This window comes from Streptomyces sp. NPDC048172 (assembly GCF_043202595.1).
GTDB lineage: Bacteria > Actinomycetota > Actinomycetes > Streptomycetales > Streptomycetaceae > Streptomyces.
The window spans coordinates 1-56,063 of sequence record NZ_JBIDAT010000001.1 but is presented as its reverse complement, the minus strand read 5'-3'; the positions used below and the strand labels follow the sequence as shown (position 1 = coordinate 56,063).

At 71.8% G+C, this 56,063-nt stretch carries 48 protein-coding genes, 1 rRNA gene and 1 pseudogene; 17 read left to right on the top strand and 33 right to left on the bottom strand.

Annotated features, from left to right (window positions below):
• Nucleotides 1-52: 52 nt before the first annotated feature.
• Nucleotides 53-1,192, top strand: a complete 1,140-nt coding sequence (locus ACGF3A_RS00250) for a hypothetical protein (protein WP_393724209.1) — start codon at nucleotides 53-55, stop codon at nucleotides 1,190-1,192.
• Between the two features lie 117 nt (nucleotides 1,193-1,309).
• A complete protein-coding gene (locus ACGF3A_RS00245; RefSeq protein ID WP_393724207.1) occupies nucleotides 1,310-1,918 on the top strand; it encodes a rhomboid family intramembrane serine protease in 609 nt (202 codons plus the stop codon).
• Nucleotides 1,919-1,949: 31 nt separating this feature from the next.
• Here ACGF3A_RS00245 and mqnP read toward each other — a convergent pair whose 3' ends face one another.
• Together mqnP and ACGF3A_RS00235 are read right to left on the bottom strand one after the other, a co-directional pair.
• Nucleotides 1,950-2,870 (bottom strand): menaquinone biosynthesis prenyltransferase MqnP, encoded by a 921-nt coding sequence (gene mqnP / locus ACGF3A_RS00240; protein ID WP_393724205.1) that lies wholly within the window; start codon nucleotides 2,868-2,870, stop codon nucleotides 1,950-1,952.
• Nucleotides 2,867-4,318 (bottom strand): menaquinone biosynthesis decarboxylase, encoded by a 1,452-nt coding sequence (locus ACGF3A_RS00235; protein ID WP_393724203.1) that lies wholly within the window; start codon nucleotides 4,316-4,318, stop codon nucleotides 2,867-2,869. Before ACGF3A_RS00235 ends, mqnP begins: the two co-directional genes overlap by 4 nt.
• 122 nt (nucleotides 4,319-4,440) lie before the next feature.
• On the opposite strand from ACGF3A_RS00235, the gene ACGF3A_RS00230 reads away from it, so the two are divergent.
• Nucleotides 4,441-4,866 (top strand): PLD nuclease N-terminal domain-containing protein, encoded by a 426-nt coding sequence (locus tag ACGF3A_RS00230; protein ID WP_393724201.1) that lies wholly within the window; start codon nucleotides 4,441-4,443, stop codon nucleotides 4,864-4,866.
• Here ACGF3A_RS00230 and ACGF3A_RS00225 read toward each other — a convergent pair.
• On the bottom strand, nucleotides 4,858-5,715 hold the full coding sequence (locus tag ACGF3A_RS00225) for an NAD(P)H-binding protein (protein WP_393724199.1): 858 nt from the start codon (nucleotides 5,713-5,715) through the stop codon (nucleotides 4,858-4,860). The two genes, ACGF3A_RS00230 and ACGF3A_RS00225, sit on opposite strands and share 9 nt — an antisense overlap.
• Nucleotides 5,716-5,817: 102 nt before the next feature.
• Here ACGF3A_RS00225 and ACGF3A_RS00220 point away from each other — a divergent pair, with 102 nt between their 5' ends.
• Both ACGF3A_RS00220 and ACGF3A_RS00215 read left to right on the top strand, forming a co-directional pair.
• Nucleotides 5,818-6,774 (top strand): AraC family transcriptional regulator, encoded by a 957-nt coding sequence (locus ACGF3A_RS00220; RefSeq protein WP_393724197.1) that lies wholly within the window; start codon nucleotides 5,818-5,820, stop codon nucleotides 6,772-6,774.
• A 90-nt stretch (nucleotides 6,775-6,864) separates the two neighbouring features.
• Nucleotides 6,865-7,209, top strand: coding sequence for a hypothetical protein (locus ACGF3A_RS00215; RefSeq protein ID WP_393724195.1), 345 nt, complete (start codon nucleotides 6,865-6,867; stop codon nucleotides 7,207-7,209).
• A gap of 21 nt (nucleotides 7,210-7,230) precedes the next feature.
• Here ACGF3A_RS00215 and ACGF3A_RS00210 read toward each other — a convergent pair whose 3' ends face one another.
• The 3 genes from ACGF3A_RS00210 to ACGF3A_RS00200 form a co-directional block, all read right to left on the bottom strand.
• Nucleotides 7,231-8,814 (bottom strand): ABC transporter substrate-binding protein, encoded by a 1,584-nt coding sequence (locus ACGF3A_RS00210; RefSeq protein ID WP_393724193.1) that lies wholly within the window; start codon nucleotides 8,812-8,814, stop codon nucleotides 7,231-7,233.
• 7 nt (nucleotides 8,815-8,821) lie between these two features.
• Nucleotides 8,822-11,014, bottom strand: coding sequence for an ATP-binding protein (locus tag ACGF3A_RS00205; protein ID WP_393724191.1), 2,193 nt, complete (start codon nucleotides 11,012-11,014; stop codon nucleotides 8,822-8,824).
• Nucleotides 11,015-11,106: 92 nt separating this feature from the next.
• Nucleotides 11,107-12,021, bottom strand: coding sequence for a hypothetical protein (locus tag ACGF3A_RS00200; RefSeq protein ID WP_393724189.1), 915 nt, complete (start codon nucleotides 12,019-12,021; stop codon nucleotides 11,107-11,109).
• Between the two features lie 90 nt (nucleotides 12,022-12,111).
• Here ACGF3A_RS00200 and ACGF3A_RS00195 point away from each other — a divergent pair, with 90 nt between their 5' ends.
• Complete coding sequence (locus tag ACGF3A_RS00195) at nucleotides 12,112-13,176, top strand: helix-turn-helix transcriptional regulator (RefSeq protein WP_393724187.1); 1,065 nt, start codon at nucleotides 12,112-12,114, stop codon at nucleotides 13,174-13,176.
• Nucleotides 13,177-13,307: 131 nt separating this feature from the next.
• Here ACGF3A_RS00195 and ACGF3A_RS00190 read toward each other — a convergent pair.
• The 8 genes and pseudogenes from ACGF3A_RS00190 to hemL all read right to left on the bottom strand — a co-directional run.
• Nucleotides 13,308-14,177, bottom strand: a pseudogene (locus ACGF3A_RS00190) (MFS transporter); the annotation flags it as partial.
• Nucleotides 14,178-14,364: 187 nt separating this feature from the next.
• The gene (locus tag ACGF3A_RS00185; protein ID WP_393724185.1) at nucleotides 14,365-14,871 is read right to left on the bottom strand and encodes an SRPBCC domain-containing protein; all 507 of its coding nucleotides are present in this window, start codon (nucleotides 14,869-14,871) and stop codon (nucleotides 14,365-14,367) included.
• A gap of 37 nt (nucleotides 14,872-14,908) precedes the next feature.
• The gene (gene ccsB, locus ACGF3A_RS00180) at nucleotides 14,909-16,036 is read right to left on the bottom strand and encodes a c-type cytochrome biogenesis protein CcsB (RefSeq protein WP_393724183.1); all 1,128 of its coding nucleotides are present in this window, start codon (nucleotides 16,034-16,036) and stop codon (nucleotides 14,909-14,911) included.
• Entirely contained in the window at nucleotides 16,033-17,730 is a 1,698-nt protein-coding gene (locus tag ACGF3A_RS00175; protein WP_393724181.1) for a cytochrome c biogenesis protein ResB, read from the bottom strand. Before ACGF3A_RS00175 ends, ccsB begins: the two co-directional genes overlap by 4 nt.
• Before the next feature lie 3 nt (nucleotides 17,731-17,733).
• Complete coding sequence (locus ACGF3A_RS00170) at nucleotides 17,734-18,504, bottom strand: cytochrome c biogenesis CcdA family protein (protein ID WP_393724180.1); 771 nt, start codon at nucleotides 18,502-18,504, stop codon at nucleotides 17,734-17,736.
• A 7-nt stretch (nucleotides 18,505-18,511) separates the two neighbouring features.
• Nucleotides 18,512-19,114 (bottom strand): TlpA family protein disulfide reductase, encoded by a 603-nt coding sequence (locus ACGF3A_RS00165; RefSeq protein ID WP_393724178.1) that lies wholly within the window; start codon nucleotides 19,112-19,114, stop codon nucleotides 18,512-18,514.
• Between the two features lie 202 nt (nucleotides 19,115-19,316).
• Nucleotides 19,317-20,021, bottom strand: a complete 705-nt coding sequence (locus ACGF3A_RS00160; RefSeq protein WP_393724176.1) for a histidine phosphatase family protein — start codon at nucleotides 20,019-20,021, stop codon at nucleotides 19,317-19,319.
• A 44-nt stretch (nucleotides 20,022-20,065) separates the two neighbouring features.
• The gene (hemL, locus tag ACGF3A_RS00155; RefSeq protein ID WP_393724174.1) at nucleotides 20,066-21,403 is read right to left on the bottom strand and encodes a glutamate-1-semialdehyde 2,1-aminomutase; all 1,338 of its coding nucleotides are present in this window, start codon (nucleotides 21,401-21,403) and stop codon (nucleotides 20,066-20,068) included.
• Between the two features lie 172 nt (nucleotides 21,404-21,575).
• Here hemL and ACGF3A_RS00150 point away from each other — a divergent pair, with 172 nt between their 5' ends.
• Nucleotides 21,576-22,220 (top strand): hypothetical protein, encoded by a 645-nt coding sequence (locus ACGF3A_RS00150; RefSeq protein WP_393724172.1) that lies wholly within the window; start codon nucleotides 21,576-21,578, stop codon nucleotides 22,218-22,220.
• A gap of 13 nt (nucleotides 22,221-22,233) precedes the next feature.
• Here the strand turns inward: ACGF3A_RS00150 and ACGF3A_RS00145 are convergent, their stop codons facing one another.
• Nucleotides 22,234-22,689: an Lrp/AsnC family transcriptional regulator gene (locus ACGF3A_RS00145; RefSeq protein ID WP_393724170.1), complete on the bottom strand. Its 456-nt coding sequence runs from the start codon at nucleotides 22,687-22,689 to the stop codon at nucleotides 22,234-22,236.
• 81 nt (nucleotides 22,690-22,770) lie between these two features.
• Between ACGF3A_RS00145 and ACGF3A_RS00140 the strand changes: the two genes are divergently transcribed.
• On the top strand, nucleotides 22,771-23,802 hold the full coding sequence (locus ACGF3A_RS00140) for an EamA family transporter (RefSeq protein ID WP_393724168.1): 1,032 nt from the start codon (nucleotides 22,771-22,773) through the stop codon (nucleotides 23,800-23,802).
• Nucleotides 23,803-23,860: 58 nt separating this feature from the next.
• Nucleotides 23,861-24,802, top strand: a complete 942-nt coding sequence (locus ACGF3A_RS00135; protein WP_393724167.1) for a DUF389 domain-containing protein — start codon at nucleotides 23,861-23,863, stop codon at nucleotides 24,800-24,802.
• Nucleotides 24,803-24,924: 122 nt separating this feature from the next.
• Here the strand turns inward: ACGF3A_RS00135 and ACGF3A_RS00130 are convergent, their stop codons facing one another.
• Entirely contained in the window at nucleotides 24,925-26,691 is a 1,767-nt protein-coding gene (locus ACGF3A_RS00130) for a BCCT family transporter (protein WP_393724165.1), read from the bottom strand.
• A gap of 329 nt (nucleotides 26,692-27,020) precedes the next feature.
• Entirely contained in the window at nucleotides 27,021-27,617 is a 597-nt protein-coding gene (locus ACGF3A_RS00125) for a TetR family transcriptional regulator (protein WP_393724163.1), read from the bottom strand.
• Nucleotides 27,618-27,738: 121 nt separating this feature from the next.
• Here ACGF3A_RS00125 and ACGF3A_RS00120 point away from each other — a divergent pair, with 121 nt between their 5' ends.
• From ACGF3A_RS00120 to ACGF3A_RS00105, 4 genes are all read left to right on the top strand, one after another.
• Nucleotides 27,739-29,256 carry an FAD-dependent oxidoreductase gene (locus tag ACGF3A_RS00120; protein ID WP_393724161.1) on the top strand — a complete coding sequence of 506 codons (1,518 nt, stop codon included), beginning with the start codon at nucleotides 27,739-27,741 and terminating at the stop codon, nucleotides 29,254-29,256.
• Between the two features lie 520 nt (nucleotides 29,257-29,776).
• A complete protein-coding gene (locus ACGF3A_RS00115) occupies nucleotides 29,777-30,706 on the top strand; it encodes a hypothetical protein (protein WP_393724159.1) in 930 nt (309 codons plus the stop codon).
• Between the two features lie 165 nt (nucleotides 30,707-30,871).
• Nucleotides 30,872-31,573, top strand: coding sequence for a DUF3558 domain-containing protein (locus tag ACGF3A_RS00110; RefSeq protein WP_393724157.1), 702 nt, complete (start codon nucleotides 30,872-30,874; stop codon nucleotides 31,571-31,573).
• A gap of 99 nt (nucleotides 31,574-31,672) precedes the next feature.
• Complete coding sequence (locus ACGF3A_RS00105; RefSeq protein WP_393724155.1) at nucleotides 31,673-33,061, top strand: DUF2637 domain-containing protein; 1,389 nt, start codon at nucleotides 31,673-31,675, stop codon at nucleotides 33,059-33,061.
• Nucleotides 33,062-33,067: 6 nt separating this feature from the next.
• Here the strand turns inward: ACGF3A_RS00105 and ACGF3A_RS00100 are convergent, their stop codons facing one another.
• Nucleotides 33,068-34,942, bottom strand: coding sequence for a hypothetical protein (locus ACGF3A_RS00100; protein WP_393724153.1), 1,875 nt, complete (start codon nucleotides 34,940-34,942; stop codon nucleotides 33,068-33,070).
• A gap of 238 nt (nucleotides 34,943-35,180) precedes the next feature.
• Nucleotides 35,181-36,980, bottom strand: coding sequence for a lysine--tRNA ligase (lysS, locus tag ACGF3A_RS00095; RefSeq protein WP_393724152.1), 1,800 nt, complete (start codon nucleotides 36,978-36,980; stop codon nucleotides 35,181-35,183).
• Between the two features lie 74 nt (nucleotides 36,981-37,054).
• Between lysS and argS the strand changes: the two genes are divergently transcribed.
• Nucleotides 37,055-38,824: an arginine--tRNA ligase gene (argS, locus tag ACGF3A_RS00090; RefSeq protein ID WP_393724150.1), complete on the top strand. Its 1,770-nt coding sequence runs from the start codon at nucleotides 37,055-37,057 to the stop codon at nucleotides 38,822-38,824.
• A 163-nt stretch (nucleotides 38,825-38,987) separates the two neighbouring features.
• On the opposite strand, the gene hemB is transcribed toward argS, so the two are convergent.
• The 6 genes from hemB to ACGF3A_RS00060 all read right to left on the bottom strand — a co-directional run bounded on the left by hemB (nucleotide 38,988) and on the right by ACGF3A_RS00060 (nucleotide 45,411).
• On the bottom strand, nucleotides 38,988-40,013 hold the full coding sequence (gene hemB, locus ACGF3A_RS00085; protein WP_393724148.1) for a porphobilinogen synthase: 1,026 nt from the start codon (nucleotides 40,011-40,013) through the stop codon (nucleotides 38,988-38,990).
• A complete protein-coding gene (locus tag ACGF3A_RS00080; protein ID WP_393727053.1) occupies nucleotides 40,010-41,632 on the bottom strand; it encodes a uroporphyrinogen-III synthase in 1,623 nt (540 codons plus the stop codon). The genes hemB and ACGF3A_RS00080 overlap by 4 nt, the downstream gene beginning before the upstream one ends.
• 83 nt (nucleotides 41,633-41,715) lie before the next feature.
• Entirely contained in the window at nucleotides 41,716-42,720 is a 1,005-nt protein-coding gene (gene hemC / locus ACGF3A_RS00075) for a hydroxymethylbilane synthase (RefSeq protein ID WP_393724146.1), read from the bottom strand.
• Nucleotides 42,717-44,087 (bottom strand): glutamyl-tRNA reductase, encoded by a 1,371-nt coding sequence (locus ACGF3A_RS00070; RefSeq protein WP_393724145.1) that lies wholly within the window; start codon nucleotides 44,085-44,087, stop codon nucleotides 42,717-42,719. Before ACGF3A_RS00070 ends, hemC begins: the two co-directional genes overlap by 4 nt.
• The gene (locus tag ACGF3A_RS00065) at nucleotides 44,084-44,890 is read right to left on the bottom strand and encodes a redox-sensing transcriptional repressor Rex (protein ID WP_393724143.1); all 807 of its coding nucleotides are present in this window, start codon (nucleotides 44,888-44,890) and stop codon (nucleotides 44,084-44,086) included. The genes ACGF3A_RS00070 and ACGF3A_RS00065 overlap by 4 nt, the downstream gene beginning before the upstream one ends.
• 284 nt (nucleotides 44,891-45,174) lie before the next feature.
• Nucleotides 45,175-45,411 carry a glutaredoxin family protein gene (locus ACGF3A_RS00060; RefSeq protein WP_393724141.1) on the bottom strand — a complete coding sequence of 79 codons (237 nt, stop codon included), beginning with the start codon at nucleotides 45,409-45,411 and terminating at the stop codon, nucleotides 45,175-45,177.
• Nucleotides 45,412-45,535: 124 nt separating this feature from the next.
• Between ACGF3A_RS00060 and ACGF3A_RS00055 the strand changes: the two genes are divergently transcribed.
• The 3 genes from ACGF3A_RS00055 to ACGF3A_RS00045 all read left to right on the top strand — a co-directional run bounded on the left by ACGF3A_RS00055 (nucleotide 45,536) and on the right by ACGF3A_RS00045 (nucleotide 49,258).
• Complete coding sequence (locus ACGF3A_RS00055; RefSeq protein ID WP_393724139.1) at nucleotides 45,536-46,498, top strand: HAD family hydrolase; 963 nt, start codon at nucleotides 45,536-45,538, stop codon at nucleotides 46,496-46,498.
• A 369-nt stretch (nucleotides 46,499-46,867) separates the two neighbouring features.
• On the top strand, nucleotides 46,868-47,710 hold the full coding sequence (locus ACGF3A_RS00050) for an ECF subfamily RNA polymerase sigma factor, BldN family (protein WP_393724137.1): 843 nt from the start codon (nucleotides 46,868-46,870) through the stop codon (nucleotides 47,708-47,710).
• A gap of 282 nt (nucleotides 47,711-47,992) precedes the next feature.
• Nucleotides 47,993-49,258 carry a DUF5667 domain-containing protein gene (locus ACGF3A_RS00045; RefSeq protein WP_393724135.1) on the top strand — a complete coding sequence of 422 codons (1,266 nt, stop codon included), beginning with the start codon at nucleotides 47,993-47,995 and terminating at the stop codon, nucleotides 49,256-49,258.
• A gap of 34 nt (nucleotides 49,259-49,292) precedes the next feature.
• Here ACGF3A_RS00045 and ACGF3A_RS00040 read toward each other — a convergent pair whose 3' ends face one another.
• From ACGF3A_RS00040 to rrf, 8 genes are all read right to left on the bottom strand, one after another.
• A complete protein-coding gene (locus ACGF3A_RS00040) occupies nucleotides 49,293-50,381 on the bottom strand; it encodes a lysophospholipid acyltransferase family protein (RefSeq protein ID WP_393724133.1) in 1,089 nt (362 codons plus the stop codon).
• Nucleotides 50,374-51,447 carry an NAD-dependent epimerase/dehydratase family protein gene (locus ACGF3A_RS00035; RefSeq protein WP_393724131.1) on the bottom strand — a complete coding sequence of 358 codons (1,074 nt, stop codon included), beginning with the start codon at nucleotides 51,445-51,447 and terminating at the stop codon, nucleotides 50,374-50,376. Before ACGF3A_RS00035 ends, ACGF3A_RS00040 begins: the two co-directional genes overlap by 8 nt.
• A 145-nt stretch (nucleotides 51,448-51,592) precedes the next feature.
• Nucleotides 51,593-51,691, bottom strand: coding sequence for a 30S ribosomal protein bS22 (locus ACGF3A_RS00030; RefSeq protein WP_003948845.1), 99 nt, complete (start codon nucleotides 51,689-51,691; stop codon nucleotides 51,593-51,595).
• Nucleotides 51,692-51,877: 186 nt separating this feature from the next.
• Nucleotides 51,878-52,087, bottom strand: coding sequence for a helix-turn-helix domain-containing protein (locus ACGF3A_RS00025; RefSeq protein ID WP_344528488.1), 210 nt, complete (start codon nucleotides 52,085-52,087; stop codon nucleotides 51,878-51,880).
• A 128-nt stretch (nucleotides 52,088-52,215) separates the two neighbouring features.
• Nucleotides 52,216-53,028, bottom strand: a complete 813-nt coding sequence (locus ACGF3A_RS00020) for a phosphatase (RefSeq protein ID WP_393727051.1) — start codon at nucleotides 53,026-53,028, stop codon at nucleotides 52,216-52,218.
• Nucleotides 53,029-53,361: 333 nt separating this feature from the next.
• Nucleotides 53,362-54,543 carry an acetoin utilization protein AcuC gene (locus tag ACGF3A_RS00015; RefSeq protein ID WP_393724128.1) on the bottom strand — a complete coding sequence of 394 codons (1,182 nt, stop codon included), beginning with the start codon at nucleotides 54,541-54,543 and terminating at the stop codon, nucleotides 53,362-53,364.
• A complete protein-coding gene (locus ACGF3A_RS00010; RefSeq protein ID WP_393724126.1) occupies nucleotides 54,512-55,714 on the bottom strand; it encodes an MFS transporter in 1,203 nt (400 codons plus the stop codon). The genes ACGF3A_RS00015 and ACGF3A_RS00010 overlap by 32 nt, the downstream gene beginning before the upstream one ends.
• 104 nt (nucleotides 55,715-55,818) lie before the next feature.
• Nucleotides 55,819-55,935, bottom strand: a 5S ribosomal RNA gene (gene rrf / locus ACGF3A_RS00005).
• Nucleotides 55,936-56,063: the final 128 nt, after the last annotated feature.

The following is a 56,063-nucleotide window of genomic DNA, read 5'->3' as shown; positions in this document are numbered from 1 at the left end:
GCGGCCCACGTACCCTCAAGGGATGCGCGTTACCCGCCGACCCTTGCGTTTCGTGGCGACGGCCACCGGACTCACCGCCCTCCTCGCGACCGCGACCGTGGGCTGCTCGGTCACGGAGAAGCTGACGACCGGGCTGAAGGTGAAGCACGCCTTCGAGAAGCTCGGCGACCAGCCGTCGGCCTCGGTCATGGTCTCCGTGGACGGCACCGCGAAGGACGCGGAGACCTTCCTCCGCGCCTCGGGCGCCGAGGACGAGACGGCGACGCGGCGCGCGGCGAAGCTGCTCACCCGCGGCGAGCTGACCTTCGCGGTCGGCTCGGACAAGGAGGAGACGCCGCTGCGCGAGCTGAGCAGGTCCGAGCGGCTGCGGCTGGCCGCCGCGGTCAATTTCGGCGGGAAGGACGTGCTGGCCGCCAAGTCCGTGGAGGAGAAGCTCTACCTCCGGGTGAACCTGCCGTCGCTGGTCGCCCAGCTCGGCGCCTCGAAGGACGAGCGGGCCCGCGCCCGGCGCGTGGTGGACGTGGCGGACGACCTGCCCAGGACGCTGGGCTCGGCCAAGGCCGCGCTCAAGGGCAAATGGGTGGAGGCCGACCCGGAGTCGTTCAACGACTTCGCGCGGGCCGCGCAGGAGATCTCCGAGGGCGGCCCCACCCCCGATCGCGCCCGCGCCCGCACGCACGACGACGCGGGGACCCGTGAGGCCCGCGAGACCGAGGAGACCAGCGAGCGCGTCAGCCGCGCGACGGCGGCGGGCCGCGCGCTGAACGGGCAGTCGGAGCGCGAGTTCCTCGACGGCCTGGAGAAGACGCTCGGCCGGCACGCCTCCTTCAAGAAGGCGGGCGAGCGGGACGGGGCCGACCACTTCACCGTCTCGATGCCCGCGCGCAAGGCGGCCTCCGGCCTGTCGGACGCGCTGGAGGCGCTCGGCGCCCGGCTCGACCCGGCGGGCGTGCCGGACAAGACGGTCAAGGCCGACCTGGAGATCCGCCGCGGCCAGCTCACCGGGCTCACCGCCGACCTGGGCCAGTTCCTCGGCGGCAAGGAGGCGAAGGACGTGAAGCTGCCCCTGCGGATGGACTTCGGCGGCGGCGACGCGGTCTCGGTCGAGGCGCCCGACGGGGCGCGGGAGCTGAAGCCGCAGGACCTGCTGGCCGCGATGATGTACGGCGCGCTGGGCACGCGGGACTACTGACCCGGCGGGACCACTGACCCAGCCACTGTCCTATTGGTCACATGAACGGGGAACTGCGCGTACCGCACGTGTCGTTGTACGTACGGACGGGCACCGCTCTCAGCGAGGGGAGGCGACATGGCGAACGAGTCGGGCGCGCGGACCGCCAGGACCATGGCCGCGGGCAAGCTGATAGTGGGGTGGGTCGCCCTGCTGTGGGTGCTGGAAGCGGTCGACCAGCTCTCGGGGAACGCGCTGGACACGTTCGGCATCGAGCCCCGGCGCGGGAGCGAGCTGATCGACGTGATCCCGGCGTCCTTCATGCACTTCGGCTTCGAGCACCTGATCGCGAACACGCTGCCGCTGCTGATCCTCGGCTTCCTCGCCGCCCTGCGCGGCACGGCGAGATTCCTCGCCGTCGCCTCGATCATCATCGTCACCAGCGGCCTCGGCGTCTGGCTGATCGCCCCGGAGCACAGCAACACGGCGGGCGCCTCGGGCCTGATCTTCGGTCTCTTCGGCTATCTCCTGGTCCGCGGCTTCGTCGACCGCCGCATCACGGACGTGGCCCTGGGCGCCGTGGTCGCCGTCTTCTACGGGTCGATCCTCTGGGGCGTCCTCCCCAGCGACAGCGGCATCTCCTGGCAGGGCCACCTCTTCGGCCTGATAGGCGGCGTCCTCGCGGCCTTCGTCACCGCGGAGAACCGCCCCGCGCTCGGCTCCGCGCAGAAACCGGCCTGGCACTGAGGGACCCGGGGCCCGGAGCCCTCGCGGTCCCTCAGACCCCCAGCCCCCGTACCGCCAGGTCCAGCAGGGCGCAGAGAAAGAACGCGATGCCGATGAAGCTGTTGACCTGGAAGAACGCCCGGTTGAGGCGGCTCAGGTCGTGCGGCTTGACGATGGTGTGCTCGTAGACGAACGCGACGGCGACGATCAGGAGGCCGAACCAGTAGAGGGCCCCGGCGTGCGTGGTCACCCCGAAGAGGACCAGCAGGGCGACCGTCACCAGGTGGGCGGCGCGGGTGGCCCGGATCGCGTTGGCCGTGCCGAAGCGCGCGGGCGTCGACTTCACGCCGTTCGCGCGGTCGGCGGCCACGTCCTGGCAGGCGTAGATCAGGTCGAAGCCGCCGATCCAGACGCCGACGGCCAGGCCCAGCACGACCGCGTCCCAGGACCAGGAGCCGGTGACCGCGATCCACGCGCCGATCGGCCCGATCGCCTGGGCCAGGCCCAGGATGGCGTGCGGGTAATTCGTGAACCGCTTGCCGTACGGGTAGACGACCATCGGGATCACCGCGAGGGGCGCGAGCGCCAGGCAGAGCGGGTTGAGCAGCGCCGCGGCCCCGAGGAAGACGATCAGTGCGACCCCGGCGCCGGTCCACGCGGTCCGTACGGAGACGGCGCCGGTGACCAGCTCGCGTGAGGCCGTGCGCGGGTTGCGGGCGTCGATCTCGCGGTCGATGATCCGGTTGGCGGCCATGGCGAAGGTCCGCATGCCGACCATCGCGACGGTCACCAGGAAGAGCTGCCACCAGTGCACGCTGCGGGAGTCGCGGTACATCGCGGTGAGCGTCGCCGTGTACGCGAAGGGCAGCGCGAAGACGGAGTGCTCGATGACGACGAGCCGCAGGAACGCCCGTACCCGACCGACCTCGGAGGCCCCGGGGTCGGGCCCGATGACCCCTTCCGCCGCGCTCACAGCCCGTACTCCGTCCACCGCCGGGTGACCTTGTCGGCGACATCCGGATCGGACTCGATCATGTGCGGCCAGCCGCCGTCCCGGGTGTAGCCCTCCTCGGGGAGCTTGCGGGTGGCGTCGATGCCCGCCTTGCCGCCCCAGAACTGCTGGTACGAGGCGTGGTCCAGATGATCGACCGGGCCCTCGACCACCGTCAGGTCGCGGGCGTAGTCGACGTTGCCCAGCGCCCGCCAGGAGACCTCGTGCAGGTCGTGCACGTCGCAGTCCTTGTCCACGACGACGATCAGCTTCGTCAGCGACATCATGTGCGCGCCCCAGATCGCGTGCATCACCTTCTGCGCGTGCTTGGGGTAGCGCTTGTCGATGGCGACGATCGCGCAGTTGTGGAAGCCGCCCGACTCGGGCAGGTGGTAGTCCACGATGTCCGGGACGATGATCTTGAGCAGCGGGAGGAAGAAGCGCTCGGTGGCCCGGCCCAGCGGGCCGTCCTCCGTCGGCGGGCGCCCGACGACGATCGACTGGATCAGCGGCCTCTTCCGCGTCGTCACGCAGTCGATGCGCAGCGCCGGGAAGTCCTCCTGCGGCGTGTAGAAGCCGGTGTGGTCGCCGAACGGGCCCTCCGGCAGCATCTCGCCCGGCTCCAGCCAGCCCTCCAGGACGACCTCGGCGTCGGCCGGCACCTGGAGCGGCACCGTCTTGCAGTCGACCATCTCGACGCGCTTGCCCTGCACGAACCCGGCGAAGAGGTACTCGTCGATGTCGCCCGGCAGGGGCGCCGTCGAGGCGTACGTCACGGCGGGCGGGCAGCCGAAGGCGATGGCGACGGGCAGCTTCTCGCCGCGCCGCGCGGCCACCTGGTAGTGGTTGCGGCTGTCCTTGTGGATCTGCCAGTGCATCCCGATGGTGCGCCGGTCGTGCCGCTGGAGCCGGTAGAGGCCGAGGTTGCGGACGCCGGACTCGGGGTCCTTCGTGTGGGTGAGGCCGAGGTTGAAGAAGGAGCCGCCGTCCTCGGGCCAGGTGAAGAGCGCGGGGATGCGCTCCAGGTCGACCTCGTCGCCCTCGTACACGACCTCCTGGACCGGCGCCTCCTTCACCTTCTTCGGCGGCACGTGGGCCATCGAGCCGAGCTTGCCGAACGCCTCGCGGAAGCCCACGAAGCCCTGCGGCAGCTCGGGCTTGAGCAGGCCGCCGATCTTCTCGCTGATCTCCCCGTACGAGGAGAGGCCGAGGGCCTTGAGGAGGCGGCGGTCGGTCCCGAAGACGTTCATGGCCAGGGGCATGTCCGAGCCCTTGACGTTCTCGAAGAGCAGCGCGGGACCGCCGGCCTTGTTCACCCGGTCGACGATCTCCCCGACTTCGAGGTACGGGTCGACTTCGGCCTTGATCCGCTTGAGGTCGCGGTCGCGCTCCAGGGCCCGCAGGAACGAACGGAGATCGTCGAATGCCATACGCCCCAGTATCGGCCATGGCCTCACCGGCCCGGCATCCGGGCGCCGGGGCCCCGGCCCGGGAGTGCCGTCCGGCCCATTACGCTGGGGCTTGTCGTCGTCCTCCACCCGGGAGCGTCCACATGCTCAGGTATCTGCCGTTCCTTCTGATCCTGGCGGTGTGGATCTACGCGTTCATCGACTGCCTGAACACGCCGGAGAAGGAGGTCAGAAAGCTCCCGAAGGTCGTGTGGGTGATCATCATCCTCCTCTTCGGGCAGGTCCTCCTCGGCCCGGTCGCCTGGTTCTTCGTGGGCCGCCCGCGCCGCAACGCGCCCTACGGGGCGACCCGTCCCCAGGAGCGGACGTGGGTGGCGCCGGACGACAACCCGGAGTTCCTCAAGTCCCTCAAGGACGACAAGCGGCCCCCGGAGCCGGGCCCGGAGCCCCAGGCCACGCCCGAACCCGAGCCGGACCCGGAGCCCAAGCCGGACTCCGCCCCCGAGGACGAGCTGCGCCAGCGCAACGACAACGGTGGCCCCGAGGACCCGCCCTCCCCCTCACGCTGAGGGCAACGCCTCCTTCGCGTACTCCCCGGCGTACTCGGCGAAGTCCCTCGGCTCACGGCCCAGCGCGCGCCGGACGCCGTCCGAGAGCGCGTCGGAGCGGCCCTCGCGGATGTGGCCGAAGACCACGGAGAAGAGGTCCACCACGTCCTCGGGCCACCCCTGGGCGGCGAGTTCCGCGCGGTACTCCTGATCGCTGAGCGGCGTGAAGCGCACCTCGCGGCCCGTCGCGCGCGAGAGCTCCCCGACGGCCTCGCGCCAGGTGAGGGCGCGCGGACCGGACAGCTCGTACGTCTCCCCCGCGTGCCCGTCCCCGGTGAGCGCGGCGACCGCGACCTCGGCGATGTCCCGTACGTCGATGAAGGACTCGCGCCCCTCGCCCACGGGCAGCCGCAGCTCGCCCGCCGCCATCCCGTCGGAGACGGGCGGGAACTCGGCGAAGTTCTGCGAGAACCAGGTGGGCCGCAGCACCGTCCACTCAGCGCCGGCCTCCCGCACGGCCCGCTCGGGCCCCAGCAGGTCGCCCGGCGAGCCGAGCGCGTCCAGCTCCGCGTAGGCGCGGGAGGCGAGCAGCACCAGCCGCTCGACGCCGCGTGCGACGGCGAGCCGGGAGAAGGCGCCCAGCTCCTCCGCCGCGTCCCAGGTCTGCGAGTCGACGAGGAAGACGGCGCGTACGCCCTCCAGCGCGGGCTCCCAGGTGGAGCGGTCGGTCCAGTCGAAGCGGACGTCCCCGGCGGAGCGCGCGGCCGCCCGCGGGGTGAAGCCGCGCTCCGCCAGCAGGGAGGCGACGCGGCGGCCGGTCTTGCCCGTGCCGCCGAGAACGAGGATCGGTGCGGTGGTCGAGATCGTCATACGCCCAGTGAACGCCGGAACCATGGGACGGACGATGGCTGCCGCTCTCATTCCGATGTTCGCCCGTCTCGCCCACCGACCGCCACGGCCTACGCTTCCGCCATGGATGACGCCCTGTCGAGCCTGCTGCACGACGTACGCCCCCGGGGCGCGCTCTTCGACCAGACGGTCATGCGCTCCCCGTGGTCGCTGCGGTTCGAGGAGGGGGCGCCGCTGACCCTGCTGACGCTGCTCAGCGGCGAGGAGGCGTGGGTGACGCCGGACGGCGGCGACGGCGCTCCGGTCGCGCTGCGCCCGTTCGACGTGGTGCTGGTCGTCGGCCCCGCGCCGTACACGGTCGCGGACAGCCCCGGTACGGCGCCGATGGCGGTCGTCCACGAGGGCGACCGGTGCACGACGCCCGACGGCCGCCTCATCCTCGACGAGGAGCTGCCGTGGTGCACGCCGGGGCGCGGGCCCGTCGGCGGCAGCTCCGCGGTCGCGCTCAAGGGGACGTACCAGGTGCACGGCAGTGTCTCGCAGCGCGTGCTGACGGCGCTCCCGCCCCTCGTCCACCTCCCGGCGCCCCCGGAGGGCTGCCCTCCGCTCGACATGATCGCGGCGGAGCTGGACCGGCCGACCCCGGGCCGCCAGGTCGTCCTGGACCGCCTGCTGGACCTGCTGCTCGTCACCAGCCTGCGCGAGTGGTTCGACACCCCGGGGGCGCACGCCCCCGCCTGGTACCGCGCGCACAGCGACCCGGTCGTCGGGACCGCGCTCCGGCTCGTCCACGACGACCCGGCCCGCGCCTGGACGGTCGCCTCCCTCGCCGCCGAGACCGGCACGTCCCGCGCCCGCTTCGCCCAGCGCTTCACCGAACTCGTGGGCCAGCCGCCCATGGCGTACCTCACCGAGTGGCGCATCTGCCAGGCCGCCGACCTCCTCGCGACGACCGGCGACACGGTCGACGCGGTCGCGCGCCGCGTCGGCTACTCGACCTCGTACGCCCTCAGCGTCGCCTTCAAACGGACCCTCGGCATCCGCCCCACCGAGCACCGCGCCCTGGCCCGCCGGGGCTGACCGGCGGGGCGCGGGGCGGAACCGGGTGCGCGGTCGCCCCCGTCCTTGCCGGAAGTACCGGAAGTACCGGGAGAATCGGGGGACTTCACCATGGTGCACCGGACCGGGCCGCACGGCCCGCCGCGCAGTCTGAGCCCCGGCCAGGGGCTGGCCCTGGGCCTGAGCATCGTCGTCGCGGCCTTCGGTCTGTGGTTCTGGCTGGACCCGGACCCTTCCGCGAGCAAGTGCCGGATGGCCGGCCCGGTCGTCCTCTCGTGCGACGAGGAGCCGAAGCGGACCGGCCCGGACCCGGACGACGACGAGCCCCTGGGCGGGATCGGCGAAGACGTCGAGATCGGCGAAGGGACCACCGACGGCGGCCTCACCACGGGCGGGGCCACGGGCGGGACCGCAGGCGGGCTCACCGGTGGAGCCACCGGCGGCTCCCTCCCCTGATCCCTCACAGCCCCTTCGGGCTCACAGCCCCTTCGGGCACACCCCCGAGAAGGAGCTGCCGTAGGTGCGGTACGGGGGGTCCTTGCGGGTCGGGCCGCCCTTCGGGGCCGGGTACTCCAGGATGTGGACGCCCTTGCAGACCGGCCAGAGACCGGCGCTGGCGCGGGGGTTGAAGCCGTAGGTGCCGCCCGCGCCCTCGACGCAGGGGTTGCAGCCCTCGGCGTCGCCGCGGCGGTCGGGGTTGAGGTTCAGCAGCTTGTTGTGGACGTCCTTGCGGACGCGCTCGGGGGACTTGGGCTCGCCGCTCGCCTGGGGCGTGTCCTCGTAGGCGAGGCCCGACGCCTCGCTGACGGCGGTGAGGGCGTCGTAGTACATGACCGCGTAGCCGTCGTCGAGCGGCTTGCCGCCGAGGTCCTGGCCCTCGGTGACCGCCTCGTACGCCTTGGCGAACGCCGCGTAGCCGCTGGGGCGTTCGCCCGGGCCGCGGGTCCACGCCCGGTCGACGGAGGCCGCCTGGACGAGGCGGATCCCGGCGGCGCGCATGCGCGCGGTGATGTCCTTGCCGGTCAGCTCCGGCGGCAGCCCGATGCCGACCTTCACCAGGCGCAGGGGCTTGCGGTAGCCGCAGTCGGGGGCGGAGGCGAGGCGTTCGACCAGGGCCGGGAGGTCCTCGTCGCGCCCGGCGTAGAAGACGGTGTCGGCCTTGGCCGCGCACAGGTTGAGGACGGGGATCCGGAAGAGGTTCGGGGTGCCCGCCTCGTCGCCGCGGGTGCCGACGAAGGAGGCGGAGTTGCGCCGCAGGTCGAACTCCTTGCCGAAGGCGTCCAGGACGTGCCGCTCCAGGTCCCGCGAGTACGTGTCCTCGGCGCGCTCGTCGAGCACCAGGAACCCGGTCTTCGCGTCCTTGCGGCGGTCGAGGTAGCGCCCGAGGGCCTCCGTGAAGTGGGCGTTGGAGGGCGAGGTCTTGAAGAAGAAGCGGCCCGCGTTCATGTCGGAGGAGGTGATGACGGGCCCGACGGAGGGGATCTCGCGCTTCTCCAGGGCCTTGATGGCCTGCTTGGACTCGGTGGTGCTGCTCGGCATCCCGACGGTGGCGATCAGCGTCTCGCCGTCCGGCAGCCCGTCGAGGGTGTCGACGACGGGCCGCCACTGCTTCATGTCCTTGCCGATGTCGGCGAGGAGCAGCCGCAGCTTGGGCCCCGGCCGGTCGTTGGCGGCGCGCTGCGCGGCCAGGGCGCCCGCGAGGCCGTGCTCGATCAGCCCCGGTGACATGGCGCTCGTCGCGTCCGAGGTGAACGGCATGGTGAGCGCGACGCTGCGGTACGTCTCCCCGGACGCCTCAGCGTTCTCCTCCGCCACCTCCTCGACCAGGCCGCGCAGCCCCTTGTCGTAGGAGAAGTCGCCGTCCGCGACGGCCATGCACTGGCCCTCGACGCGCTGGACGCCCTTCGGGCAGTCGTCCTCGCCGCCCCAGTCGGGGACCGTGACGAGGACGGTCACCCCGGCGGCGACGGCGAGGACGAGCAGCACGGCGAGCGCCTTCTCGCCGGGACCCCAGGGGCGGCGGAACGGCCTGCGCGCGAGATCGATCACGGAGCTCAGCACGGTCCGGTCAGTCCAATCCTTCGACGGGGTAGGGACGTCGGCTGTCGCGCGCCGCGGCGGCCCACGAACCGGCCGCCGCGTCCAGCACGGTGAAGCCGGTGGAGTGGCGGGGCGCCAGGAAGGCCAGCTCCTTGTGGAGGGCGACGCACAGCTCGTTCAGCGGCTCGCGGACGGGGTCGTCCAGGTACCACAGGGCGTGCAGCAGCCGGTTGACGGAGCGCCGCACGCCGTCCGCGCCCGCGTGCCGGTGGTCGAGTGAGCCGCGCGCCGTCTCCACGCGCTCGTCGCGCCACTCCCCGTAGGGCGGCGCCGGAGGGTGCGGGGCCGTCGCCAGGTGCCGCAGGAGGGCGAGCCAGGCGCGCGCGTCGTCCCCCTCGGTGAAGGCGCCCGCGAGCCGTTCGACGACGCCCCAGGCGTCGCCCCCGGCGAGCCGGTGGCGCAGCGCGTCGGGGTCGCTCTCCCCGCCGCGCGCCTCGTGGTGGTCGCGCAGCAGGAGGTGCAGGTCCTCCCAGCGCCGTCCGGGCTCGGCCTGGGGCGAGCCCCGGCGCACCTCGTGGACGAGGAGCGCGTGCAGGAAGGGGTGCGCCACGAACGAGGGTGCCGCGAACGAAGGTGCGGCGAATGAAGGCGCCGCGAACGAGGGTGCCGCGCCGTGCGGATCGTCCGGTTCCGGCGTCCACCGCTCGCGCTCCAGATGGCGGGCCGCCTCGGCGACCCGGGCGCGCTCCGCGTCGACGCCGCTCTCCCCCGCGGGCCCGGTGTCGGCGGCGAGCAGCGCGCCGGTGGCGAGCGCCTCGGCGGCGTCCCGGTCGCGCGCGAGGGAGAGCACCATCAGGTGGTGGCGCAGCGGCAGTTCGGGCAGGAGCCGCTGGACGAGCAGGTCCCCGGCGGGCGTGCCGTCCTCGGTCTCCAGGTCGAGGAGTTCGCCGGGCAGCACGTCACGCGTCGCGGAGGCGTTCACCACGGCCTCGCAGAGCAGCGCGCTGCCCTGCGGGTGCCCTCCGGTGAGCCGGTAGAGGACGGTCTGCAGGCGGGCGTGCACGGGCTTGGGGGTGCGCTGCAGCATCGCCCGTACGTCGGCGGTCGACAGCGGCGGCAGCGCGACCCGCAGCGCCCCGGCCGACGGCCGCTCCACATGGTCGTGCGCGCGCCGGTCCCAGCCGCTGCCGTGCGCCAGCTCGCCCAGCTCCGTACGGGCCGCGTCCGGGTACGCCTCGTCCGCGCCGCCCAGGTGGGTGGCGAGGACGACGAGGGGGTCCCGCGCCCCGTCCGTACGGTGTTCGAGGACACGGTCGAGGAAGGCGCGGCCCGCGGCCGTATGGGCGTCGTCGAGGAGCGCGAGGGGGCGGGGCTTGCGGTTGACCCGCATCCACCAGCCCGACCAGGCGTCCGTGAGGTCGTCGAGCAGCGCGGCGACCAGGGTCTGTTCGACGGGCGACTGGAGGTCGCCGCCCTGGTGGAAGTCGAGGCAGAGCCGGACCAGGGGGTCGCCCTGGGGCTGTCCGGGGACGCGGGCCGCGTACCAGTCGTGGACCGTGCCGCGCTCCTTGCCGCCGATGTGCCGCCCGGCGTACTCGCGGACGACCTCCTCGGCGATGGGCTCGACGTCCGCCTCGGCCGCGGCGCCCGCCATCCGGGCGCTGATGCGGTCGGCCCACTCCTCGCCGTCCTCCCCCGCGCCGCCGTCCGCGAGCGGCAGCAGGCGGCCGAACCGGGCGGCGGCCAGGGCGCGCTGCTCCCCGTGCCCGCGCCGCCAGCTGGAGACGGCGAACAGGCCGGGCAGCAGCCGCGGGAAACGCGTGCGGCGGTGGCCCGGCACGGGCGCGGCGAGCGCCACGGCGAGCCGCTCCAGCACCTCCACGACGCCGGAGGTGTTGGAGAGCGAGACGTACGGGTCGGCCGCGGGGTCGAGTTCGGGCCAGGGGGAGGCGAGGGTGGCGAGGTCGACGCGGGCGAGCGGCACGGAGCCCTCGTACGCGGCGCGCGCGGCGTCCAGCACGGCGGTCTTGCCCGCGCCGTGCCCGCCGGTGAGGAGCACCACCGGGTGGTCCTCGGGGTGCTCGTGCCGGACCAGACGGGGCTTCGGCCCGGTGTCGAGCCCGGTCAGCCGGGGCAGCAGCCCGCGCAGCAGCGGGTCCCGTCCGTACAGCCCCGGTCCGTCCTCCGCGCCCCCCGTGCCGGTCGCACCCGTTAAGCCCACCCGTTCTCCCCCTCGTCGCCTTTCCTCGCGCCGCGTGCCTCGCGCCGCGTGCGGCGTGCCGCGTGTCGCGTGTCGCGCGTGCCGTACGGGAGTTAGAGGCCCATCCCTCTGGCCACCGCCTGCGCGACCACGTCCTCCAGCAGGGTCTTCACCGCCCCGCCCGAAGCGGACGACACCAGCTCGCGCACCCTCCCCAGCACGCCGGGCTGCCGTACGGGCAGGGGCGTGCCGTTCGGATCGCCGGGACCCGGCCCGCCCTGGTGGCTCAGCTCGCCGCTGAGCCGGAGCAGTTCGGCGAGCGAGTCGCCGTCCAGCTCCAGGTCGGGCGCGAGGCGCTGCACCAGCAGGCCGAGTTCGGCCGGGCCCATCTGGACGGAGTAGGTGACCTGGACGACCGTCTGGGCGGGCGCGTGCTCGCGCTCGCGCCACTCGCGGACGTACTCGTCGAGCCGGGACCCGCTCCACACGAAGTCCCGCCCGTCGTCGGTGAGCGTGATCCCGGCGCCCTCGCCGCTCCGCTCGACCAGGCCGACCCCGGCGAGATACCCGACGGCCTCCTCGACCTCGTCCAGGGTCAGCGCGGTGCCGAGGAAGAAAACCTGCGGCGAGTCGTAGAACCCGTTCAGCGGGTACGGGGGCTGGCCCCGGTGCACCCGGAGCCACTCCAGGACGGCGTCCTGCGCGTACCGGGCGCGCTCGGTCTCGTCCTCGCGCCGCCTGCGCAGCCTGCGCGCCTGCTCGATGCCGGGCGGTTGGAGCCGTACGAGCGGATCGCCGGGTCCGCCGGGTCCGCCGGGTCCACGCAGCCCGCCCTCACCGGCGCCCAGGCCCTCGTACGTGCTGAGGAAACCCAGCTCGGAGAGGTGGTCGACCAGGGAGCGCAGCGTGGCGGGGTCCATCTGCTGCCAGGCACGGAACTCCGCGCAGTCCACGGGCGACGCGGGCACGCCCTCGGACCGGTCCGCCACCCACAGCAGAAACCGTGGGGCGTACCGGTCGAAGTCCATGGGCCAGAAGATTACCGAAGCAACTACCTTTACCCAAGGGGATGTTCGACATCCAGCCCCTGGTCCGCACGGGACTGGCATGATCGCCCCGTGCGCGCGGCCCGCCTCCTCTCCCTCGTCCTCCTGCTGCAGAACCGGGGCAGGATGACGGCCGGTGAACTCGCCGGGGAGCTCGGCGTCTCGGTCAGGACCGTCCACCGGGACGTCGACGCGCTGAGCGGCGCGGGCATCCCGGTCTACGGGGACGCCGGGCACGGCGGCGGCTACCGGCTGCTCGACGGCTACCGCACCCGGCTCACCGGACTCCACGCCGACGAGGCCGCTTCGCTGTCCCTGGCCGGACTGCCGGGCGCGGCGGCCGACCTGGGGCTGGGCGAGGTGCTCGCGGCGGCGCAGCTCAAGCTGACGGCCGCGCTGCCGGTCCCGCTGAAGGAGAGCGCGGGGCTGATCCGCGAGCGGTTCCACCTCGACGCCCCCGGCTGGTACCGGGAGCAGGACACCCCGCCCGCCATCACCGCGCTCGCCGGAGCCGTGTGGAACCAGCGGCGGATCCGGGTGCGCTACCGCCGCTGGGCCGAGCCCCAGGAGGTCGAGCGCGCGCTCGACCCCTACGGCCTGGTCCTCAAGGCCGGTGTCTGGTACCTCGTCGCGGCGGCGGAGGGCGGGGAGGGCCGGGAGAGCACGGTGCGGACCTACCGGGTGTCCTCGGTCCTCCGGCTGGACGTCGGGGAGGACGGCTTCGAGCGCCCCGCCGGCTTCGATCTGGCCGCCCACTGGCGGGAGTACCTCACCGGCTACGACGCGCGCAGGCTGCGGTTCGAGGCGACCGTCCGGATCGCTCCGGCGCTGCTGTCCGCGCTGCCGGAGCATCTGGACGCCGCGCTGGTCCGCGCCGTCGGGTCCTCGGCGGGGCCGCCGGACGCCGACGGCTGGGTCACGGCGACCGTGCCGCTGGAGTCGGTGGACCTGGCCGTGCCCGCGCTGCTGTCGCTGGGCGCCGACGTCGAGGTGCTCGCGCCCGTGGAGCTGCGCCGCGCGGTCGCGGACGCGGCGGCAGCCGTCCTCGCCCGGTACCGGCCCGGGGACGCGCGCAGCAGCGCCCCCGCGGCCGGCGCCGCCGCGAGTGCGAGGACGGCGAGGAGGCCGAAGCCGTAGCGGGTGTCGGTACGGTCGGTGACCGCCGCCACCAGGAGCATCACCCCGACCGTCGCCGCGAGCCCGCCACCGTTCGCCAGCCCGAAGGCCCGGCCCACCGAGGACGCGTCGGCCGAGGCCATCAGCAGGTTGCGGGAGGCGATCCGGGCCTGCCCGAAGACGAACGCGCTCAGCGGCACCCCGAGAAGGAACCCGGCGATCCCGAACTGGCTCTGCAGCACCAGCCCAACCCCGCACAGCAGAAAGCCCCCGACGGCGATGCGCAGGTCGGGACAGCGTCCGCAGACGATCCGGTAGGCGCCGGTGGCCGCCAGGAAACCGAGGCACCCGAGGGCGTCCACGGCACCGAACGTCGCCGCGCCCAGGTGGAGTTCGCCGATGACGGCGGTGGGCAGCAGCGCGTTGAAGACCGTGACGACCACGCTCCCCTGGGCGTACAGCAGGACGAGGGCGCCCATCCGTCGCGGCCCGTGCGGCACCGCCGATACGGGCGCCTCCTCCCTCCCGGCCAGAGGGGCGGGCGCGGCGGACGGACGGCGTCCGGTCGCGGCGACGCAGAGCGCCGAGACCACGAAGGTCCCGGCGTTGAACACCAGCAGCGGGACCGCCCCGAACGCCTGGACGGACAGCCCGCCGAGCACCGCCGACAGCAGCATCCCCGCCTGGGTCCCCGTCTCGTAACGGGCGTTGAACCGCCGCAGCCGGTCCGCCGGGACCCGCTCCTTGATCAGCGCGGCGCTCGCCGGTACGAACAGGGCGCTGACGACGGCCAGCGCCAGATTGACGCCGTAGATCGCGGGCCCCGGGGCACCGCCGCAGACCAGCCACAGCGGCAGTCCGAGGGCCAGCGCCGCGCTGGTGACATCGCAGCCGATCCACAGGGCACGCCGGTCGACACGGTCGGCGAGCCGCCCGAAGAGGGGCGACAGCAACGCCTGCGGACCGGCGACGGCGACGAAGAGCAGGCCGACGGCCATCATCGTCCGCTGCTCCCTGATCATGAGCAGCGCGCCGACGATGAGCTGGACGTTGTTGCCGAGGGAGGTGGCGAAGGCGGCGGGCACGAGCAGTCTCTCGGCCCTGCGGGGGTGGTGCCTGGAGGTCATCGCCCCAGGGTCCGGAGGTCCACTGACACCTTCTGTCAGCGAAGCCGGAGAAGCCCGGAGAAGCCGGAGAAGCCCGGCGAGGTCAGGGCCGCCCGGCGTACGCGCTCCGCAGCGCGGCGAAGCGGTCGGAGGTCCACGCCGTCCAGTCGGTGGGGTGTCCCTCCAGCTCCTCGCAGAGGAGCTCCAGGTGCTGGTGCCACCCGGCGAGCTGGTCGAGGGTGGCCTCGCCGTCCCCGGTGAAGTCGTTGCTGAGGCTCAGCCGGGTGCCCGCGCCGTGGTCGACGGACTCCAGTGCGAAGCCGAAGACCCCGTGGACGTCCACTGTGTACTCGGCGAGGCGGCGCTTGTGCCAGGCGGTGATGCGCCCGGGTGCCGTCACGCCGCCGTTCAGCCAGCGCAGCGTCACGGCGCCGCCGGGGCCCGGCTCGAACGGGTCGGCCGCCGCCAGCCAGCCCCGGAGCCCTCCGGGGGTGGCGACGGCGGCCCAGGCGCTCTCCAGGGGATGCGCGAGGCGCAGCTCGAAATGGATCGTGTGCGCCTCGCCGCTGGTGCGGACGGTGCCGTAGGGGACCGGGCTGTCGGTGCTCATGTCTCCACCCTCACCCCGTACGCCCGGACCTGCCCCCTCAGACGCCCGCGTACGAGTGCTTGCCGTTGAAGAAGATGTTCACACCGTAGTAGTTGAACAGGTAACAGGCGAAGGCGAGGAGCACCAGGTAGGCGGCCTTCCGGCCCTTCCAGCCCGCCGTGGCGCGCGCGTGCAGGTAGCAGGCGTAGGCGACCCAGGTGATGAAGGACCAGACCTCCTTGGGGTCCCAGCCCCAGTAACGGCCCCAGGCGTCGCCCGCCCAGATCGCGCCCGCGACGATGGTGAAGGTCCAGAAGGGGAAGACCGTCGCGTTGATCCGGTACGAGAACTTGTCGAGCGAGGCCGCCGAGGGCAGCCGCTCCATGATCGACGTACGGACCCGGCCCGGCGTCTCGCCCTTGACCAGCTTGGTCTCGTAGGAGTCCCGGAAGAGGTAGAGCACGGCGCTGACCATGCCGATGTAGAGCAGTGCGCCGCAGATGATCGCCAGTGAGACGTGGATCCACAGCCAGTACGAGTGCAGCGCGGGGACGAGTTGGTCGCTGTCGGTGTAGAAGACGGTGACCGCGAGGCCGAGGTCCAGCAGGACGGTGGTGACCAGCGGCAGGCCGATCCAGCGGATGTTCTTCTTGGCGATCAGGAAGCCCAGGTACGCGCCGACGGCGACCAGCGAGAAGGCCGTCGAGAACTCGTACATGTTGCCCCAGGGGGCGCGCTGCACGGAGAGCGAGCGGGTCAGCACGCTGCCCGCGTGGATCAGGAACGCGAGGATCGTGAGCGAGACCGCGATCCGCCCGTAGACGTCGCCCTGCTCGTCGTCGCCCGCCGCTCCGGGCCCGTCCGGCAGCTCGCCGCGGGCGCCGGCCGAGGAGCGCGTGACGACCTTCGGCTTCGCGGGCGCGGGGCGCTCCAGCACGGCCGTGCCGCCGCCCTCGGCCTTCGTCTTGACCTTGACCGCGGGCGCGGCCTGCGCGGGTACGGCGTCCTCGCCGCCCTTCTCCCGGGTCAGCGCGGCGGCCGTGCGGGCCACCTTGCTGCGACTGCCGAAGACCCACTCCGCGCAGTGCGCGCAGAAGGCCAGGACGTAGACGGCCATCGCCGAGTAGATCAGCACGTTGCTGATCTCGGCTAGCTGCTCATTGGTTCCGGCGGCAGCGAGATTCACTGGCGTTCTCCTCGTGGTGTGTCCGGCGCGTCGTCCGCCTGTGGCTCAGGCTCCGTGGCGACGGGCGCGGCGTCGTCCCGCAGTGCGAGGGCGAGATCGCCCAGCTCCTCGGGGAGCCGTGTGGACTCGCTGCGGCCGAGTCCCGCCATCTCGACGACCGTACGGCCGTCCTTGCCTTCGTAGGACCGCACCCACACCCTGCGGCGCTGGATGAAGAGCGACCCGGCGAGCCCCACGATGGCGGCGAGCGCGCCGCCCAGGGCCCAGCCGTTCCCCACCTGGTGGGAGACCTGGAAGTTGGCCCATTCCTTGATGCCCTCGAACTTCAGGCTGCCCGCGCCGTTCGGGAGCGTCATCGTCTTGCCGGGGACGAGCTTCTTCGCGAACGGGCCGCCGTCCTTGTCCTTGAACTTCTTCATGTTCGAGGTGTCGAGCTGGTACACGTTCTGCGCGGGCCCGCCGTCCACGCCCAGGTTGCCGTGGTAGGCGGTGAGCATGAGCGCGGGGTTCTTCAGCTCGGGGGACTGCGAGAACATCGTCCCGGACCCGGGCTGGAAGTCCGGCACGAAGAAGCCCTGGAAGCCCAGCTGGTCCTTGCGGCCCTTCGCGTCGCGGTAGTCGGTGACCTTGACCACGCCGCTGGAGGTCTGGTTGTTGTCCTGCTGGAGGAAGGGGACGGGGCCCCGGTAGGCCACGTCGCCCTTGCCGTCCTTGACGGTGACGACGGGCGCGAAGCCGTTGGCCAGCAGGTAGACCTTGGAGTTGCCGACGCTCAGCGGCTCGTTGACCTTGATCGTGGTCTTCGTCTCCTTGCCGTCCGCGCCCTGCCAGTACGCGATGTCGGCACGGTAGTCGCGCGCGGTGCCCTTCTGGGGCCCGCTCTGCTCGTACTTCGCGTGGAAGTCGCGCAGCCGGAAGCCGAAGGAGTCGAGCTTGTCGGCGGTGAAGAGCGAGCCGGAGCGGAAGTCGTCGTACTGGGTGAGGGTGTTGGAGAAACCGTCGCCCTGGACGATGAGCTTGTTGCCCTCCGACTTCCACAGCTGCCCGGCGGCGAAGGCCAGCAGCAGCACGATCAGCGCGATGTGGAAGGCCAGGTTCCCGAACTCGCGGAGGTAGCCCTTCTCCGAGGCGACGGCGTCGCCCTCACGGTGCGTACGGAACCGCTTGCGGCCCAGCACCCCGCGCGCCGCCTCCAGCACCTTCTCCGGCTCGGCGTCCGTGTGCCACGTCGTGTAGACGGGCATCCGGTCGAGCCTGCGCGGGGCGCGCGGCGGGCGGGCCCTGAGCTGGCCGACGAACTGCCAGGAGCGCGGCACGATGCAGCCCGCGAGCGAGACGAAGAGCAGGATGTAGATCGCCGAGAACCAGACCGACGTGTAGACGTCGAAGAGCTGGAGCTTGTCGTAGAGCGGCGCGAGGGTCTCGTGCTCCTCCCAGAACCGGTCCACCTTCGTGGCGTCGACCGAGGTCTGCGGGATGACGGAGCCGGGGATCGCGCCGAGCGAGAGCAGGAAGAGCAGGATCAGCGCGACCCGCATCGAGGTGAGCTGCCGCCAGAACCAGCGCAGCCAGCCGATCAGGCCCAGCGAGGGGACGTTCAGCCGCTCCTCGGAGGGCGCGGTCGACAGCTGTGAGGTGGCCTCCCGCTCCGCGGCCTCCTCGGCCTTGGGGGATTCCGTGCCGGTCGTGCTCATGGATCAGATCCCCACCGTGAAGTCGGACGACCAGACCTGGATGTCGTAGACGATCCGGTCCCAGATGCCTGTGATGAGCAGGATGCCGACCACGACGAGCATCCCGCCGCCGATCCGCATCACCCACGCGTAGTGCCGCTTGACCCAGCCGAACGCGCCGAGCGCGCGGCGGAAGGCGACAGCGGCGAGGACGAACGGGACGCCCAGGCCCAGGCAGTACGCCACCGTCAGCAGCGCGCCGCGCTCCGCGCTCGCCTGGTTCGAGGAGAGCGTGAGCACGGCGGCGAGCGTCGGGCCGATGCAGGGCGTCCAGCCGATCCCGAAGAGCACCCCGAGCATCGGCGCGCCCGCGAGCCCTATGGCGGGCCGCTTGTGGATACGGAACTCGCGCGAGGTGAAGCGCGACAGCGGCCCGAGCGCCCCCATGAACGCGAGCCCCAGGACGATCGTCAGCGCGCCCATCACCTGCGACAGGCCGGTCTTGTGCTCCTGGAGCGTCGCCCCGAAGCCGCCGAAGAGCGCGCCCGTCGAGACGAACACCGCCGTGAAACCGAGCACGAAGAGCCCGGCCCCGAGGAACATCCGCCCCCGCCGCGCCTCCGCCAGGTCCGTACCGCTGACGCCCGTGACGTACGAGAGGTAGCCGGGGACCAGCGGGAGGACGCAGGGCGAGAAGAAGGAGACGAGGCCGCCGAGCAGGGCGACGGGGAGGGCCAGGAGCAGAGCGCCGTTGAGAACGGTCTCATTCATTCCGGTGGCGGCGAGGGCGTTCATGGGAGGGTCACTCCGCCTCGATCAGGGGGTCGAGCGCGGAGCGCAGCTCCTTCTCGCTCAGCTCCTTCAGCGCCCGTACGGCGATCTTCCCGTCCTTGTCCAGGATGAGGGTGGAGGGGATCGCCTGCGGGGAGAGGGTGTTCTTGGGGAACTTGAGGATCAGCTTCCCGCTCGGGTCGTAGAAGCTCGGGTAGGTCACCCCGTAGTTCCGCTCGAACGCCTTGGCGTTGGCCTTGTCCAGGTCCCGGGTGTTGATCCCGAGGAACTGGACGCCCTTGCCCTCGGTGTCCTTGGCGACCTTCGCGAGGTTCGGCGCCTCGGCGCGGCAGGGGCTGCACCAGGAGCCCCAGACGTTCAGCACGACGATCTTGCCCTTGTAGTCGGAGAGCTTGAGCTCCTTGCCCTCGACGGACTTTCCGGACAGGTCGGGAGGAGTCTGGCGCTTTCCGCTGGCCACCTTGGTGATCTGGCCCGTACCCTGCACGAACTTCGTGTCGCCCCCGGCCGATCCGGTCTCGCCCTTGCCGCACGCGGTCAGGAGAAGCGCACCGGTGGCGGCTCCGGCTGCCAGCAGGGCGAGGCGGCGGGATGCACGGCGGGTCTGGCTCATGTGAAAAGTTTCGCATGGGCCCCGCAGGGATCTTCCGCGCCCCCCTGTCCCAGCACCGGGGCCGCGCCCCGCAGGGGCGCGGGGAACTGCGCGCCCAGCCGCAGGACACCCGCGGCCTGCGAAGGGACGGCAAGGGGCAGCCCCTCCGCAGCCCGCGGAGAGTGGGCAAGGTCAGGCACCCGTCGATTCCGCCGGACAGGCGTCAGGCACCGAAACCTTTCGCCCCTTTCACGGGACGCGCCCCCGCGCGCAGGTGCTCGGGGACGAGGTCCCGCGCGGGCTCGGTGTACCCCACGGCCAGCAGCCGGTCGCCGAGGAACGTGAAGCTCGTGAGCGAGGCGAGCGTGCACTGCCGGTTCCGCGGGTCGTGCCACAGCCGCCGCCCCTCGACGAAGCTGCGCAGGATCCAGACGGGGAGCTGGTGGCTGACCAGCACCGCCTCGTGCCCCTTCGCCGCGTCCTTCGCGCGCTCCAGCGCGCCACGCATCCGCACGACCTGGTCGAGGTAGGGCTCACCCCAGGACGGGCGGAACGGATTGCGCAGATGGCGCCAGTTCTCCGGCCTGCGCAGCGCGCCGTCGCCGACGCCGAACGTCTTGCCCTGGAAGACGTTGCCCGCCTCGATCAGCCGCTCGTCGGTGGCGATGTCCAGCCCGTGCGCCTTCGCGATCGGCGTCGCCGTCTCCTGCGCCCGCTCCAGCGGGGACGCGCCGACGTGGGTGATATCACGCTCGGCCAGGTGTTCGGCGACCCGGTCGGCCATCTCCCTGCCGAGCGCCGAGAGGTGGTACCCCGGCAGCCGCCCGTAGAGGACGCCCTCCGGGTTCTCCACCTCGCCGTGCCGCATGACGTGGACGACGGTGACGGTCTTGTCCTGCGGCTCCGCGCCCGCTTCCTCGTCTCTCATGGTCCCTATTCTCGCTATCCCGGCCGTGCTGTCGCTCGTACTGCTCACGCGGCGACCGCCTCGGCCGCTGCCCTGGCCGCCACCGGCAGCGCCTCGGCGATCCGCTCCACGGCGCGCTCGTCGTGCGCGGCGGAGACGAACCAGGACTCGAACCCGGAGGGCGGCAGATAGACGCCCTGGGCGAGCATCGCGTGGAAGAAGGCCGTGAAGCGGAACGACTCCTGGCGCCTGGCGTCCGCGTAGTTCCGCACGCCCCGCTCGCCGAAGTCCCCGAAGAAGACGGAGAACATGCTGCCCGCCGTCTGGAGCGTGTGCGCCACGCCCTCCTTGGCGAGCGCGTCCGTCGCGAGCTGCCGCACCTGCCGGGAGGCGGCGTCCACCTTCTCGTACGCCGCGTAGCCGTCCGCGGCGAGCAGGCGGAGCTGGGCGACTCCCGCCGCCGTCGCGACCGGGTTCCCGGAGAGGGTGCCCGCCTGGTAGACCGGGCCGGCCGGGGCGAGGTGCTCCATGACGTCCTTGCGCCCGCCGAAGGCCGCGGCCGGGAAACCGCCGCCCATGACCTTGCCGAACGTCATCAGGTCGGGGACGACGCCGTCGATCCCGTACCAGCCGTGCTTGCTCACGCGGAAGCCGGTCATGACCTCGTCCGAGACGTAGAGCGCGCCGTCGGCGGCGCACAGGTCCTTCAGCCCCTGGTTGAAGCCCGGCACGGGCGGGACGATGCCCATGTTGCCCGGCGACGCCTCGGTGATCACACAGGCGATCTCGCGCGGGTGCACGGCGAACGCCTCGCGCACGGCGTCCAGATCGTTGTACGGCAGCACGATCGTGTCGGCCGCGCTCGCGCCCGTCACCCCCGGGGTGTCCGGCAGGCCGAACGTGGCGACGCCGGACCCGGCCGAGGCGAGCAGCGCGTCGACGTGCCCGTGGTAGCAGCCCGCGAACTTGATGACCTTGGACCGGCCGGTGAACCCGCGCGCCAGCCGGATCGCGGACATCGTCGCCTCGGTGCCCGAGGAGACCAGCCGCACCCGCTCGACGGGCTCGATACGGGCGACGATCTCCTCGGCGAGCGCGACCTCGTCCTCGCCCGGCGTGCCGAAGGAGGTGCCCCGGTCCACGGCCCGCCGCACGGCCTCCGTGACCTCCGGGTGCGCGTGCCCGAGGATCATCGGCCCCCAGGAGCAGACCAGGTCCACGTACTCCCTGCCGTCCGCGTCCGTCAGATACGGGCCGGAGCCGGACACCATGAAGCGGGGCGTGCCGCCCACCGCGCCGAAGGCCCGCACCGGAGAGTTCACGCCTCCCGGCGTCACGGCGGCGGCGCGGTCGAAGAGGGACTGCGATACTGGGGCTTCGTACGAGTAAGTCACATCAGCCATGGTGTCAGAGCTTCGCGCGCGGGGGTCTGGGGGCGTTTCACAGTCCGTGAGGCGGGGAGGTCTCTGACACGATGATCGGGTTGCGCGGCGGGGGCTGTGCTTTCTGTGCATTCCGGGTTTCCTGTGAGCTCCGTTTCTCACGGGTTCTACGAACGAGCGGTCGGGTGGTGACATGCATCGCGGTGGCGGACTGGGAGAGGGGACCGGCGGCCCTTTTGAGACGGGCCCCGAGCGCGCGCAAGGACGCCACCGGCGCGCGCGTGACACCCGCGGTGACGCCCGCGCACAGGACCCGCGCCCCCGCGGTGAGGCGCGCGGCGAGGCCCGCGGACGCGAGGCGGCGGCGGACAGGACGGACGGCGGAGGCAGCAGGGGTGGCCGCGTGGGGGTGACCTACAAGTACTTCGGGGCACCGGACGGTGCCACGGCCGCCCGTGTGCCGATCTCCATGCGCCCGGAGGAGCTGGGGGGCGACGAGCTCGGGCACGGCATGTTCACCAAGATCAAGCCCGAGACGATGGCGGCGATGGTGCTGACCGGCATCGAGGGCATACCCCTGAACCGTGTGCCTCCGCTCGAACTCGTCGTGCTCCACCCGGACTACGCGGTCGTGAAGCTCCCCATGACGGTCGTCGACCCGCTGCGCGGCATCGGCGAGGAGTCGGTGGGCGCCGCGGCCTTCATCTGGTCCACCGTCCCGGACCGCGCGGGCCCCCAGGACGCGTTCAACGTCTATCAGCTCCTGCACCGCTGGCAGGACTTCTCCGACCGCCTCCACGAGGCCGGCCACCAGGCGTACTGCCTGGTGTGGCCGTAGGCCCCGTCAGCCCTCAGGGATTCAACGGGCGCTCGAAGACCGTGCGGAGCACGATCGTCGTCTTCGTGCCCGTCACCGCGGGGATCGAGCGGATCCGGTCCAGCGTGTCGGCGAGGTCCTCCGTCCCGGACGCGCGCACCTTGATCCAGTAGCAGTCCTCCCCCGCCACCTCGTGCAGCTCCAGCACCGAGGGTTCCTCCCGCAGCCGCTCGGCCATCCTCCTCTTCGCCTCCGCGCTGTGCTCGAAGCGCAGCGCGATGTACGCGGCCGTGTCCGCCTCCACGCTTCCCGGGTCGAGCGCCGCGTGGTAGCCGGTGATCACCCCGTCGCGCTCCAGGCGCTGGAGCCGCTCCCGTACGGACGGCTCGGACAGCCCGACGGTCCGGGCCAGCGCCCGCACGGTCTGCCTGCCGTCCCCCGCCATCTCGCGCAGGATCTCGCGGTCGACGTCATCCACGTGTCTGGTCATGGTGAGAACTTGTACCCCATCGCTGGCGAGCCTACTATCTCGAAAGTATTCGGAGGAATGACTTTCGACAAATGAGGTTCTATGCCGCCTGAGCCTATTTTAAAGACAGCACGTCCCCTGCTCCCCTGGCTCGCGCTGGTCACCGTCTGGATCTTCTGGGGCTCGACGTACCTGGGCATCCGGGCCGCCGTCGACACGATCCCCCCGCTGCTCATGGCGGGCTTCCGCTATCTGCTCGCGGGCGCGGTGATGTTCGCGGTCGTCGGCCCCCGGCACGCGCGCGGCGAACAGCGCCCGACCCGCCGCCAGCTGGGCTCCGTCACCGTCGTCGCCGTCCTGATGCTGGTGTGCGGCAACGGGCTGCTGAGCGTCGGCGAGGTGCACCTCGACTCGGGTCTCGCCGCGCTGATCGTGGCGACCGTCCCGGTCTGGATGGTGCTGGTCAACGCGGCGGTCACGCGGACGCGGATCACGCTCACGATGGTGCTGGCGCTCCTCCTCGGCACCACGGGCGTGGCGGTGCTGATGGGCGGCCCGGGCTCCGAGGTGCACGTCGGCGCCGCCGCGCTCGTGGTGTTCGCCTCGCTGTGCTGGGCGACGGGCTCGGTGCAGGCCCGCCGGGTGACGCTGCCGAAGCATCCGCTGGTCGTGACGGCGCTGGAGATGCTGGTGGGCGGCGTGGTGCTGATCGTCCTGGGCGCGCTGACGGGCGAGTTCGCGCGGCTGGACCTCGGCGCGGTCTCGGGCCGCTCGCTGGTGGGATTCCTGTGGCTGGTCGTCGCCGGATCCATGCTCGCCTTCACCGCGTACGTCTACGCCAACGCCACGCTCCCCAACGACGCCGTGGCCACCTACGCCTACGTCAACCCGGTGGTCGCCGTCGCGCTGGGCGCGCTGATCGACGGGGAGGCGCTCAGCGTGAACGTCCTGCTCGGCGGCGCGGTCATCGTCAGCGCGGTCGTCCTCATCGTCGGCGGCAAGGCCCTGACCCGCCGCCTCGGCCGCCGTTCCGGGAAGGGGGACGGGGACAGCGTCCGTACCGACGAGCGTGCGGAGGAACGGGCGGAGCAACGGACGGAGGAGCGGGCCGAGAGCCCTTCCGGGGGCCGGTGAGCCCCGGTGCCGGGCGGAGGCGCGGCCTCCGCCCGGCGCCTCGTCTACGCTGCCCGCCATGCTGCACCTGCGACTGATCGCCCCGGCGGACCGGACCGACAGCGTGATCGAGCTTCTGGAGGGGACGGTCGGCACCACCCACCTCGTCGTGCTGCCGGGCGCGGCACGCGAGCCCGCGGGCGACGTCATCATGTGCGACGTCGCCCGGGAGGCGGGCGACGACCTGCTGCGCGCCCTGCGCTCCTCCGGCCTCGCCGAGCACGGCTCCATCTCGGTCGAGGACATCGACCTGTCCCTCTCCGAACGCGCCGACCGGGCCGAGGAGGACGCTCCCGGCGAGGGCGTCGACGCGGTGCTCTGGGAGTCGCTCTCCGAGGCCACGCACGAGGAGTCGCGGCTGACGGTCACGTATCTCGCCTTCCTCACCGTGGCCACGATGCTCGCGGCCTGCGGCGTGCTGACGGACAGCGCGATCCTGATCGTCGGCGCGATGGTCGTCGGCCCCGAGTTCGGCCCGCTCGCGGGGGTGTGCACGGGGCTCGTACGGCGCGCGCCCCAGCTTGCGCTGCGCTCGCTGAGCGCGCTGCTGGTGGGCTTCCCCGTGGCGATGCTGCTGACCGGGGCCTTCAGCGTGCTGATGGACGGGCTCGGGCTCTTCTCGGAAGAGGATTTCCTCAAGCCCCACCCGGTGAGCGAGTTCGTGTGGAAGCCGGACGCGATGTCGTTCGTGGTCGCGCTGCTCGCGGGCGTCGCCGGGATCCTCTCGCTGACCTCGTCGAAGTCGGGCGCGCTGGTGGGCGTCGCGATCTCGGTGACCACGGTGCCCGCCGCCGCGAACGCCGCGCTGGCGCTCAGCTACGGCAACCTGACCGAGACCTGGGGCTCGTTCGCCCAGCTCCTGGTCAACCTCGGCGGCATCCTGCTCGCGGGAACGCTCACGCTGCTCGGCCAGAAGCTCTTCTGGGCCCGCGTGCGCGGCCGTACGCCCGCGGGTGCGTGACGCCCCCTCCGGCACCGCTCGCGGGCGCACGCGAGGGCGCCCCGCCGCGGCTTGTCATCGCCGCGGCGGGGCGCCCGTGGTGCTCCCATGGGGGGAATCAGTGGGGAGCGGTCACCGTCCCGTCACTCCTTGCCGGGATCGGCACCCACCTTCTTCGCCGCGACACCCTCGTCTCCCCCGTCACCTTCGGCGCCTTCGGGAACGGCGTCCGCCGCGCCCGTGTCCGGCGAGTCGGGTGAAGCGGGGCCGATACGGATCTCGAAGTCACCGTCGTACAGCTCGTTACCGGCGATGACCGCGCTGCTGACGACCTCCTCGCCGACCTCGCCGCGGATGATCAGCGGGTCCCTGCGCAGGTCACGGAGGAGCGCCACACAGAGTCCGACCATGACGACGACGAACGGGACGGCCACCAGAATCGTCAGATTCTTCAGGCCTTCCAGCGCCTTGTCGCCACCACCGCCGATCATCAGCATGACCGCGGCCACCGCACCGGTCAGCGCGCCCCAGGCGATCACGACGACCCGGGACGGCTCCATCGTGCCCTTCTGCGAGAGCGTGCCCATGACGATCGACGCGGCGTCGGCGCCCGAGACGAAGAAGATCGCCACGAGGATCATGACCAGCAGGCCGGTCACCCCCGCGATCGGGTACTCGCGCAGCAGCGAGAAGAACTGCGCCTCCTGCCCGAGGTCCGCCAGCTTCTTCCCGTCGGCCTGGAGCTTCATCGACGTACCGCCGAAGATCGCGAACCAGATCAGGGACACGACGCTCGGCACCAGGATGACGCCGCCGACGAACTGGCGGATGGTCCGGCCCCGGCTGATGCGGGCGATGAACATGCCCACGAAGGGCGTCCAGGAGATCCACCACGCCCAGTAGAAGACCGTGTTGCCCGCGAGCCAGTCGGCCACGCCCTTGCCGCTGCTGGCGTCCGTACGCCCCATGAGCTCCGGCAGGTCGCCGAAGAAGGCGCCGATCGACGTCGGCACCATGTCCAGCATCAGGATGGTCGGCCCCGCGATGAAGACGAACAGGGCGAGCATTCCCGCCAGCACCATGTTGGTGTTGGAGAGCCACTGGATGCCCTTCTCGACGCCGGAGACGGCCGAGAGGATGAAGCACGCCGTGAGCACGACGATGATGGCGACGAGCAGCCCGGTGCTGACGTCGTCCAGCCAGTTGGCCTCCTTCATGCCGCTGCCGATCTGGAGCGCGCCCAGACCGAGCGAGGCAGCCGAACCGAACAGGGTCGCGAAGATCGCCAGGATGTCGATGACCTTGCCGACCGGACCGTTCGCGTTCTTCTGGCCGATGAGCGGCGTGAAGACCGCGCTGATCGTCTGGCGGCGCCCCCGCCGGAAGCAGCTGTACGCGATGGCCAGGCCGACCACCGCGTAGATCGCCCACGGGTGCAGCGTCCAGTGGAAGAGCGTCGTCGCCATGGACGTCGACATCTTCGCCGCGTCGTCCGGCGGCTCGGTGCCCGGGGGCGGCGCGCTGAAGTGGGCGAGCGGCTCGCTCACTCCGTAGAACATCAGGCCGATACCCATGCCCGCGCTGAACATCATCGCGACCCAGGACACGGTCTTGAACTCCGGCTCCTCACCCTCCTTCCCGAGAGTGATCTTGCCGTACCGGCTGAAGGCCAGCCACAGGGAGAAGATCACGAAGCCGGAGGCGGCGAGCACGAAGGCCCAACCGCCGTTGTGCATCGTCCAGTCCAGCATGTCGGCCGAGACGTTCCCGAGGGAATCCGTCCCGAACGCACCCCAGATCACAAAGGCAAGGGTCAATGCCGCCGTGACGCCGAATACCACTCGGTCGGTCTGCGGGCCACGGGCCAGACCCCCGCTGGAGGCGTGCGCCTCCTCTGTCTCATGTTTCACTTTGCCCTATCGCCCTTCCTCCGGCGTGCATCCGGACACCTCTTGATCTGCTGTGATCTGCTGAGCTTCCTGACATGAATCCGGAGGGCCGCTACCCGGGTTCGCCGAAACTAATCCGGTCATACGCTTTGCCCAAACCCTTACATTCCGCCCAACTTCCGTACCGGCAACCGTCTATGACGTGCCGTCAGTTGTCATGATCACGCTGTACGTCAACATGAAAACAGCGGCCAGCCTAGGGCCGACCTTGCCGCGAAGCACGGCGAAGCACAGCTAAGAGGCGACATCGACGCGCCAACGCCACACGGGTGCGCGTCATTCAGGGGCATTCAGCGCCCCGCCGCGGGGACCTCCAGCCCCTCGGGCAGCTCCCCCGTCAGATAGCGCTGGACGGTGGGCGCCACCCAGGCGACGAGCTCCTCCCGGCCGAGCCGGGCGACCGGCGGAAGACCCAGCACATAGCGCCCGAGCGCGAGGCCGAGGATCTGCGAGGCGACCAGGGCCGCGCGCGTCTGCGCCCACTCGGGCTCGGGGCTGACCATCTCGGCGACGGGGGCGAGCTGCTTGCGGAAGATGTCACGTATCCGCTCGGCACCCTCGGCGTTCGTCGCCGCGACGCGCAGCAGCGCCGTCAGCGCCTCGTCCTCCTCCCAGCGGTCGACGAAGTGGCCGACGAGGGCGCCGCCGACGTGCTCCCGCGGCACGTACGAGACATCGGGCATGCGCAGGTCGAACTCGGAGGCGGCGGCGAAGAGCCCCGCCTTGTTCCCGTAGTAGCGCATCACCATCGCCGGGTCGATGCCCGCCTCGCGGGCGATGAGGCGGATCGTGGCGCGCTCGTACCCGTCGGCCGCGAAGCAGTCGCGGGCCGCGCGGAGGATCGCGGCCCGCGTCACGTCGGAGCGGCGGGCTGGGGTTTCGGTCATGTCAACAACTGTAGGCCAACAGGTGTTGACGCGCCAGCGGCCGAGTTCTAATGTTGCCAACAAGCGTTGACCAACAGGCGTTGACCCGCCGGTTGACCCGGTCCTTCCCAGGGAGGCAGCAATGTCACGCACCACCGGATCCACCAGCTCCACCGGTCCCACCGGCTCCACCCGCGCCGTGGACACGGACGTGGTCGTGGTCGGAGCGGGCCCGACCGGCCTGCTGCTCGCGGGAGATCTCGCGGCCTCCGGTCATTCCGTCACCCTCGTCGAGCGCCGCTCCGGGACGACGAGCAATCTCACCCGCGCCCTCGTCGTGCACGCCCGCACGCTGGAGCAGCTCGACGCACGCGGCGTGGCCGACGAGCTGATCACCGTGGGCCACCCCGTGGACCGCCTCCAGCTCTTCGGCCACGCGACCCTGGACCCCACCCGGCTCCCCACCCGCTTTCCGTACATTCTGGTGACCCCCCAGTTCCAGGTGGAGCGGCTGCTGGAGGACCGGGCCCACAAGGCGGGCGTCACCTTCCGGCACGGCGCGAAGGTGACCGCGCTGCGCCAGGACGCGGACGGGATCGAGGTCGAGCTGGACGAGGGCGAGGGAGAGGGCACAGCCGCCGGGAGCACGCTGCGTGCCCGCTATCTCGTCGGCACCGACGGGGTGCACAGCACCATCAGGGAGGCCCTCGGCCTGCCGTTCCCCGGCAAGTCGGTCATCCGCTCCATCGTCCTCGCGGACGTGCGGATGTCCGATCCGCCGTCCTCGCCCTTCACCGTCGCCGCGACGGACCGGGCCTTCGCCCTCGCCGCCCCGTTCGGCGACGGCTGGTACCGAGTGATGGGGTGGTCGTACGACCGCCAGCTCCCCGACAGCGAGCCGGTCGAGCTGGAGGAGGTCCAGGACTTCACCCGGCGGGCGCTCGGCACGGACTTCGGGATGCACGACCCCCGCTGGATGTCCCGCTTCCACAGCGACGAGCGCCAGGCTCCGTCCTATCGCGTGGGCCGCGCCTTCCTCGCGGGCGACGCGGCGCACGTCCACTCCCCCGCGGGCGGCCAGGGGATGAACACGGGCTTGCAGGACGCGGCCAACCTGAGCTGGAAGCTCTCGATGGTCCTCCGCGGCCGGGCCCCCGAGTCCCTGCTGGACACCTATGAGGCCGAGCGGCACCCGGTGGGCAAGCAGGTGCTGCGGGTCAGCGGCGCGATCATCCGGGTAGCGATCATGACCTTCCCCGGCAGTGTGGCGCTTCGCACGGTCGCCGCCGAGGCGATCAACCGGGTCCGGCCCCTGGGCCGCCGCGCGATGCGCACCATCTCGGGCCTCTCGTTCTCTTACGCGGCCCCCGCGGGCTCCCACCGCCTGGCCGGAAAGCGCGCCCCCGACCTGGCGCTGACCTCCGGGCGGCTCCACGAGGCGCTGCGCGAGGGCCGGTTCGTCCTGGTGACGCCCCGGGGCTCCGCCGCGGCCCGGCAGGAAGACCTCCGCTTCGTCCACGCGGAGTACGCGCGAGGGGGCAAGCACACCCTGCTGATCCGCCCCGACGGATACATAGCGTGGGCGGCCGACGGACAGCCCGCCGACTCCGAGCTGCGAGAGGCGCTCACCACGTGGACGGGAGCCGAGTCCCCGGCGTGAGACAGGGACCCAGCCCGACCCGCGGGCCAGCTTCCGGCCGGCCCGCCGGGACATGACGGGGGCGCTGCTCTGCCTCACGGGGGTCGCAGTGATCATGTACGTGGCGCGGGGCAACTGAGGCGGCGCCCCCGGCTCTTCACGGCGAAGACGCGCACCCGCCCCTCCCGGCCCGTCCGATCCTCCCGGCCCCTCCGGACCGGCACCGGCACGCCGGAGAGGGCCGGCGCGTTGACTCCGTGGGGGTGCCATGGGGGGCGGCATGGGGAGGGCGGCGGTGACCGCGGGGGGCGCTGATGCGCCGTAAGCCCGCTGGCCAGCGGGGCGAGGAAAGAGCAAAACGGAAAAGACTGACTTTGGCCACCATAGCCACCGGGCGACCGGACGGGCGTGCGGCCTGTGCGATAGACATTGATGTCCACCGCCCCAACTGGCGGCTGAACACGTTCGACAGGACCAGGAGGCAGCCGTGCCGTGGAGGGCAAGGACGAGTGCCGCGCTTGCGAGGTATGCCACAAGCGGCGTGAGTGCCGCGCTGGCCCTCCTGCTGACGGGCGCCCTCGCCGCCTGCACCGGCTCCTCCGACCCGGACGACGAGGCGGACACCAAACCCGGCGATCCCACCGCGACCACGTCCACCGCGCCCCCGGGCAAGCACCGCACCCTGCCCGAGGCGTGCGGGACCGTCAGCGTCGCCATGCTCAAGGACCTCCTCCCCGGCGCCGCGGCCGAGGAGGAGGCGAGTGACGACGGCTCGGGGGGCGACGACCCCAGCCCCTCGCCGTACGAGGGCGAGGCCAGCGTGACGTATGACACGGACCGCCGGGTGGGCTGCCGTTGGAAGAGCGCCACGACGCTCGGGACCCGGCATCTCACGATCGACTTCGAGCGCGTCGTCTCCTACGATCCCGCGGTCAGCGACGACGAGCAGGCCGGACTGCTCTATGAGAGAAAGGCCACCAAGGCGGACATCCCGCTGACCACCCCCTCCCCGGAGGAGAGCGACGACACCTCCGGCGAGACCGGGGACTCCGAGGGCGCCGACTCCCCCGAATCCTCCGAATCCCCTGACGGGAGCGGGGAGAAGAGCAAGGGCGAGAAGGAGAAGGACGGCGCGAAGGAGTCCGCGAAGGGCAAGAAGAAGGGCGACGCCGAGGGCGACGGGGCGAGCGCGGATGAGACGGACGCCACCCAGGACGGAACGGAAGAGCAGCTCTCCCCTCGTACGCTGGACGGCATCGGCGACGCCGCCTACATCAACGACAAACTGGACACTGAGGACTCCGGCGTGCACCGGGACATCACCCTGGTCTTCCGGACGGCCAACGTGATCGCCACGGTCGAGTACGACCAGTGGGTCACCGACAAGCACCGGATCCCGGGCAGCCGAGAGCTCCAGGACAAGGCTCAGGAGCTGTCGGAACAGCTCGTCGGACGGTTCGAGGAGGAGTGAGCCCGGTGGTCCGGCTCCGCGCCGGACCCGGCCCGGGGTGACCTGACACACGCGTGCGCGGTGCCACGAATCGCCCACCGCGCCTCATGAGCCGCGTACCGTGCCGTCCAACAGAGCCACCCCCTCAGCTCCCAGAACCGAAGAATCCCCGGAAGCGAAGGAACCATGCACCGAAACGTCCCGCGCATCGCCCGTACTCTCGCCTGTGCGGCAGTCGCGCTGCCCGTCCTGCTGGTCGCCGGCTGCTCCTCGGACTCCGACAACGGCGGGAAGGACTCCGACTCCCCCTCGGACTCCGCCAGCAAGTCCAAGCCGGCCAAGGTCGCGCCCGCGAAGTTCAAGGAGTTGCCCGACTCCTGCAAGAGCATCGGCAAGGGCACGGTCAAGGACCTCGTCCCCAAGTCCGACAACGAGGCGGGCAAGCGCGTCGGCTCCGGCGACACCAACGACTCCACGAGCTGCCTGTGGAGCGGCCTGGACAAGTACGACTACCGGCAGTTGACGATCTCGCTCAAGCGCTTCGACTCCGAGGCCTCGCTGGGCACCGGCGACAAGCGCGCCGGCCAGTTCCTGGACGAGCGCGTCGGCGAGACCACGGGCAACAAGGACAACAAGAAGGCCAAGGACTCCCACGTCGCCGATGTCGGCGAGCAGGCCACCTCGGTCAGCTACGAGACCAAGAAGAAGGACTCCAAGGGCAAGTCCGAGGACTTCACCGGCGAGCGCCTCGTCGCCCGCACGGCCAACGTGGTCGTGACCGTGGACTACGAGGGCGCGGGCTTCGAGGACGCCAAGCAGCCCAAGCCGGAGGACCTGAAGAAGAAGGCCGAGAAGGCCGCGAAGGAAGCGATCACCAACATCAAGTAGCGCGCGGGCGCCCTCCGGAGTTCTTCCGGAGGGCGCCTTCCGCCTTGACGCGTATGCCAGGCTGGGCCCGCCAGTTTCCGAGGGTGGGGGACAACTCCAGTGCAGGGCGTACAACTCACGCGAATACACCGCATACTCATCGCGGTCGTCGTCACCGGCGCCGTGGTGATCGCAGCGATCGGCTTCGCCGGTTCGTTCTCGGCAGTGCGCGACCTCGCGGAGAAGAAGGGCTTCGGCTCCTTCGCGCCCTTCTTCCCGATCGGCGTCGACGCGGGCATCGTCGTCCTGCTCGCGCTCGACCTGCTCCTCACCTGGATCCGCATCCCCTTCCCGCTGCTGCGCCAGACCGCCTGGCTGCTGACGGCCGCCACCATCGCCTTCAACGGCGCCGCGGCCTGGCCCGATCCGCTCGGGGTCGGCATGCACGCGGTGATCCCCGTGCTCTTCGTCGTCACGGTCGAGGCCGCGCGGCACGCGATCGGCCGCGTCGCGGACATCACCGCCGACAAGCACATGGAGGGCGTACGGCTGTCGCGCTGGCTGCTGGCGTTCCCCTCGACGTTCCGGCTGTGGCGCCGGATGAAGCTGTGGGAGCTGCGTTCGTACGACGAGGTGATCCGGATGGAGCAGGACCGGCTCGTCTACGAGACGCGGCTGCGGGCGCGTTACGGGCGCGGGTGGCGGCGCAAGGCGCCCGTCGAGGCGCTGATGCCGCTGAAGCTCGCCCGTTACGGGGTGCCGCTCGCCAAGAGCCTGACGACCGTTCCCACGCCGCCGGAGGCGCTGCGGGAGGGGGCGTGGGAGCGCCCCGGCCCGGAGCTCATGCCGGATTCCGCGCCCGTGCCCGCGCCCGCCCCAGAGACGGTGCCGGGGCCCGCCCCACAACCGGGACCCGTGCCCGAGCAGGCGGCGCCCGTGCCGGAGCAGGTGCCCGTGCCGGAGCAGGTGCCCGTGCCGGAGCAGGTGCCCGTGCCGGAGCAGGTGCCCGTGCCCGCTACTGCTCAAGAGGCCGTCCCGGAGCCGGAGCCCGCACCCGAGCCCGTCGCCAGGCCCGTGCCGGAACCCGGCCCCGACCCCGATCCCGTGCAAGAGCCCCTCCCCGTACCGGAGCCCGAGCCGGAGCCCGTACCGGCGCCCGTGCCCGAGCCCGTGCCCGCCTACGCCGCCGAGCGGCGCGATCCCGGGCCGCGGGTGACCGTGCCCGTGACCCCCGGCGGGCGCCACCGGACCCTCTCCTCTCCCCCTGTCGCCGACGACGAGCCCATCGGGATACCGGACGGGGTCCCGCGCGAGGAGTACTACTTCGGGATCTACCGCGAGTACGTCGCCTCGCACGGCGAACGCCCCAACGCCCGCCAGCTCTCCCGCACCCTGCACGAGCGGGGCGTGACGACCGCCGACGGCGGGCTGCTCAGCGAGAGCTATCTCTTCTCGTACATGCGCGAGTTCAAGGACCGCTACAACACCGAGATGGGCCTCGCGGGCTGATCCTGGTCAATCCCCCGGCCTGCCCGGCCACTCGAAGCCCAGCGCCTCCGCGTGCGCACGAGTACCGCCCGCGATGAAGCCGAACGACTTCGGGTCGTCCCGCGCCAGGCGGCCCACCGCGCGTTCGGCCTGGAGCTCCGGCGACCACCCGTTGTCCATGTGCTCGCAGCCGAACCGCAGCCACGGAGCCTCCGCCTCCCCCTCCGAATCACCCTCGTCGCCCGACGGTTCGTACGGGTAGTGGAACGTCAACCGCACCGCGTCGTACTTACCGGGCGCGAGGCCGACCTCCTCCAGGACGCATCTCCACCGGCCCAGCACCTCCGGCTCGGCCCGGAGCCGTTCGCCGATGAGACGGGTGAACGTACGGGCGGGCCACTCCCAGCTGTGGTCGTTCTCGGCACGGGCGACCTCGGCGTCGTACTGGACGGCGTCGAAGCGGAGTTGGAGCTTCTCCTCCTCCGGGAAGGTCCGCCACACCTGCCAGACCACCGTGTCCCCCTCGCGGCTGATCGCGGCGTAGAGCGCGCCGCAGCACGGCTCCGTGCAGAGGGCCTCCAGGAGTTGGACCTCGTGCGGCTCGGCGCCGTCCGGCCCGGCGCGCAACAGGCCCGGCTCCAGGAGGTGTTCGGGTGCGTGCACCGGACCTGAGCCGAGGGCCTCGCCGAGCACCGGCCGCCCGTCGACGAGGACGCGGGTCTCGGCGCGGAACCAGCGGTCGGGGTCGCGCGAGGTCACCTCGATCCGGAGGGTGCTCAACCCCTCCCGTACGGCGGGGGGCTCGTCGTCCTCCCGCTGGGGCGCGCGGGTCCGCATCCGCGCCACCCACTCGGCGCGCGCCCGGTCGGTCCGTGCCCGCAGGTCGGAGGCCGAGGGCACGGGAGGCGCCTCGGGCTCCGGCCACGACCACAGCGCGTCGCACAGCCGTTCCACGATCAGCTCGCGCTCCCCCGCCTCCCAGTCCAGCAGCCGCGTGTGCCCGCTGTGCACGTCGAGGAGGAGCGAGGTGAGCAGCGCCCGGTGATCGAGCGTGGGTTCGAGGGACGCGGCGTGCGTGGAGAAGGCGAGCAGGACACGGCGCGCGTCCGCGTAGCGGAGGATCTGCGGAATGCTGTCCTCCGGCTCGGCCATGGTCGCGAGCAGCCGTCCGGTGTGCGCGAGGACCTCCGGGTCCGTGAGCGGCGCCGAGGGCAGGTCCGCCGCCTCCGCGACCGTACGGGCCCGCGCGGCCTCCTCCCGCCCCGGGCCGAGCCCGCGCCGCCGCAGCCAGTGCCGCGCCACCGGATCCGGCCGCTGGCACAGCACGTGGACGGCGTCGCTCCGCTGCTGCGGCCGGGCGGCGCACTCGGCGAGCCGTACGATCTCGCCCGCCGTGCCGTCGAGCGAGGCCAGCACCTCGGCGGCGGGCCGCAGACAGCGGGACAGCCGCCCCACGGCCACGATGTACGGCACCTCGTCGGGCCCCGCCGTGCCCCGCAGCAGCGCGAGCCCGACCCATACGACGCGCCGGTCGGTGCCGTCGCGTACGAGCCGCAGCCCGAGCGCGCGGGCGCGCGCGGGGTCGGTCTCGGGGAGGGATTCGACGACCGGGAAGGCCGTACGCTCGCCGATGTCGAGGTCGCCGATCAGCTCACGCAGCCGCTCCGGATCCGCCGCAGCCGGATCCGCCGGATCCTCCGCGAGGAACTCCTCCAGCACGGTCCGCAGCCGGAGCTGACGGTCGACGTCGTGGTCCCGGTCCGGCCGGAACGGCTCGTCGGGAAGGGGATGTCCGCCCGCGGGCAACGGGCCCTCGCGGCCATCCGGGTAGGTCTGACGGAGAAGACGGCGCGCGTGCCCGTACAGCGAAAGCCGTGGGAGCCGCGCGGGGGACGCGCTCACCAGCGCGTGAGGATCTCGATTCCCTTGGTCATGCGCCGATCCTGACAGCGCGTCCCCGTCACGGCAACAGCTTTACGCCACCGGCCAGGCCGTGTCCGGCGGATCCTGGTTGCGCGCAGTTCCCCGCGCCCCTGAGGCCTCAGGGGCGCGGGGAACTGCGCGAGCAACCACAACGCACGCGCGGCCTGCGAGGCACAGGCAGGGGCAGCCCCTGCCCAGCAAGCCCCTCGGTCACGGCCTACGCCGCCAACAGCTTGCGCACCCGCTCCTGGCCCACCGCCAGCAGCAGCGTGGGCAGTCGCGGGCCCGTCTCGCGCCCGACCAGCAGCCGGTACAGGAGTGCGAAGAAGCCGCGCTGGGCGACCTTCAGCTCCGGCGTCGGCTTGGCGTCCGGGTCGAGACCGGCCTGGATCTTCGGCACGCCGTAGACGAGCTGGGTCAGCCCGTCGAGCGACCAGTGCTCGTCCAGCCCGTCCAGCAGCATCCGCAGCGACTCGCGCGCGGTCTCGTCCAGCGAGGCCAGCAGCTCCGTGTCCGGCTCGTCGCGGACGCGCGTGCGCTGGTCCTCCGGCACCTGGGTGGTGATCCAGCGGTGCGCGCGGTCGAGCCGCGGGCGGACCTCGTCCAGCGCGTGCACCGGGTGCTCCGGGTCCAGCTCGCTCAGGATCCGCAGCGTCTGCTCCTCCTGGCCGCCCGTGATGTCCGTGACGGAGGCGAGCGTGCGGTACGGCAGCGGGCGCGGGGTGACGGTGAGCGGGCCGAGCGCGGTCGAGGACGCACGCGTGTGCGCGGCGACGTCGGCGGGCTGGGCGCTGCCGTCCGCGATCTTGCGGACGAGCGCGTCCCACTCGTCGTACATCCGCTGGATCTCCTGGTCGAAGGCGACCTTGAAGGACTGGTTCGGCTTGCGGCGCGCGTACAGCCAGCGCAGCAGCGGGCCCTCCATGATCTGCAGCGCGTCGGCCGGGGTCGGCACGCCGCCCTTGGACGAGGACATCTTCGCCATGCCGCTGATGCCGACGAACGCGTACATCGGGCCGATCGGCTGCGCGCCGCCGAAGATCTCCTTCACGAGCTGCCCGCCGACGACGAACGACGAGCCCGGCGACTGGTGGTCCACGCCCGAGGGCTCGAAGACGACGCCCTCGTACGCCCAGCGCATCGGCCAGTCGACCTTCCAGACCAGCTTGCCGTGGTCGAACTCGCGCAGCAGCACCGTCTCGCCGTGCCCGCACACGCAGCTGTAGGCCAGCTCGGTGGACTCGTCGTCGTACGCCGTCACGGTCGTCAGGTCGCGGCCGCAGACCGTGCAGTAGGGCTTGTACGGGTAGTAGGCGCCGGAGCCCGTGGAGCCGTCGTCCTCGCTCGCCGCGCCGGAGCCCTCGGCGGCCTCGACCTCGGCCTCGTCGGCGGGCTTCTGCTGCTTCTGCTGCTGCTTCTTACCACCGCCCTTACCGGCCTTCTCCAGCGTCCGGTAGCGGTCGAGCACGGCGTCGATGGCCCCGCGCTCGCGCATGGCGAAGAGGATCTGCTCGCGGTAGGCCCCGCCCGTGTACATCTCCGTCTGGCTGATGCCCCGGTACTCGACGCCCAGCTCGGCGAGGGACGCCTCCATCGCTGCCTTGAAGTGCTGGCCCCAGCTCTCGTACGGGCTGCTGGGCGGCGCCGGGACGGCGGTCAGCGGGCGGCCGATGTGCTCGCTCCACGACTCGTCGACGCCCTCGACCCCGGCCGGGACCTTGCGGAACCGGTCGTAGTCGTCCCACGAGATGATGTGCTCGCAGTCGACGCCCCGCCGCTTGATCTCGTCCGCGACCAGGTGCGGGACCATCACCTCGCGCAGGTTGCCGAGGTGGATCGGGCCCGAGGGACTCAGGCCCGACGCGCAGACGATTTTCTTGCCGGGGGCACGACGCTCCGACTCGGCGATGACCTCATCGGCGATACGGGAGACCCAGTCGGCCTCATGAGTGGTCTGAGCCACGTCCGGCACTTCCTTCTCTCTGCGCGTCACAAGCCTTCCGCCCCATTGTCCCATCCAGAAAACCGGTGGCCGTCCCGTGGGATACTGGGGCCATTCACACGACCATCCAACGGAACGGTTAGCTCTCCATGGCCTCGGTCCCCTCACTCGCCGCTTCGGTCCGCCAGCGTGTCTCGGACGCCCTCTCGGCTGCCCTGCCGGATGCCGCCTCCGCCGACCCCCTGCTGCGACGTAGCGACAGGGCGGACTTCCAGGCCAACGGCATGCTGGCCCTCGCCAAGCAGCTCAAGGGCAACCCCCGCGAGCTGGCCGCCAAGGTCGTCGCGGAGCTCCCCGAGGGCGGCGAGATCAAGGACATCGAGGTCTCGGGCCCCGGCTTCCTGAACATCACGGTGAGCGACGAGGCGATCGTCCGTACGCTCGCGGCCCGCGCGGCCGACGACCGGCTGGGTGTGGGGTACGCGGAGCACCCCGGCACCACCGTGATCGACTACTCGCAGCCGAACGTCGCCAAGGAGATGCACGTCGGCCACCTGCGGTCCACGGTGATCGGCGACGCCATCGTGCACATCCTCGAACACCGGGGCGAGAAGGTGATCCGGCGCCACCACATCGGCGACTGGGGCACCAACTTCGGCATGCTCATCCAGTACCTGATCGAGCACCCGACCGAGCTGGACCACGAGGCGGACGCGGCGGGCGCCAAGGACGCGGGCGAGGCCGCCATGGCCCGGCTCAACCGGCTCTACAAGTCCTCGCGCGCGGTCTTCGACTCCGACGAGGCCTTCAAGGCCCGCGCCCGTGACCGGGTCCCGGCGCTGCAGAGCGGCGACCCGGAGACGCTCGCGCTCTGGCACAAGATCGTCGACGAGTCGAAGACGTACTTCCAGGGCATCTACGCCGAGCTGGACGTCGAGGTCCGCGACGAGGACGTCGTCGGCGAGAGCGCGTACAACGACGATCTGCACCAGGTCGTGAAGGACCTGGAGGAGTCCGGCGTCGCCGTGCGCTCCGAGGGCGCGCTGTGCGTCTTCTTCGAGGACGTGAAGGGCCCCGACGGCACCCCGACGCCGCTCATCGTCCAGAAGTCCAACGGCGGCTTCGGATACGCGGCCACGGACCTGGCCGCGATCCGCAACCGGATCGGCGAGCTCAAGGCCGACACCCTGCTGTACGTGGTGGACGCCCGGCAGGCCCTGCACTTCCGGATGGTCTTCGAGACCGCCCAGCGCGCGGGCTGGCTGCCCGAGGGCGCCGCGAAGCAGCTCGCGTTCGGCACCGTGCTGGGCAAGGACGGCAAGCCGTTCAAGACCCGCGAGGGCGAGACGGTCCGGCTGGTCGACCTGCTCGACGAGGCGGTGGAGCGGGCCGCCGAGGTGGTGCGCGAGAAGGCGCAGGACCTCACGGAGGAGGAGATCCAGGACCGCGCCTCGCAGGTCGGCATCGGCGCGGTGAAGTACGCGGACCTGTCGAACTCCATGACGCGGGACTACGTGTTCGACCTGGACCGGATGGTCTCCCTCCAGGGCGACACCAGCGTCTACCTCCAGTACGCGTACGCCCGTATCCGCTCGATCTTCCGCAGGGGCGGCGAGACCGCGAAGCCCGCGCCGCACCCGGAGATCGAGCTGGCCCCGGCCGAGCGGGCGCTCGCGCTCCAGCTCGACGAGTTCGGTGACACGCTGGCGGCCGTCGCCGAGGAGTACGCGCCGCACAAGCTCGCCGCGTACCTGTACGAACTGGCCTCGCTCTACAGCCGGTTCTTCGAGAACTGCCCCGTCCTCAAGGCCGACACCGAGGAGCAGAAGGAGAACCGCCTCTTCCTCTGCGACCTGACGGCCCGCACCCTCCACCAGGGCATGGACCTGCTGGGCATCAGGACGCCTGAGCGACTGTGAGCCGCGGCGCCCTGCGGGCGCCGACAGGCGCCCTTCAGGGGCGCGGGGAACTGCGCGCGCAACCCGCCTGCACGCGGTGGCCCGCGACGCGACAGCAAGGGGCAGCCCCTGCCCGGAGCCCTCTCAAGAGGGCCCGGCAAAGGCTGCCCCAGCCGGAAATCGGTCAGCGCAGAAGGCCCGCGGCCTCCGTAGCCCAGTACGTCAGAATCATGCGCGCACCGGCCCGCTTGAAGCCGGTCAGCGCTTCCAGGATCGCGGCCTCGCGGTCCACGAGCCCCCTCTCGGCGGCGAGCTCGATCATCGCGTACTCGCCGGAGATCTGGTACGCGCCCACCGGCACGTCCGTCGCGGCCGCGACCTCCTTGAGCACGTCCAGGTACGGCATGCCCGGCTTGACCATGGCCATGTCCGCGCCCTCGGCGATGTCCAGCTCCAGCTCGCGCAGCGCCTCGCGCCCGTTCGCGTAGTCCTGCTGGTACGTCTTGCGGTCGCCGGTGAGTGAGGAGGCGACGGCCTCGCGGAACGGGCCGAAGAAGGCGGAGGCGTACTTCGCGGTGTACGCGAAGATCCCCACGTCCTCGTGCCCGGCGCCGTCCAGCGCCCGCCGCACGTGGCCGACCTGGCCGTCCATCATCCCGCTCGGCCCGAGCACATGCGCTCCGGCCTCCGCCTGGACGAGGGCCATGTCGGCGTACCGCCCCAGCGTGGCGTCGTTGTCGACCCGGCCCTCGGCGTCGAGGACGCCGCAGTGGCCGTGGTCGGTGTACTCGTCGAGGCACAGGTCGGACATGACCACGAGGTCGTCGCCGACCTCGGCCCGTACGTCGCGGAGCGCGACCTGGAGGATGCCGTCCGGATCGGTCCCGGCCGTGCCCGCCGCGTCCTTCTTCGCGTCCTCCGGGACGCCGAAGACCATGATCCCGCCGAGCCCGGCGGTGACGGCCTCGGCCGCCGCCTTCTTCAGCGACTCGCGCGAGTGCTGCACGACGCCGGGCATCGAGGAGATCGGCACCGGCTCGGCCGCGCCCTCACGGACGAAGACCGGCAGGATCAGGTCGGACGGGTGCACCCGGTGCTCGGCGACCATGCGGCGCATCGCCGGCGTCGTACGCAGCCTGCGGAGCCGGGTGCCCGGGAAACCCCCGTACGGATTCCCGCCGTACGGGGCCCCGGTTGTGCTGTCGTTCACGAACGTGCCCTCCTCCTGGCCGGGCGCTTCTCGCTCGGCCGCTTCACGGGGTCACCCGCCTCCACGGCGTCGGCACGCCGCTGCGCGCCGAAGTCGGCCAGCGCCTCGGCCAGCTTGTGCACGGACGGCTCGGGCGACATGACGTCCACCCGCAGGCCGTGCTCCTCCGCCGTCTTGGCGGTGGCCGGGCCGATGCAGGCGATGACGGTGACGTTGTGCGGCTTGCCCGCGATGCCCACGAGGTTCCGCACGGTGGACGACGAGGTGAACAGGACCGCGTCGAACCCGCCGCCCTTGATCGCCTCGCGGGTCTCGGCGGGCGGCGGCGAGGCGCGCACGGTGCGGTACGCGGTGACGTCGTCGACCTCCCAGCCCAGCTCGATGAGCCCGGCGACGAGGGTCTCGGTCGCGATGTCGGCGCGCGGCAGGAAGACACGGTCGATCGGGTCGAACACCGGGTCGTACGGCGGCCAGTCCTCCAGCAGACCGGCGGCCGACTGCTCGCCGCTCGGCACCAGATCGGGCTTCACGCCGAAGGCGATGAGGGCACGCGCCGTCTGCTCGCCCACCGCCGCGACCTTGATCCCGGCGAAGGCCCGCGCGTCGAGCCCGTACTCCTCGAACTTCTCGCGCACCGCCTTGACCGCGTTGACGGAGGTGAAGGCGATCCACTCGTAGCGGCCCGTGACCAGGCCCTTGACCGCGCGCTCCATCTGCTGCGGGGTGCGCGGCGGCTCCACGGCGATGGTCGGCACCTCGGCCGGGACCGCGCCGTACGAACGCAACTGGTCGGAGAGGGAGGCCGCCTGCTCCTTGGTGCGCGGCACCAGGACCTGCCAGCCGAACAGCGGCTTGGACTCGAACCAGGCCAGCTGATCGCGCTGGGCCGCGGCGCTGCGCTCGCCGACCACGGCTATGACGGACTGCCCGCCGTCGGGCGAGGGCAGCACCTTCGCCTGCTTCAGGGTCTGCTGGATGCTGCCGAGCGTCGCGGTGAACGTGCGCTGGCGCGTGGTCGTCCCGGCGAGGGTGACGGTCAGCGGGGTGTCCGGCTTGCGGCCCGCGGCGACCAGCTCGCCCGCGGTGGCGGCGACCGACTCCAGGGTGGTGGAGACGACGACGGTCGCGTCGCTCACCCCGACCTCGGTCCAGCATCTGTCGTCGGCGGTCGCGGCGTCCACGAAGCGCACGTCCGTGCCCTGCGCGTCCCGCAGCGGCACCCCGGCGTACGCGGGCACGCCGACGGCGGCCGCGACTCCCGGCACCACCTCGAAGGGGATCCCGGCGGAGGCGAGCGCGAGCATCTCGCGGGCGGCGTCCGAGTCGAGGCCGGGGTCACCGGCCACCGCTCGTACGACCCGCTTGCCGGAGCGCGCGGCGGCCATGGCAAGATCTGCTGCATCGCCCGCCGGGTCAGGGGCAGTTGATGCCTCCTGCCCTTCCGGCTGGAGCGGGGTGTCCACCCCTGCCCGCGTGTGTGTGCGCACGACGTCCCGTACCCGGGGATCGGCGACGAGCACATCGGCCTGCGACAGCGCCTCGACGGCGCGGAGGGTCAGCAGCCCCGGGTCGCCGGGCCCGGCACCCAGGAAGGTGACGTGTCCGTGCGCACCGTGCAGGTGCGGTCGTGGCGCGGCTGCTGCCTGCTGTTCTGCCTGTCGGGCTACCCGTGCGGTGCTCGACTTGTCGGCGGCGGTGGGGCTCAAAGTGCTCGCTCCCCCATCAGACCGGCCGCACCCTTGGCGAGCATCTCGTCGGCGAGTTCGCGGCCCATGCGCTGCGGGGCCGCCTCGTCGCCGTCGGACGCCGGTACGGGACCGGTGGTGGACAACTGCACCAGCGTGGCGCCGTCGGTGGTGCCGACAACTCCGCGCAGGCGCATTTCGGTGACAACCTGCTCCTCGGCAAGAAGGTCGGCCAGCGCACCGACGGGTGCGCTGCAACCGGCCTCCAAGGCGGCGAGCAGGGTTCGCTCGGCGGTCACGGCGGCCCGGGTGTACGGGTCGTCGAGCTCGGCGAGCTGGGCGGCCAGGTGCGCGTCGGACGCGGCGCACTCGACAGCCAGTGCCCCCTGGCCGGGGGCGGGCAGAACAGCGTCCGGGCTGATCAGCTCGGTGGCCTCGGCGAGACGGCCGACCCGCTGGAGCCCGGCGGCGGCGAGCACGACGGCGTCGAGCTCGCCTGAGCGCACGTACCCGATACGCGTGTCGATATTCCCCCGGATCGGAACGGTCTCGATCTCGACCCCGAACGTCCGTGCCCACGCGTGGAGCTGGGACATGCGGCGCGGCGAGCCGGTGCCGATACGGGCGACGCGCGGAGCGCCGTCACGGATCAGCTCCTGGAAGCCGAGCCCGTCGCGCGCGACCAGCGCGTCCCGTACGTCGGCCCGCGCGGGCACGGCGGCCAGCGTGAACTCCTCGGGCTGCGCGGTCGGCAGGTCCTTCAGCGAGTGCACGGCGAAATCGATTTCACCGTCGCGCAGCGCGTCACGCAGCGCGTTGACGAACACACCGGTGCCGCCGATCTGCGTGAGGTGCTCCCTGCTGGTGTCGCCGTACGTGGTGATCTCGACCAGCTCGACGGGACGGCCCGTGAGCTGACGCACCTCGTCGGCGACCAGCCCGGACTGGGCCATCGCGAGGGTGCTGCGCCGGGTGCCCAGCCTCAGTGCTCGGACCTGATCGTGGTCCGGGGCCTTGCTCATTGCCGCTCCTGTTCGGGATTGCTCACAGCGGCGACCGCCTGTGGGTCGAGGTCGAAGAGTTCACGCAGCGCGTCCGCGTACCCGGCGCCGCCGGGCTCGCCCGCGAGCTGCTTCACACGCACGGTCGGCGCGTGCAGCAGCTTGTCGACGACCCGGCGCACGGTCTGCGTGACCTCCGCGCGCAGCTTGTCGTCCATTCCGTGCAGCCGCCCGTCGAGCCGCGCCATCTCGCTGGCGACGACGTCGGCGGCCATGGTGCGCAGCGCGACGACGGTCGGCGTGATCGTCGCGGCCCGCTGGGCGGCGCCGAAGGCGGCGACCTCCTCCGTCACGATGCCGCGCACGGCGTCCACGTCGGCCGCCATGGGCGCGTCGGCCTCGGCCTCCGCGAGCGACTCGATGTCCACGAGCCGCGCGCCCGCGATCCGGTGCACGGCGGCGTCGATGTCGCGGGGCATGGCGAGGTCGAGCAGCGCGAGCGGGGTCGCCTCCTCGACGTCGGACGCCTTCAGCACGAGCCCCGTGGCGCCGGTGCAGGACACGGCGATGTCCGCGCGCGACAGCTCCTCGGCGACGCCGTCCATGGACAGGGCCCGTACGGCGAAACCGTCATCGCCGGAGCCGGAGCCGGAGCCGGGGCCGTCGCCGGAGCCGTCGCCGTCCCCGGCCCGCTCCTCGGCCAGCGCGGCGGCGAGGCGCTCGGCGCGGGCCAGGGTCCTGTTGGCGATCACCAGTTCGGCCACACCCGCGCGGGCGAGGGTCGCCGCCGCGAGCGAGGACATCGAACCGGCGCCGATGACCAGCGCACGCCTCCCGCGCACCCACGCGGCGACGGACTCGTCGGCGGCCAGCTGCTCCAGACCGAAGGTGACCAGCGACTGACCGGCCTTGTCGATGCCGGTCTCGGAATGCGCTCGCTTGCCGACGCGAAGTGCCTGCTGGAAGAGATCGTTCAGCAGCCGCCCGGCCGTGTGCTGCTCCTGCGCGAGCGCGAGCGCGTCCTTGATCTGCCCGAGGATCTGCCCCTCGCCGACCACCATCGAGTCGAGCCCGCACGCCACCGAGAAGAGGTGGTGGACGGCCCGGTCCTCGTAGTGCACGTAGAGGTACGGGGTCAGCTCCTCCAGGCCCACGCCGCTGTGCTGCGCGAGCAGGGTGGACAGTTCGGCGACACCGGCGTGGAACTTGTCCACGTCGGCATAGAGTTCGATCCGGTTGCAGGTGGACAGCACCGCGGCCTCGGCAGCGGGCTCCGCGCCCACGGCGTCCTGGAGCAGCTTCCCCCGCTCCTGCGCCTCCAGCGCGGCACGCTCCAGCACACTGACCGGCGCACTGCGATGGCTCAGTCCGACGACGAGAAGGCTCATGCCGGCATCACGGCGGGAACGTCCCCGTCAGGTCCGGACTCGGGGCGCTTGGCGGAGGTCGCGGCGGGCCTCTTGGTGACGGTCGCGGCGGGCGGCGCGACGGGGTGCGCGGCACCCTCGTCCTCGCCGTGCGGCTCCTCCCCGGCCTTCCGCTGCTCGTGGAAGGCGAGGATCTGCAGCTCTATCGACAGGTCGACCTTGCGCACGTCCACGCCCTCGGGCACGGAGAGCACGGTCGGCGCGAAGTTGAGGATCGAGGTGATCCCGGCCGCGACGAGCCGGTCGCACACCTGCTGCGCGGCGCCGGCGGGCGTCGCGATCACGCCGATCGACACCCCGTTCTCGGAGATGATCGTCTCCAGCTCGTCGGTGTGCTGCACCGCGATCCCGGCCACGGGCCTGCCCGCGAGCGAGGGGTCCGCGTCGATCAGCGCGGCGACGCGGAAGCCGCGCGAGGCGAAGCCGCCGTAATTGGCGAGGGCGGCGCCGAGGTTGCCGATACCGACGATGACGACGGGCCAGTCCTGGGTGAGCCCCAGCTCACGGGAGATCTGGTAGACGAGATACTCGACGTCGTAGCCGACGCCCCGCGTGCCGTAGGAGCCGAGATACGAGAAATCCTTGCGCAGCTTGGCCGAGTTGACCCCGGCGGCAGCCGCCAGTTCCTCCGAGGAGACCGTGGGCACCGAGCGCTCGGAGAGCGCGGTGAGTGCCCGCAGATACAGCGGAAGACGGGCGACGGTGGCCTCGGGGATTCCTCGGCTGCGGCTCGTCGCCGGTCGATGATTTCGGCCAGTTGCCACGGTGCTCCTGCCGTTTGCGCGAAGCGGTGAGCGGTCGCACGCGAGGCCCCTGCGGCGAAGCCGCACACGGGCTGCAGTTCCGGGACCGCTCCGTCGCGCCCAGGCTATGCCTTTGTGAACGCGTGCACAAAGATAGTGTCCGCTTTGTCCGGCCAACGTGACCGGCGCCACACGTATCAACGGGGACACCCGGCCACACTCCTCACGTATACCCCCCAGGACGGCAAAACGCCCTCGATGGTAATCGAAACCAGCCCGAACTCCGACCACGGAACGGGCAGCTCTCACGCCTCCAGCGCGGCGCGCAGCCGCTGCGGGTCCACCCGCCAGAAGTCGTGCTGAGCGCCGTCGACCAGCACGACCGGAATCTGCTCCCAGTACTTGCGGTACAGCTCCTGGTCCTGGTTGATGTCCTTCTCCTCCCACTGCGCGCCCGTCTCGCCGCACACCCGGACGATCACGTCCCGTGCGACGTCACAGAGATGGCAGCCCGGCTTCCCGATCAGCGTCACGGTCTTCATACGGCCATTCTGCGCCCCTTCACGGGCCCTCCCGACCACCCGCGGTCCCGTCCGTTCACGCGGTGCACGCGCATGGACACTCGCGCGTAACGGGCTTGCCGAACGGGCTGGCTATGCTCGCGGTATGGCCCTTCCCGCATGGCTCACCGCACGCAAGCGCTCCGCCACCGCGCGGAGCGTGCTGGCCGGCGAGGCCGCCGCCGAGGCGGCCCGCAAGCAGGAGCAGGCCGACCAGGCGGCGCAGGAGGCCGAGGCCCCGAAGGACCTCGCGGAGGGCGGCCCGGAGGCCGGGGAGCCGGAGTTCCCCGTCGCCGGGGACACCCACGCGGCCGCCTTCTTCGACCTGGACAACACGGTGATGCAGGGCGCCGCCCTCTTCCACTTCGGCAGGGGCCTCTACAAGCGGAAGTTCTTCCGCAAGCGCGAGCTGACCCGCTTCGCCTGGCAGCAGGCGTACTTCCGGCTCGCGGGCTCGGAGAACGCGGAGCACATGCAGGACGCCCGCGACAGCGCCCTCTCGATCGTCAAGGGCCACCGGGTCTCGGAGCTGATGGCCATCGGCGAGGAGATCTACGACGAGTACATGGCGGGCCGCATCTGGCCCGGCACCCGCGCCCTCGCCCAGGCGCACCTCGACGCGGGCCAGAAGGTGTGGCTCGTCACCGCGGCGCCCGTGGAGACCGCGACGATCATCGCCCGCCGCCTCGGCCTGACCGGCGCGCTCGGCACGGTCGCCGAGTCCGTCGGCGGCGTCTACACCGGCAGGCTCGTCGGCGAGCCCCTGCACGGCCCCGCCAAGGCCGAGGCCGTCCGCGCCCTCGCCACGGCCGAGGAGCTGGAGCTGGAGCGGTGCGCGGCGTACAGCGATTCGGCGAACGACATCCCGATGCTGTCGCTCGTCGGTTATCCGTATGCGATCAATCCTGACAGCAGGCTTCGCGCACACGCTCGCGAAATGGGCTGGCGTCTGCGCGATTACCGCACCGGCCGCAAGGCGGCAAAGGTCGGCATTCCGGCCGCCGCCGGAGTCGGCGCTCTCGCGGGCGGCGCGGCCGCCGCCGCGGCCCTCCAGCGCCGCCGCCGCTAGCGCCCCCACAAGGGATTCCCCCACCTGGCCCCGGCTTCCGGGCACCGGGCACGCGCCCGCGCGCCGGGGCAATTCAAGGCTTTTACCCGCGCCTGTGCGCCGCCAGTCCCCGCCACTGCGCTCGGCCATAACACGTCGCTCATGTGACAAATTCAGTCGCCCAACCGGTCAATACGCCGCGCAGACCCTCGACCGACTGCGACGCCAATCCGTAACAGACCAAACTGAATCGACGATTTCAGCAACTAGGTGTAGCGCTGCCTGTACGAAGCGTTATTCTCCTCAGACGCAATTCGGTACCCATCCGTCCCTACGCCGGGCGAAAGGTCCCGCACTGCACGTGATGGAAGCTCTGCCTCTGGGAGTCCCGTGTACCCACACGTCGGGGTTGACGCCTCGGGCCTGGCTACGCTGCGCACGACAGTCTTCGACCAACTGCGTGCATTCGTCCCCACCGCGTACGCCGTCCCGGTCCTCGCCGCCACAGCCGCACCTGTCCCCGCAGGCCCCTGCTACGCCTTCGCCGACGGCGCCGCGGGCGCCACGACCGCCGCCTCCACGACCTCCGCCGCCAAGAGTCCCGCCCCCGTCGGCAGACGCTCCCGTACGGCCTCCGGCACCGCCTCCCGCAGGACGGAGCGCCGCCCGGCGGCCTCCGACACCGACAGCCGCCGGATGATGGACCTCGTCGAACGGGCGCAGGACGGCGAGGCCGAGGCGTTCGGCCGTCTGTACGACCAGTACAGCGACACGGTCTACCGCTACATCTACTACCGCGTCGGCGGCCGGGCCACCGCCGAGGACCTCACCAGCGAGACCTTCCTCCGCGCCCTCCGCCGCATCGGCACCTTCACCTGGCAGGGCCGTGACTTCGGGGCCTGGCTCGTCACGATCGCGCGCAATCTCGTCGCCGACCACTTCAAGTCGAGCCGCTTCCGCCTCGAAGTGACCACCGGCGAGATGCTCGACGCGAACGAGGTCGAGCGCAGCCCGGAGGAGTCGGTCCTCGAATCCCTCTCCAACGCCGCTCTGCTGGAAGCCGTCCGTAAGCTCAACCCCCAACAGCAGGAGTGCGTCACGCTCCGATTTCTCCAGGGTCTCTCCGTCGCCGAAACGGCCCGCATCATGGGCAAGAACGAAGGAGCGATCAAGACCCTCCAGTACCGCGCCGTCCGCACCCTCGCCCGGCTGCTCCCCGACGACGCGCGCTGACCAGGTCCCCGCCTCCGTCCCCCCGCCCCGTCCCCACCCGTCCCCGTCCCGCCCTCGTCCCAGCACCGCCCCAGGACCCGTTTCCCGGGGCGTTTCCGGCCCTCCGGTCACATCATCGTGACTCCGTAACCCGACTGGCTTGCCGCTCGTTGAGGGGGTTGCAGACTCCCCGGAGCCGTGGCATGCCCGGGCTCACTCACTCCGCTGAGTGGACACGAGCGACCACGCAACCTTCCATATGTGGTGGGGAGTCGACCGTGCTGACGAGAGGAGGTGCCGCCGGTGATCGGATCCGTGTCTACGAGCCGTCGGGCAATCGCCTTCGCCCAGGCCCTGGAAGAGCAGGAGCTCGACGAGGGTGCGGCGGCCGAGGACGAGGCGGCGGGATCCGGCGAGCATGATGCGCTGCTGACCCTGGCCGAGGGGCTTGAGGCCCTGCCGAGGCCGGAGTTGGACCCGGAGGTCAAGACCGTCCAGCGTGCCCAGTTGATCGCGGCGATGGAGACCGCGTTCGCCGAGGGCGCGGATGGGGCGGATGGCCGGTCGGGAGCCGACGGCGCGCAGTTCCCAGGGCAGCGCGGCGCACGCGCCGGTGCCCGCGCGCCGTCACGCGGCGCGCATCGCGCACCCGGTCTGGGCCCGCTGAGCAAGCTCCGCCCCAAATCGCGGCTCGCCAAGGGCCTCACGGCGGGCGGACTGGGCGTGGGAGTCGCCGCGAGTGCCTTCGGCGGCATGGCCGCCGCGAGCACCGACGCCCTCCCGGGCGACACGCTCTACGGGCTGAAGCGCGGCATGGAGGACCTCCAGCTCGACCTCGCGGGCGACGACGCGGACAAGGGCTCCGTCTTCCTGGACCACGCCTCGACCCGTCTCCAGGAGGCCCGGCGCCTCATGGAGCGCGACCGCGCGGGCGAGCTGGACCACGAGGTGCTGAGCGAGGTCCGCAGGACGCTCGGCGGAATGCGGCACGACGCCGCCGAGGGCCACCGGCTGCTCCGCTCCGCCTACGAGAAGGACGGGGACATCGGCCGTATGCAGTCGCTGTCCTCGTTCTCCAAGGGGCACCGCGCGACCTGGACGCAGCTCCGTGACCGCCTCCCGGTCCAACTGACCGATGTGGGCGACGAGGTGAGCTCGGTCTTCGACGCCATGGACAGCGAGGTCACCCCGCTGGAGGCGCTCTTCCCGAGCACCCCCGACGAGGGGAAGCCGCAGCGCCACGAGCGCCGGGACACCCGCGAGCGTACGAGCGAGGAGGCGCCCTCTCCCACCGAGTCGAGCCCCTCGTCGCCGGCCGGCGGGGGCGGCGGCTCGGAGAGTGGGAGCGGATCGCCCTCACCGTCCGACTCCCAGCGCGAGCACGAGGGGCTGATCGGCGGCGGCGAGCTGCTCGACCCGCCCAAGGACGAGCCGGAGAAGGAGCGGCAGCCCTCCGATTCCGGTTCCGGGGACTCCTCGCCCTCGGACGGCGGGGAGCCGGACGTCACCCTGCCGCCGGTCGTCCCGGACGTGCTGCCGGGGCTCGGCCTGGACGAGGGCGACAAGTAGCGCGGAACACCGCGCCTCTCTGGTGCGGCGGCGGTCAGAAGAACACGGACCGCCGCCGCACCAGCAGTTTGTAGAGGGTGTGCTGGATCGTCTCGCGCACCTGGTCCGTCAGGTTGAACATCAGCATCGGGTCCTCGGCCGCCTCCGGCGGATAGCCGTCGGTCGGGATCGGCTCGCCGAACTGGATCGTCCACTTCGTCGGCAGCGGCACGGCGCCCAGCGCCCCCAGCCAGGGGAAGGTCGGGGTGATCGGGAAGTACGGGAAGCCGAAGAGCCGGGCCAGCGTCCGCGAGTTGCCGATCATGGGGTAGATCTCCTCGGCCCCGACGATCGAGCACGGGACGATGGGCGCCCCGGCGCGCAGCGCCGTGGAGACGAAGCCGCCGCGCCCGAACCGCTGGAGCTTGTAGCGGTCGGAGAACGGCTTGCCGAGCCCCTTGAAGCCCTCCGGCATCACCCCGACCAGCTCGCCCCGCTCCAGCAGCACCTGGGCGTCCTCGGTGCAGGCCAGGGTGTGCCCGGCCTTGCGCGCCAGCTCGTTCACGAGCGGGAGCATGAAGACCAGGTCGGCCCCCAGCAGCCGCAGGTGGCGGTCCGCGGGGTGGTGGTCGTGGACGGCGACCTGGAGCATCAGGCCGTCCAGCGGGAGCGTGCCGGAGTGGTTGGCGACGATCAGGGCCGCGCCGTCGTCGGGGACGTTCTCCAGCCCCTTCACCTCGACGCGGAAGTACTTCTCGTAGAGCGGGCGCAGCGCCGTGAGCAGGACCTGCTCGGTCAGCTCCTGGTCGTAGCCGAAGTCGTCGATCTCGTACTCGCCGGTGATCCGGCGGCGCAGGAAGTCCAGGCCGCGCGAGGCGCGCTCCTCCCAGTCCGCACCGAGCACCTTGTCGAGCAGGCCGCCGCCGTCCGCGGCACCCTCAGCGCCGGGCTCCGCTTCCGCTTCCGCCTCGGCCCCCGCCTCCGTGGCGGGCTCGCCCTCGGGGGCGCCGTCCTCGGGCCCGGCGCTCGCGCGCTTCCCGTTCTGGTCCGGCAGGGACGTCAGGGGCGGCTTCCGGGCGCCGCGCGCCCCCTTCTCGCCCCTCCTGCGCCCGTCGTCGAAGGGTATGACCTTCGCGTCAGCCATCCTGGCGCACCTCCTCGTCCCGCTCGTCCCGCTCGTCCCGCAGCAGCGCCGCCACCCTGTCGACCGTACGGGCCAGGCGCTGCGGCGGCAGCAGCCCCTCGCCCCGGGAGTGCGCGAAGGCGGCGAGCGTCTCCTGCGTCGTCCAGCGCGGTGTGAAGCCGAAGACGTCACGGGTGTGGGTCGTCCGCACGACCCGGCCGTGGGTGAGCAGCCGTATCTGCTCGGGGGAGAAGTCCGTGGCGCCCACGGAGCGCAGCGCGCTCCTGCCCCAGCGGATCGCGGGCAGCAGCATCGGCACCGTGGGGCGGCCGAGCCTGCGGGCGCACTGGGAGAGCAGCAGGACGCCGTCTCCCGCGACGTTGAACGTCCCCGCGTTGAGCGTGCCCTTGCGGGGCTCTCCTGCGGCCAGCCGCAGGGCCTCCACCGCGTCGTCCTCGTGGACGAACTGGAGCCGCGGGTCGTAGCCGAGCACGGTCGGCAGTACGGGCAGCGAGAAGTACGCGGCGAGGGGCGTGTCGGCGGACGGGCCGAGGACGTGCGCGAAGCGCAGCACCGTCACGGCCACGTCGGGGCGGCGGCGCGCGAAGCCGCGCACGTACCCCTCGACCTCCACGGCGTCCTTCGCGAAGCCGCCGCTGGGGAGGGCCTTGGACGGGGTCGTCTCGTCGAAGACGGCGGGGTCGCGGGGCGCGGAACCGTACACGCTCGTGGTCGATTTGATCACCAGGCGGCTGACGGTGGCCGACTTCTGGCAGGCGCCGAGGAGCTGCATGGCGCCGATCACGTTGGTCTCCTTGACCGACGCCCGGCCGCCGCCCCGGGGGCCCAGCGGGGTGCCGTTCACATCCATGTGGACCACGGTGTCGACGCCGTGCTCGGCCAGCACTGCGGCGATGTCGGGCTGCCGGATGTCGGCCCGTACGAAGGTGGCGCCGCCCAGGTGGTGCGCGGGCGGGACCGCGTCCACGCCGATGACCCGGTCGACGTCCGGCTCGCGCTGGACGCGGCGCGCGAAGCGGCCGCCGAGCTGCCGGGCCACTCCGGTGACGAGCACGACCTTGCCCAAGATCCCTCCCTGCTGCCCCGACCCCGATTTCGGCTCACCGTATCCGGTGCGTGTTGCGGCGCTGAAAACGACGACCGCCGCCTTTCCCTCCCCACGCGGTGGCGGGGAGGGAAAGGCGGCGGTCAGCTACGTGCGGTGCGCTCGCTCACTTCTTGTTGCGGCGCTGCACACGCGTGCGCTTCAGCAGCTTGCGATGCTTCTTCTTAGCCATCCGCTTACGCCGCTTCTTGATGACAGAGCCCACGACTACCCTCGCTCACGGATCATCCCCACGAATGCGGGGAGAACTCATTTCGATTCACTCGGTGCGGGGCGTCCGAGCCCACACGACCTACATGGGGTCAGCCTACCGGGCACCGAGTAAAGGTCGTAATCCGAGGGTCGCCGAGGGACTCCGGATCAGTCCGAGCCGGTCACACCCGATGCCGGCTCAAGCGCTCTCCACCCCCACATAAGACTCTTGGAGATACTCATGGACAGCCTTCTCCGGGACCCGGAAGGACCTGCCCACCCGGATCGCCGGCAGATGACCGCTGTGCACCAGGCGGTACACGGTCATCTTGGAGACTCGCATCACGGCGGCGACTTCCGCCACGGTCAGGAACACGACCTCGTTCAGAGGCCTCTCGCCAGCAGCCATGTCACACCTGAACCTTCCGCACATGTCGGGCACCGGCTTCCCCTCCGGTGACTCCTGCTCGCATGTGCGCTCCTCCCCAGATTAGGGGCGGGTGATGCAAGTGGGGAAGAGGAGTAGCGATCGGCCGCCTACTGTGACAGACACGCTCGATTGAGTACATAGCGAGTAAGCGGGCGGTAGTAATCGGACCGCGCAGCGTCATCAAGCGGAACTGCGACGGCAACCCGCCCCTCGGCCTGCCCCACGAAGAGCGCCGGATCGTCCGTGTCCGCGGGCCCGATGGCCTCGATACCGAGCTGACCTGCCCCGCAGGCCCAGCCGTGGTCCCCGATGACCAGCTCGGGGAGGGGCCGCCCCTCGGTGGCCACGGCGGCGAGCGCGGTCCTAAGTGGCAACGGGGAGTGCGTGTGTACGCGGGGCGTGCGCGGGCCCGGCCGGGCGCCGGTCGCGTGGACCAGAGCGACTCCCCGTACGTAGGAGAGGTTGCACTGACGTACCCCGAATCGGGTCGCTATGTCGATACGTCTCCCCTGCGCCGGTGCTAGAACCTCACACCCTGCCGCCGAGAGGGATGAGGCCAATGTGGCGTAGAAGTCCAGGAGTCGGTCCGGGTGGCCCGTCCCGAGGAGGACCGGAGCGCGTCGCTCCGCGACCCGTCGCAGGCAGTCGGCGAACGAGTCGAGGGCCGCGATGGTCCGTTCGGGATCAATCGTGTCCGGTCCGGAAACCTTCTCCAGATCTGCCGATACCCCGCACGACGCGGCCATCAATCCGATCAGTTCCGGAACCTTCCACTCACCTTCGGGCTCCAGGCCGATCAGCGCGCGGGGATCACGCGCCGAGAAGAGACGGTACCGGCCGAGGCTCTTCTCCCTCGACGTCGCCACCGTCCCGGCGAGCCCGGTCGCGAGCAGATGCGCCCGCAGCGCGTCCACGCTCATGCTGACCACGGCTCCCATGCTGCGGCGCGCGGCCACCGGACGGCGCCGTCAACGCGGCACGGCCACCCCCCGAACGGGCATCCGGTTCCAGATCCTTGCCAACAGGGTTGCCCTGGTCTTGGGGCTGGGCAGGAGCTGCCCCGTGCGGTGCCTTGCAGACTGCGGCCGCGTCGTGGCTTGTCGCGCCCACGCGGCGGAGCCGCATGTCGACACACAGCCCCGCGCCCCTGAGGCCTCAGGGGCGCGGGGAACTGCGCGAGCAACCCTCCACAACCCGCAGACTGCGGCGGACAGGCAGGGGCAGCCCCTGCCCAGCAGCCCGCCGGATACGGCTTACGGCAGCAGCCCGTGCGCGGGGAAGACCGAGCGTCGCGTCGTCAGCACCGCCTGGTCCAGCGCGTCCGCCGGGTCGTAACCGGCCTCCGCCCAGCCGCGCCACGCGGGCTCGCGCCCGTCCGTCATCCGCAGCGGCCCGCCGGCCTCGCCCGTACGCGCGTACACCTCGCGTCGCCACTCCCCCGGGACCTCGGCCGTCGGCTCGACCGGAGCGCCCGCCGCGACCGCCGTCAGATGCGTCCAGGTGCGCGGCACCACATCGACGACCGCGTAGCCCCCGCCCCCCAGCGCCACCCAGCGCCCGTCCGCGTACGCGTGCGCCCAGTCGTGCGCCGCGACGGCGCCCGCGCGCTGGGCGTCGACGCTCAACGTCAGGTGCGCGAGCGGATCTTCGAAGTGCGTGTCGGCCCCGTGCTGGGTGACCAGCGCCTGCGGCCCGAACGCCTCCAACAGCTCGGGCACCACCGCGTGCAGCGCCCGCAGCCAGCCCGCGTCGCCCGTCCCCGGCGGCAGCGCCACGTTCGCCGCTGAGCCCTCCGCCGCGTCCCCGCCGCGCTCCTCGGGCCAGCCGGTGCCGGGGAAGAGCGTGCGCGGGTGCTCGTGCAGCGAGATCGTCAGTACGCGCGGGTCGTCCCAGAACACGGCCTGGACCCCGTCGCCGTGGTGCACGTCCATGTCGACGTACGCGACACGTTCGGCGCCCAGTTCGAGCAGGCGCGCGATGGCGAGGGCGGCGTCGTTGTAGACGCAGAAGCCGGAGGCGGCGCCCGGCATCGCGTGGTGCAGCCCGCCCGCGAAGTTCACCGCGTGCAGCGCCTGTCCGCCCCACACCGCCTCGGCCGCGCCGACCGACTGCCCGGCGATCAGCGACGAGGCCTCGTGCATCCCCGCGAAGGCCGGGTCGTCCACCGTCCCGAGCCCGTAGTGCTGCTCCGCGGCGGCCGGGTCGAGCGAGGCCCGCCGCACCGCGTCGACGTAGTCCTGCCGGTGCACGAGCCGCAGCGTCGAGTCCCCGGCCGCCTTCGCCGAGGCGACGGTCAGCTCGGGCGTACGGTCGACGCCCAGGGCCTCGACCAGCCGCATGGTCAGCGCGAGCCGCACCGGGTCCATCGGATGGCCGGACCCGAAGTCGTAGCCCGTGACGCCCTCATCCCACATCAACCGCGCGCGACCGCTCATGCCCGCCACCGTATCGGTCGTCGTCGGCCGCGAACGAGCGCGCGTACACGAGCGTCACCAGCACCAGCAGCATCGGAACGATCATCGCGCCCCGGTAGCTCCAGGCGTCCCCGAGAGCCCCGACGAGCGGAGAACCGATCAGGAAGCCCACATAGTTGAAGATGTTCAGCCGCGCGATGGCCGTGTCCGAAGCATGGGGGAAGCGCCGCCCCGCGGCGGCGAACGTCTGCGGCACCAGCACGCACAGGCCCAGCCCCAGCAGCGTGAACCCGGCGATCCCGCTCCACGCCCCCGGCGCCACGGCCACCACCGCGAAGCCGAGCGCGGCGCCCACGGTCCCCGCGCGTACGACCGCCACGGCCCCGAACCGCCGTACGCCCAGGTCCCCGACGGCCCGCCCGATCAGGGTGGTCACCATGTACACGTTGTAGGGCACGGTCGCGAGCTGCTCGGAGCTCCCGAGCACGTCCTGGAGGTACTTCGCACTCCAGTTGGAGACAGTCGAGTCCCCGATGTACGCGAAGGTCATCACGAGACAGAGCGGCAGCAGCAGCTTCATGGAGACGGAGCCCCCGGACGCCTCCTGGCCCTTCTCACTCTCCTCCGCGGGCGACGCGTCGACGTACCAGCGACTGGCGACGAGGGCGAGCGGCAGCAGCACGGCCACCACCGGCCCGTACAGCGTGACGAGCGCCAGGTCCCAGTGCGCGCCGGCCCACGCGAGCGAGGCGCCGACGATGCCGCCGAGGCTGTACGCGGCATGGAAGCTGAGCATGATGCTCCGCCCGTACGCGCGCTGAAGGCTGACGCCCAGCATGTTCATGGACGCGTCGAGCGCGCCGACCGCGAGCCCGAACACGCCGAGGGCGACCGCGAGTTGGGCGACCCCGTGCACACCGCCCGCGGCGAGGAGCGAGAGACAGACGACGGGCTGGGCCGCGCGCAGCACCACGCTCGGCCGCACCCGCTTCACCAGATGCTCGGTGCCCACGCTCCCGACCCCGGCCAGCACGGGCACGGCCGCGAGGAAGACCGGCAGCAGCGCGTCGGAGATGCCGTACCGGTCCTGGATCGCCGGGATGCGCGTCACGAGCAGCGCGAAGACGGCTCCCTGGACGAAAAAGCTCACGGCCAGGGAGGCGCGGCCCCGCGAGAGGTGCCCTTGTGTCATGGGCGCTCAGCGTAGAACTCGTTGCTACGCGTGGGTAGGTGCGGGGCGAAACAAAAAAAGCCCCGTTGACACTGACCGTGTCAACGGGGCTTCTTCTATGTTTAGTTCGGCGGTGTCCTACTCTCCCACACGCTCCCGCATGCAGTACCATCGGCGCTGAAAGGCTTAGCTTCCGGGTTCGGAATGTGACCGGGCGTTTCCCTCACGCTATGACCACCGAAACACTATGAAACACACAAACCGGTTCGTCTTCACGGTTGTTGTCTCAGAACCTACACAGTGGACGCGAGCATCAATGGACAAGCCCTCGGCCTATTAGTACCAGTCAACTCCAGCGGTTACCCGCCTT

What these genes read in the sequence shown, in the direction of transcription:
- ACGF3A_RS00145 (WP_393724170.1), bottom strand. Translation starts at nt 22,689, where the DNA reads ATGACCAGACACGTGGATGACGTCGACCGCGAGATCCTGCGCGAGATG.
- ACGF3A_RS00220 (WP_393724197.1), top strand. Translation starts at nt 5,818, where the DNA reads ATGGATGACGCCCTGTCGAGCCTGCTGCACGACGTACGCCCCCGGGGC.
- ACGF3A_RS00020 (WP_393727051.1), bottom strand. Translation starts at nt 53,028, where the DNA reads ATGAGCGTGGACGCGCTGCGGGCGCATCTGCTCGCGACCGGGCTCGCC.
- ACGF3A_RS00070 (WP_393724145.1), bottom strand. Translation starts at nt 44,087, where the DNA reads ATGAGCCTTCTCGTCGTCGGACTGAGCCATCGCAGTGCGCCGGTCAGT.
- ACGF3A_RS00235 (WP_393724203.1), bottom strand. Translation starts at nt 4,318, where the DNA reads ATGGCATTCGACGATCTCCGTTCGTTCCTGCGGGCCCTGGAGCGCGAC.
- ACGF3A_RS00185 (WP_393724185.1), bottom strand. Translation starts at nt 14,871, where the DNA reads ATGAGCACCGACAGCCCGGTCCCCTACGGCACCGTCCGCACCAGCGGC.
- ACGF3A_RS00010 (WP_393724126.1), bottom strand. Translation starts at nt 55,714, where the DNA reads ATGACACAAGGGCACCTCTCGCGGGGCCGCGCCTCCCTGGCCGTGAGC.
- ACGF3A_RS00225 (WP_393724199.1), bottom strand. Translation starts at nt 5,715, where the DNA reads ATGACGATCTCGACCACCGCACCGATCCTCGTTCTCGGCGGCACGGGC.
- ACGF3A_RS00055 (WP_393724139.1), top strand. Translation starts at nt 45,536, where the DNA reads ATGGCCCTTCCCGCATGGCTCACCGCACGCAAGCGCTCCGCCACCGCG.
- ACGF3A_RS00125 (WP_393724163.1), bottom strand. Translation starts at nt 27,617, where the DNA reads ATGACCGAAACCCCAGCCCGCCGCTCCGACGTGACGCGGGCCGCGATC.
- ACGF3A_RS00140 (WP_393724168.1), top strand. Translation starts at nt 22,771, where the DNA reads ATGCCGCCTGAGCCTATTTTAAAGACAGCACGTCCCCTGCTCCCCTGG.
- ACGF3A_RS00170 (WP_393724180.1), bottom strand. Translation starts at nt 18,504, where the DNA reads ATGAACGCCCTCGCCGCCACCGGAATGAATGAGACCGTTCTCAACGGC.
- ACGF3A_RS00015 (WP_393724128.1), bottom strand. Translation starts at nt 54,543, where the DNA reads ATGAGCGGTCGCGCGCGGTTGATGTGGGATGAGGGCGTCACGGGCTAC.
- ACGF3A_RS00230 (WP_393724201.1), top strand. Translation starts at nt 4,441, where the DNA reads ATGCTCAGGTATCTGCCGTTCCTTCTGATCCTGGCGGTGTGGATCTAC.
- ACGF3A_RS00200 (WP_393724189.1), bottom strand. Translation starts at nt 12,021, where the DNA reads ATGGACTTCGACCGGTACGCCCCACGGTTTCTGCTGTGGGTGGCGGAC.
- ACGF3A_RS00215 (WP_393724195.1), top strand. Translation starts at nt 6,865, where the DNA reads ATGGTGCACCGGACCGGGCCGCACGGCCCGCCGCGCAGTCTGAGCCCC.
- hemC (WP_393724146.1), bottom strand. Translation starts at nt 42,720, where the DNA reads ATGAGCAAGGCCCCGGACCACGATCAGGTCCGAGCACTGAGGCTGGGC.
- argS (WP_393724150.1), top strand. Translation starts at nt 37,055, where the DNA reads ATGGCCTCGGTCCCCTCACTCGCCGCTTCGGTCCGCCAGCGTGTCTCG.
- ACGF3A_RS00150 (WP_393724172.1), top strand. Translation starts at nt 21,576, where the DNA reads ATGCATCGCGGTGGCGGACTGGGAGAGGGGACCGGCGGCCCTTTTGAG.
- hemL (WP_393724174.1), bottom strand. Translation starts at nt 21,403, where the DNA reads ATGGCTGATGTGACTTACTCGTACGAAGCCCCAGTATCGCAGTCCCTC.
- lysS (WP_393724152.1), bottom strand. Translation starts at nt 36,980, where the DNA reads ATGGGACAATGGGGCGGAAGGCTTGTGACGCGCAGAGAGAAGGAAGTG.
- ACGF3A_RS00245 (WP_393724207.1), top strand. Translation starts at nt 1,310, where the DNA reads ATGGCGAACGAGTCGGGCGCGCGGACCGCCAGGACCATGGCCGCGGGC.
- ACGF3A_RS00160 (WP_393724176.1), bottom strand. Translation starts at nt 20,021, where the DNA reads ATGAGAGACGAGGAAGCGGGCGCGGAGCCGCAGGACAAGACCGTCACC.
- ACGF3A_RS00135 (WP_393724167.1), top strand. Translation starts at nt 23,861, where the DNA reads ATGCTGCACCTGCGACTGATCGCCCCGGCGGACCGGACCGACAGCGTG.
- ACGF3A_RS00060 (WP_393724141.1), bottom strand. Translation starts at nt 45,411, where the DNA reads ATGAAGACCGTGACGCTGATCGGGAAGCCGGGCTGCCATCTCTGTGAC.
- ACGF3A_RS00175 (WP_393724181.1), bottom strand. Translation starts at nt 17,730, where the DNA reads ATGAGCACGACCGGCACGGAATCCCCCAAGGCCGAGGAGGCCGCGGAG.
- ACGF3A_RS00025 (WP_344528488.1), bottom strand. Translation starts at nt 52,087, where the DNA reads ATGGCTGCTGGCGAGAGGCCTCTGAACGAGGTCGTGTTCCTGACCGTG.
- ACGF3A_RS00165 (WP_393724178.1), bottom strand. Translation starts at nt 19,114, where the DNA reads ATGAGCCAGACCCGCCGTGCATCCCGCCGCCTCGCCCTGCTGGCAGCC.
- ACGF3A_RS00120 (WP_393724161.1), top strand. Translation starts at nt 27,739, where the DNA reads ATGTCACGCACCACCGGATCCACCAGCTCCACCGGTCCCACCGGCTCC.
- ACGF3A_RS00110 (WP_393724157.1), top strand. Translation starts at nt 30,872, where the DNA reads ATGCACCGAAACGTCCCGCGCATCGCCCGTACTCTCGCCTGTGCGGCA.
- ACGF3A_RS00040 (WP_393724133.1), bottom strand. Translation starts at nt 50,381, where the DNA reads ATGGCTGACGCGAAGGTCATACCCTTCGACGACGGGCGCAGGAGGGGC.